General features: G+C 64.3%; 38 protein-coding genes and 1 pseudogene (1 of these 39 running past the window's edge). 17 read left to right on the forward strand and 22 right to left on the reverse strand.

Going from position 1 to position 44,501, the window contains the following annotated elements; genetic code table 11:
• Both AC4PRM_RS10415 and AC4PRM_RS10420 read right to left on the reverse strand, forming a co-directional pair.
• Positions 1-388, reverse strand: partial view of a hypothetical protein gene (locus tag AC4PRM_RS10415; protein ID WP_492039784.1) — the 5' portion only. The gene continues 140 nt to the left of window position 1, outside the view; the window shows 388 of its 528 coding nt (coding positions 1-388); it begins with the start codon at positions 386-388; the stop codon falls past the left edge of the window.
• A gap of 177 nt (positions 389-565) precedes the next feature.
• Entirely contained in the window at positions 566-1,315 is a 750-nt protein-coding gene (locus AC4PRM_RS10420) for a hypothetical protein (protein ID WP_492039785.1), read from the reverse strand.
• 113 nt (positions 1,316-1,428) lie between these two features.
• On the opposite strand from AC4PRM_RS10420, the gene AC4PRM_RS10425 reads away from it, so the two are divergent.
• Entirely contained in the window at positions 1,429-2,007 is a 579-nt protein-coding gene (locus AC4PRM_RS10425) for a hypothetical protein (RefSeq protein ID WP_492039786.1), read from the forward strand.
• A gap of 386 nt (positions 2,008-2,393) precedes the next feature.
• Here AC4PRM_RS10425 and AC4PRM_RS10430 read toward each other — a convergent pair whose 3' ends face one another.
• On the reverse strand, positions 2,394-5,099 hold the full coding sequence (locus AC4PRM_RS10430; RefSeq protein WP_492039787.1) for a TonB-dependent receptor: 2,706 nt from the start codon (positions 5,097-5,099) through the stop codon (positions 2,394-2,396).
• A 174-nt stretch (positions 5,100-5,273) separates the two neighbouring features.
• Here AC4PRM_RS10430 and AC4PRM_RS10435 point away from each other — a divergent pair, with 174 nt between their 5' ends.
• Entirely contained in the window at positions 5,274-6,311 is a 1,038-nt protein-coding gene (locus AC4PRM_RS10435) for a LacI family DNA-binding transcriptional regulator (protein ID WP_492039788.1), read from the forward strand.
• A gap of 9 nt (positions 6,312-6,320) precedes the next feature.
• On the opposite strand, the gene AC4PRM_RS10440 is transcribed toward AC4PRM_RS10435, so the two are convergent.
• The gene (locus tag AC4PRM_RS10440; protein WP_492039789.1) at positions 6,321-8,798 is read right to left on the reverse strand and encodes a glycoside hydrolase family 3 protein; all 2,478 of its coding nucleotides are present in this window, start codon (positions 8,796-8,798) and stop codon (positions 6,321-6,323) included.
• 111 nt (positions 8,799-8,909) lie between these two features.
• Here AC4PRM_RS10440 and AC4PRM_RS10445 point away from each other — a divergent pair, with 111 nt between their 5' ends.
• A complete protein-coding gene (locus AC4PRM_RS10445; RefSeq protein ID WP_492039790.1) occupies positions 8,910-9,773 on the forward strand; it encodes a glycoside hydrolase family 16 protein in 864 nt (287 codons plus the stop codon).
• 211 nt (positions 9,774-9,984) lie between these two features.
• Here AC4PRM_RS10445 and AC4PRM_RS10450 read toward each other — a convergent pair whose 3' ends face one another.
• The 12 genes from AC4PRM_RS10450 to AC4PRM_RS10505 form a co-directional block, all read right to left on the reverse strand.
• On the reverse strand, positions 9,985-10,677 hold the full coding sequence (locus tag AC4PRM_RS10450; protein ID WP_492039791.1) for a response regulator: 693 nt from the start codon (positions 10,675-10,677) through the stop codon (positions 9,985-9,987).
• Positions 10,678-10,689: 12 nt separating this feature from the next.
• Positions 10,690-13,281 carry a DUF4118 domain-containing protein gene (locus AC4PRM_RS10455; RefSeq protein WP_492039826.1) on the reverse strand — a complete coding sequence of 864 codons (2,592 nt, stop codon included), beginning with the start codon at positions 13,279-13,281 and terminating at the stop codon, positions 10,690-10,692.
• An 82-nt stretch (positions 13,282-13,363) separates the two neighbouring features.
• Positions 13,364-13,939 (reverse strand): K(+)-transporting ATPase subunit C, encoded by a 576-nt coding sequence (kdpC, locus tag AC4PRM_RS10460; RefSeq protein ID WP_492039792.1) that lies wholly within the window; start codon positions 13,937-13,939, stop codon positions 13,364-13,366.
• Positions 13,940-13,948: 9 nt separating this feature from the next.
• A complete protein-coding gene (locus AC4PRM_RS10465) occupies positions 13,949-14,698 on the reverse strand; it encodes a TorF family putative porin (protein WP_492039793.1) in 750 nt (249 codons plus the stop codon).
• 50 nt (positions 14,699-14,748) lie between these two features.
• Positions 14,749-16,797: a potassium-transporting ATPase subunit KdpB gene (gene kdpB, locus AC4PRM_RS10470; protein ID WP_492039827.1), complete on the reverse strand. Its 2,049-nt coding sequence runs from the start codon at positions 16,795-16,797 to the stop codon at positions 14,749-14,751.
• A gap of 34 nt (positions 16,798-16,831) precedes the next feature.
• The gene (gene kdpA, locus AC4PRM_RS10475) at positions 16,832-18,535 is read right to left on the reverse strand and encodes a potassium-transporting ATPase subunit KdpA (protein WP_492039794.1); all 1,704 of its coding nucleotides are present in this window, start codon (positions 18,533-18,535) and stop codon (positions 16,832-16,834) included.
• 13 nt (positions 18,536-18,548) lie between these two features.
• Positions 18,549-18,635 carry a potassium-transporting ATPase subunit F gene (locus tag AC4PRM_RS10480; protein ID WP_492039828.1) on the reverse strand — a complete coding sequence of 29 codons (87 nt, stop codon included), beginning with the start codon at positions 18,633-18,635 and terminating at the stop codon, positions 18,549-18,551.
• A 497-nt stretch (positions 18,636-19,132) separates the two neighbouring features.
• Positions 19,133-19,762 carry a bifunctional nicotinamidase/pyrazinamidase gene (pncA, locus tag AC4PRM_RS10485; protein WP_492039795.1) on the reverse strand — a complete coding sequence of 210 codons (630 nt, stop codon included), beginning with the start codon at positions 19,760-19,762 and terminating at the stop codon, positions 19,133-19,135.
• An 8-nt stretch (positions 19,763-19,770) separates the two neighbouring features.
• Entirely contained in the window at positions 19,771-21,096 is a 1,326-nt protein-coding gene (locus tag AC4PRM_RS10490) for a nicotinate phosphoribosyltransferase (protein WP_492039796.1), read from the reverse strand.
• Positions 21,096-22,208: an NUDIX domain-containing protein gene (locus AC4PRM_RS10495; RefSeq protein WP_492039797.1), complete on the reverse strand. Its 1,113-nt coding sequence runs from the start codon at positions 22,206-22,208 to the stop codon at positions 21,096-21,098. The genes AC4PRM_RS10490 and AC4PRM_RS10495 overlap by 1 nt, the downstream gene beginning before the upstream one ends.
• A gap of 12 nt (positions 22,209-22,220) precedes the next feature.
• Positions 22,221-23,447, reverse strand: a complete 1,227-nt coding sequence (locus AC4PRM_RS10500) for an adenylosuccinate synthetase (RefSeq protein ID WP_492039798.1) — start codon at positions 23,445-23,447, stop codon at positions 22,221-22,223.
• Between the two features lie 12 nt (positions 23,448-23,459).
• The gene (locus AC4PRM_RS10505) at positions 23,460-24,377 is read right to left on the reverse strand and encodes a hypothetical protein (protein ID WP_492039799.1); all 918 of its coding nucleotides are present in this window, start codon (positions 24,375-24,377) and stop codon (positions 23,460-23,462) included.
• A gap of 110 nt (positions 24,378-24,487) precedes the next feature.
• On the opposite strand from AC4PRM_RS10505, the gene AC4PRM_RS10510 reads away from it, so the two are divergent.
• The 6 genes from AC4PRM_RS10510 to AC4PRM_RS10535 all read left to right on the forward strand — a co-directional run bounded on the left by AC4PRM_RS10510 (position 24,488) and on the right by AC4PRM_RS10535 (position 29,980).
• A complete protein-coding gene (locus AC4PRM_RS10510; protein WP_492039800.1) occupies positions 24,488-25,162 on the forward strand; it encodes an NUDIX hydrolase in 675 nt (224 codons plus the stop codon).
• Positions 25,163-25,490: 328 nt separating this feature from the next.
• Positions 25,491-25,913, forward strand: coding sequence for an IS6 family transposase (locus AC4PRM_RS10515; RefSeq protein ID WP_492039801.1), 423 nt, complete (start codon positions 25,491-25,493; stop codon positions 25,911-25,913).
• 411 nt (positions 25,914-26,324) lie between these two features.
• Positions 26,325-26,963: a peptide-methionine (S)-S-oxide reductase MsrA gene (gene msrA, locus AC4PRM_RS10520; protein WP_492039802.1), complete on the forward strand. Its 639-nt coding sequence runs from the start codon at positions 26,325-26,327 to the stop codon at positions 26,961-26,963.
• Between the two features lie 114 nt (positions 26,964-27,077).
• Positions 27,078-27,848 carry a DUF547 domain-containing protein gene (locus AC4PRM_RS10525; protein WP_492039803.1) on the forward strand — a complete coding sequence of 257 codons (771 nt, stop codon included), beginning with the start codon at positions 27,078-27,080 and terminating at the stop codon, positions 27,846-27,848.
• A gap of 3 nt (positions 27,849-27,851) precedes the next feature.
• Entirely contained in the window at positions 27,852-28,559 is a 708-nt protein-coding gene (locus AC4PRM_RS10530) for a TVP38/TMEM64 family protein (protein WP_492039804.1), read from the forward strand.
• Complete coding sequence (locus tag AC4PRM_RS10535; protein ID WP_492039805.1) at positions 28,556-29,980, forward strand: dihydrolipoyl dehydrogenase family protein; 1,425 nt, start codon at positions 28,556-28,558, stop codon at positions 29,978-29,980. Before AC4PRM_RS10530 ends, AC4PRM_RS10535 begins: the two co-directional genes overlap by 4 nt.
• A 39-nt stretch (positions 29,981-30,019) precedes the next feature.
• On the opposite strand, the gene AC4PRM_RS10540 is transcribed toward AC4PRM_RS10535, so the two are convergent.
• Positions 30,020-31,123, reverse strand: coding sequence for an NAD(P)/FAD-dependent oxidoreductase (locus AC4PRM_RS10540; RefSeq protein ID WP_492039806.1), 1,104 nt, complete (start codon positions 31,121-31,123; stop codon positions 30,020-30,022).
• Between the two features lie 37 nt (positions 31,124-31,160).
• The gene (locus AC4PRM_RS10545) at positions 31,161-31,961 is read right to left on the reverse strand and encodes a DUF1499 domain-containing protein (RefSeq protein ID WP_492039807.1); all 801 of its coding nucleotides are present in this window, start codon (positions 31,959-31,961) and stop codon (positions 31,161-31,163) included.
• Between the two features lie 151 nt (positions 31,962-32,112).
• On the opposite strand from AC4PRM_RS10545, the gene AC4PRM_RS10550 reads away from it, so the two are divergent.
• From AC4PRM_RS10550 to AC4PRM_RS10560, 3 genes are read left to right on the forward strand one after another with little or no spacing between them, the layout of a single operon-like run.
• Entirely contained in the window at positions 32,113-33,084 is a 972-nt protein-coding gene (locus AC4PRM_RS10550) for a radical SAM protein (RefSeq protein WP_492039808.1), read from the forward strand.
• Positions 33,081-33,761: a TIGR04283 family arsenosugar biosynthesis glycosyltransferase gene (locus AC4PRM_RS10555; protein ID WP_492039809.1), complete on the forward strand. Its 681-nt coding sequence runs from the start codon at positions 33,081-33,083 to the stop codon at positions 33,759-33,761. The genes AC4PRM_RS10550 and AC4PRM_RS10555 overlap by 4 nt, the downstream gene beginning before the upstream one ends.
• A 13-nt stretch (positions 33,762-33,774) precedes the next feature.
• Positions 33,775-34,341: a TIGR04282 family arsenosugar biosynthesis glycosyltransferase gene (locus AC4PRM_RS10560; RefSeq protein ID WP_492039810.1), complete on the forward strand. Its 567-nt coding sequence runs from the start codon at positions 33,775-33,777 to the stop codon at positions 34,339-34,341.
• Here AC4PRM_RS10560 and mtnP read toward each other — a convergent pair.
• Together mtnP and trhA are read right to left on the reverse strand one after the other, a co-directional pair.
• On the reverse strand, positions 34,338-35,204 hold the full coding sequence (gene mtnP, locus AC4PRM_RS10565; RefSeq protein WP_492039811.1) for an S-methyl-5'-thioadenosine phosphorylase: 867 nt from the start codon (positions 35,202-35,204) through the stop codon (positions 34,338-34,340). The two genes, AC4PRM_RS10560 and mtnP, sit on opposite strands and share 4 nt — an antisense overlap.
• Before the next feature lie 83 nt (positions 35,205-35,287).
• Positions 35,288-35,950: a PAQR family membrane homeostasis protein TrhA gene (gene trhA / locus AC4PRM_RS10570; RefSeq protein WP_492039812.1), complete on the reverse strand. Its 663-nt coding sequence runs from the start codon at positions 35,948-35,950 to the stop codon at positions 35,288-35,290.
• 240 nt (positions 35,951-36,190) lie between these two features.
• Here trhA and AC4PRM_RS10575 point away from each other — a divergent pair, with 240 nt between their 5' ends.
• The 3 genes and pseudogenes from AC4PRM_RS10575 to AC4PRM_RS10585 all read left to right on the forward strand — a co-directional run bounded on the left by AC4PRM_RS10575 (position 36,191) and on the right by AC4PRM_RS10585 (position 38,399).
• The gene (locus AC4PRM_RS10575) at positions 36,191-36,553 is read left to right on the forward strand and encodes a thiol-disulfide oxidoreductase DCC family protein (protein WP_492039813.1); all 363 of its coding nucleotides are present in this window, start codon (positions 36,191-36,193) and stop codon (positions 36,551-36,553) included.
• A pseudogene (locus AC4PRM_RS10580) lies at positions 36,550-37,039 on the forward strand (DUF427 domain-containing protein). The gene AC4PRM_RS10575 and the pseudogene AC4PRM_RS10580 overlap by 4 nt, the downstream one beginning before the upstream one ends.
• Before the next feature lie 4 nt (positions 37,040-37,043).
• Positions 37,044-38,399, forward strand: a complete 1,356-nt coding sequence (locus AC4PRM_RS10585) for an ABC1 kinase family protein (RefSeq protein ID WP_492039814.1) — start codon at positions 37,044-37,046, stop codon at positions 38,397-38,399.
• Between the two features lie 101 nt (positions 38,400-38,500).
• Here the strand turns inward: AC4PRM_RS10585 and AC4PRM_RS10590 are convergent, their stop codons facing one another.
• Entirely contained in the window at positions 38,501-38,968 is a 468-nt protein-coding gene (locus AC4PRM_RS10590; RefSeq protein ID WP_492039815.1) for a MarR family winged helix-turn-helix transcriptional regulator, read from the reverse strand.
• Positions 38,969-39,137: 169 nt separating this feature from the next.
• On the opposite strand from AC4PRM_RS10590, the gene AC4PRM_RS10595 reads away from it, so the two are divergent.
• Together AC4PRM_RS10595 and AC4PRM_RS10600 are read left to right on the forward strand one after the other, a co-directional pair.
• The gene (locus AC4PRM_RS10595; protein ID WP_492039816.1) at positions 39,138-39,929 is read left to right on the forward strand and encodes an alpha/beta fold hydrolase; all 792 of its coding nucleotides are present in this window, start codon (positions 39,138-39,140) and stop codon (positions 39,927-39,929) included.
• Between the two features lie 58 nt (positions 39,930-39,987).
• Positions 39,988-40,818 carry an alpha/beta fold hydrolase gene (locus tag AC4PRM_RS10600; protein WP_492039817.1) on the forward strand — a complete coding sequence of 277 codons (831 nt, stop codon included), beginning with the start codon at positions 39,988-39,990 and terminating at the stop codon, positions 40,816-40,818.
• Positions 40,819-41,287: 469 nt separating this feature from the next.
• On the opposite strand, the gene AC4PRM_RS10605 is transcribed toward AC4PRM_RS10600, so the two are convergent.
• Entirely contained in the window at positions 41,288-44,371 is a 3,084-nt protein-coding gene (locus AC4PRM_RS10605) for a DUF3857 domain-containing protein (RefSeq protein ID WP_492039818.1), read from the reverse strand.
• Positions 44,372-44,501 lie beyond the last annotated feature (130 nt).

Genomic DNA, 44,501 nt, shown 5'->3' on the forward strand with positions numbered 1-44,501 from the left:
CCGTTTTGCGGTTCACCTCGTTGACGACAATGGCGGTGATAAGCGGAGCGTTACGCGCATTTGCTTTGCCGAGAACCAAATCGAGATGCCTGGGCATCTGGCGCCGAACAGTCTGCCACGCGCATCCGTTCGCTTTAGCAACGTCGCCATAGCTGATGAACCTGCGTTCCGCCGCCGCAGACAAAATGGATCGGACGGTCGTATCGATCTTTAAGTGCGGACCCTGCCGATTTTGCAGCTCCTCAAGCGCGGCGACGTAGTCCGGCCTGTCGAACGCTCTCTGGCGTTCGTGATTTTCAACGACATTCCTTAGTTGCGCGATTGTCAGCGAAGGCATGTCCATTTGTTTGCATCGAACAACGCCGCACAGGCTGCGGCTGACCACCATAACTAGGTTCCGACCCAAGCGTCATCGTCTTGAAAGGTATAGCTTGTGAGGCGTCTCAGGCGTGTAGTGTTCGGCGAGCAATGCGGCTGGAGCCAAATGACCGCATCTGGCGCCGACACGACGCGGTCGTACGACCGTAATCACGAGGCGCGCCGGGCAAAGCAGCTGCGCTCTTCGTCATTCGAACAAGGCATTGCCAAAGGTCCGCGTCGCGGCGATGCCGCCGCCAACCGCGCCGCCCGCCACTGGCCCGCCCGTGACGGTCGCTAGCCCGATCATCAGCGCATCGAACGTCTTCTGCGCACCCTTCTCAGTTGCCTTGTCAAAGAGCTTCGAGGCGAGATCGCTGCCGCGTTTCTCGAGCGCGGCGCGCAGCGCTTTTTCGTCTACGAGACGCTTGTCCTTGAGGAGGTCAATGACGCGCCGTGCCTGAGCTGGTGAAATGAGGCTCGCGAGGACCGCGCCGAAGCGGCCGGGATCGACACGTAAGATGTTGCCGCTCAACGAGACGTCCGCGAAGACGCCGCGCTCCTCCATCTTGGCACTGACAGCGGCCTTCACGAGCGGCGACGTGATCCCGAAGCTTAGCTTGTCGCCATCCTTCCAGTACCGCGCCGTCGTGATCGCGATCATGATCTGGTAGTCGGTTTCGTCCTCCGAGACGTTGCGCAGTTGGTGCTGGAACAGAAGCGTCCGCGCCTTCGCTGGCGTGATGTTAAGTGCGCGCGCAATGCGATAGCTTGCGCCGTTGATCTCGAGGATGTCGAGCCGCACGAGTGTCGAGAAGACGTGCAGGTCGATCTCGGACTTGGGCAGCGCCCCGAACGCGGTGGCGAGATACGCGTCCATGAACTGCCGCCCGAAAGCAGCGGCAATTTTATCGTTGGCGAAGGAGTCGCGGACGTCCTTCAGATTGTACGCCACCATTGCAATCGCCCTCGACCCTCAAGCCAGCCGTCACCATAGCCGATTTTTCGACGTCGCGTGCATCGCCGGAAGCCTCGTGCCAAGGTTGGGGACTGGCGGGGGGCCATCATGACATGACCTGGCTAACGAAGGCGAAGCACCTCGGGATTAGCAACACGCAGGGACACCCCATCCTGCAAGCGGGCTTGCTCGACCGAGCGCCCGCGATCACGGCTATCAACTTCACTCCGCTCGAGTTGTACGGCGCGATGGCGCGCTGCCACTACACGCACCTGCTCAACCCCCACGCCCTATCTTGGGAGGTGAACCACATGGTGAGCTTGCTCGAGCAGCACGTTGACGACATCAGCCATCCGTTCGACCTGCTTACCTCGGCCGACACGATGAAGGACTTCGTCCAGAACTACTTCATAGGCACGGTCGCGGCGGGCATCGCCTACCTCGTCATGATCAACGACGGCTATGTCTGGTCCGACCATTGGGAGAACCTCAAGGGTGGCACGTCCGGCATAAGGAAGTCCCCCGACTTCGTCTTCGCGAGCCCGACGTGCGGGACGGCGCTGATGGAGTCGAAAGGTACACGCAGCGCCACAACTTCGGCCTTCAACAGGACCGTCTCGAACGGCTACGTCGACCAGGTCGAGCCGCATCTTGGCGCTGCGATCGGCGGATCGACCGCGACGCACGGTTAGCCACAAGGACCGACCCCCGGGCCAATGGCGTGTTCGATCGCCGACCACGCCGGCCGCGACCCCTGCCAGGCCCGCCGTCAGTGCACCCCACAGCGCCGTCTGACTCAGCAGTTCTCCCCGTGCTGCGGGGTCGATCACTGCTGCCTTGAGCGGCAACAGGATCGTCAACAGCGGGATGAAGGCGATGTAGGCTCCCACCTGCGCTGCCATATAGGCAGCGACGAACCCCGGCCTAACCGAAGGCAATGGCGTGATCTTTTGATCGGCGGCGGCGCTCTGCATGGCCTGCGAGCCTGACGGTTCAGCCTGCCGATGTCACCGCACAAAAGAAGCGGCGCCTCCCGCTCGGGAGACGCCGCCAGAGGGCCGCTCAGGAAGGTAGCGGTTCAGTACTGGACGCGAAGGCGTGCGCCGAAGGTCCGGGGGCGCGTGAAGAAGCGCGTGTTGTCGAACTGGGTGATGATGATGGCGGCCTCGTTCTGCTCGTCCGTCAGATTGTTGACGAAGCCCTCCAGCCTGACCCGTCCGTCGCCGGGCGGGGTCCAGCCAAAGCCGACATCGAAGGTCCAGTAGCCGTCAACCTTGTCGTCCAGACGGCGGCGCGGATTGTCCGGTTGCAGATAGTCCTCGCCGTTGAAGATGGTCGTGAACATCGACGAGCGGTAACCGCTGGAGATCACATAGTCGAACTGGCCCATGCGCTCGGTCGGGAAGGCCTGGGTCAGGTTGATGTTGAACTGCCATTCCGGTGTGCGGGGCAGGGTCTTGCCTTCGATCGAGCGGAACACCGCCTCGGTGGGTGCGACGTCGGCCTGGAAGCGGAAGTCCTGAATTTCCTCGGCCTCGGTAACCTCGGCCTTCAGGTAAAGCAGGTTGAAATCGATGCCCAGATTCCAGGGCAGGTCGATGCCGCCCTCGAACTGCGCGCCGTAGATGCGGGATTTGGCGGCGTTGTAGGAATAGGACACGACCAGGGCCAGCGAGGAATCCTCGGGCACCGGCACTTCTTGCGGTCCGCCCAGGAAGTCCACGATCTGGGCGACAGACAGCAGGGACGTCAGGACCTGATCGCTGTAGTCGTTGTAGAACAGCGAGCCGTTCAGACGGGCCTTGTAGTCGCCGATGTAGAACTCGTTCTTTGAGCCGACTTCGTACAGGGTAACGGTCTCGGGGCCATAGGTGGGGGCCAGGCCGGCGTTGCCGATATTGTCATTGAAACCGCCCGACTTGTTGCCGGTCGTGATCAGGCCGTACAGCAGGTTGTCGTCCGAGATGTCGTATTCCGCACGCAGGCGCCAGTCGACGAAGTCGATCTTGCTCTCGCCGGTTTGCTGGAAGATCTGGCCTGCGAAAGGCACGGCGAAACTGACGGTGCCGTCGGGCGGGCAGACGAAAAAATCGCCCGTGATGGTGTCCAGGCACGGCGGGCGGTTGGGGGCACCGCCCGGCACGGGGCCGTTGCCGAAGATGGTCTGAACGTTGTCGCGCGCCCCGAAGCGAGAGACGCCGTTGAAGTAGAAGTTCAGGACTTCCTGATCGCTAATGGTGCCGTTGCCGTCGGTGTCAGGGTTGAAGATGCTGCGGCCGCGACCGGCGAATTCGAAGCCTTCGGTACCGACGCGCACGCCGCCACAGCAGGAGAAATTGTCTCCGCCGATGGCGAAGCCGTACCGCGCCGCCACACCGCGACGGCTCTTCTCGTCCTCGGTGTAGCGAAGGCCGCCCGTCAGGCGGAACCGGTCGGTTACGCTATAGGTGGTGTCAGCATAGAGGGCATAGGACGAGGTATCGACGTCGGGCATGTTGAACTCCACGCCCTGGAAGAACAGCCCTCGGTCGCCGGTTGAGCCCAGGAAGGAATACTGATCTTCCTCCAGATAGAAGGCCCCGGCGCTCCAGATCCACGGCCCCTCGTTGTCGTAGAAGCGCAGTTCGTGCGTCTTGGATTGGCTGTCGGTGATCGACTGGAACTGGGAGAAGTTGTCCAGCGTCTCTTCCAGTCCCCCCGGGCCCGTCAGGTTCTCCAGCACGCCGGGATAGAAGGGCGAGAGCGGCGTTACCGCCTTATAGTCGTAGACGAGGTCGCGATAGCTGGCGGTGTATTCGATGTCGAACAGATCGCCGTCATAGTTGATGTGCGCACGCGCGCCCCAGTGGCGGGTATTCAGCTCCGGCGTGAAAGCTCGGGCGACGACGCGGCGGGGATCCTCGATGTCGTCCGGATCGATGCCTTCGCCCAGGGGGTTGGCATAGTTGGTGCCGGTATAGCCGCTGCCGGTCTCGCGGATGTAGTCGGCACCCAGCAGGATGCTCCACCGGCTGTCAGGCTCCCACAGGAATTGAACACGACCGGCGCTGTTCTTTTCGGCCTCGGCCACGCCGACCTGGGCCGGGCCGACATCGGTGTAATAGCTGTCGTGCTCCAGGTGATAACCGGCGATGCGCAGGGCGGCCGTCTCGCCGACCGGCAGGTTCAGCATCCCCTGGAAGACGCGCTGCTGATAGTTGCCCAGCTCGAACTCGGCGCTCGCGTCGAGGATGTTCAGGCCCGGCTTCCAGGTCACAATATTAACCGAGCCCGCCGTCGCATTGCGACCGCGCAGCGTGCCCTGAGGCCCGATGTTCACCTCGACCCGTTGGATGTCGAAGAAGGCCGAGCCGATACCGGCCGGGCGGGGCAGGTAGACGCCGTCATAGTGGGTGGCCGCCGCCGGATCGCCCAGCTCGGTATTGTTCGAGGAGCCCACACCGCGGATGTAGATTTCGATATTGCCGCCGTTGTTGGCGACCGACAGGCCGGGCACGCGCCCCTCCAGATCGGTGATGTCCTGAACGCCGACGGCCTTCAGGTCCGCGCCGCTCAACGCCACGGCCGTGCCGGCGTAGTCCTGCAGGTTCTGCTCGCGTCGCTCGACGGTCACGACGACATCGTCCAGCGTCGTCGCCGGGTCGTCAGCTTGGGGGCTGCCCGCCTCCTGGTTGGCCGGGTCCAGCGGCGGCGCGTCCGCAGGCGGCGTCTGCGCCAGCGCCACGCCGGGGAGGATGAAGGCCAGGGTCGCGCCACAGAGCAGCGCCGTCTTGCGGTTGCGCATTCGATAATCCTCCCGATGCGGATTGTTGGTCATTCCGCTTGCCTTTAATGCGCCATTGTTTGACAACGTTGTCAACGATCGTTTTTCGACCGGCGTCGGAGGGTGGGATTGGTGCAACACGGGCACGACGCACCTGGGTCGTTCCGGGAGCAGGGCCGCTCCAGGGGAGGTGCAATGACCAAGGTCACCATCCGTCACGTCGCGGCTGCCGCCGGTGTCGCGGTCAAGACCGTTTCGCGCGTGATGAATGGCGAGCCCAACGTCACCAGGGATCTGCAGGACCGGGTCATGAAGGCGGTCGACGATCTGGGCTATGTCCCCAGCATGGCGGCGCGGCGCATGGGCGGCAGCCGCTCCTATCTGCTGGTCGCGCTGAACGATCGCCAGAATACCATCAACAACTGGCAGAGCGGACGCGGCAACGACTGGATCGACCAGATGCTGCACGGGGCCATGCTGACGTGCGAGGCGCACGGCTATCGCATGCTGTTCGAACTGGTCGAGGCGGGATCTCCCGATCTGGACCGCAAGGTCGTAGCCATACTTTCGGCCCTCCAGCCGGACGGCGTCATCCTGACCCCGCCGCACTCCCAGAACCTCGCCCTGGTCGAAATGCTTACACGTCGCAATGTGCCGGTGGTGCGGATGGGTGTGCCAGGAGAGGGTGTCGGCTTCGGCGTCTTCATGGACGACCGGGCTGCGGCAGTGAAAGCGACACGGCACCTGATCGACCTGGGTCACCGTCGCATCGGCTTCATCGCCGGCAGCCCGCGGTTCGAGGCCAGCAGCCAGCGGCTGAACGGCTATCGCAATGTCCTGACGCAGGCGGACATCGCGATCGACGAGAACCTGATCGCTCCGGGAGACTTCACCTTCGAAAGCGGTGTCGCCGCCGCCGAAACCCTGCTGTCACTCCGGGATCCACCGACCGCCATCCTGGCCAGCAATGACGAGATGGCACTGGCGGCCCTGCACGTCGCATCCCGCCAAGGTATCCGCGTGCCCGACCTGTCGCTGGTCAGTTTTGACGACACGCCCGGCGTCCGTCTGAGCGTGCCGGGCCTGACCAGCGTGCGTCAGCCGATCTCCGAGATGGCCGCCAAGGCCGCCGAATTGCTGATTGGGGTCAGCAAGACCGGCGAGGCCGTCCCGTCCGACCACCTGTTGCCATTCGGGCTGGAAATCCGGGGCTCGACCGCGCCCCGGACCTGATCAAGCCTTCTAATCTGCCGCCGCAGGACAGGTATCCGAGGTCGCGGTGTCCAGACGGATGTCCTCGAACGCCACCGTCGCCGGCGCCCTGGCAGAAAGAATCCAGGCCCGGTCCACGCCCGTCAGGCCGCCCTGTCCGGAGGCGAAACAGCGTAGCGGGACCGACGCCTGCTGCCATCCCTGACCACCGCCCAACCGCACCACGCCATTGCCCAGGCCGAGGCTCAGCGTCGAGGCTGCGCCCGCATCGATACGGTAGCGGAAGGTCAGGGCCACGCTCGCATAGTCAGACCCCGACAGATCGATCGCGGGCCCGGTGACGATGGCCTGTCCCTGCCCGGTGAAGGTCAGCAGCCGTGCGGATTCCTGTCCCTGACCATCGACCGGAGCCACGGTTACCACCGACCGTGGGCTGACGCCGCGAGCGCCGTCCGCGATCCGCGCCTCGCCGCCCTCGTCACGCACGACCAGCGACCAGGGCGTGACGAACCGCCCGTCGGCAAAGAAGCGCATCGACGATGCCTCCGACCCCTCCTCCACCTCGGCCAGCGCGGGAGTCTCGGCTGCTGCCGCATAGGTCAGGCCGAAGCCATAGGCGAACTGGGGATCATAGTCCGGGCCGCCCCGGTTCTGCGGAGCCTGATCCGGGCTGCGAGGCCAGCTGAACGACAGCCGCCCCCGGAAGTCGTGACGGGCTGCGCCGTCCGCGCCTGCGACCAGCACATCGGCGATGCCGCCGCCCTCCGACCCCGGCAACCAGGCGGCGACGAAGGCGTCCGAGGCATTGATCTCCGGATTCAGATAGAGCGGCCGGCCGGACAGGAAGACCGCCACGGTCGGTATGCCCTCGGCCTTCAGCCGGCGCAGCAGGGCCAGCGGCTCGCGCGGGCGGAAGTCCAGATCGGACAGGTCGCCCTGGAATTCGGCATAGGGTTCCTCGCCGAAGACGACGATGGCTACGTCGGGGCGGGCCTCGAAGGTACCCGCCGCATTGAGCTCGGCTGTGCCGCCCGAGGCTTCGACCGCCTCCTTCAGTCCCTCCCAGATCGACTGGCCATTGGGAAAGTCGGCGCGGGTATTGCCCGTGCCCTGCCAGTTGATGGTCCAGCCGCCGGCCGCCTGACCGATGTCGTCGGCGCTGCCCGCCACCAACACGCGCGCGCCCGGCCGGATCGGCAGGACCGAGCCGTTATTCTTGAGCAGCACCAGCGATTGCCGCACCGCCTCGCGCGCCAGGGCCCGGTGCTCCGGCGAGCCCAGAACTTCTACCCTGCCCTCGACCGGTCGCTCGGCCTCGAACACGCCGGTCTTGACCTTGACCGTAAGGATGCGGCGCACGGCCTCGTCCAGTCGGGCCATGGTGATCTCGCCCGACTTCACCTGGGCCAGGGTGTTCTCATACAGCGGCTTCCAGCTGTCTGGAGCCATGAACATGTCCAGACCGGCGTTGAAGGCTGCGGCGCAGCTTTCATTGGTGCAGCCCTCGATCTGGCCGTGCGCGTTCCAGTCGCCGACCACGAAGCCGTCGAAGCCGAGCGGGCCGCGCAGCACGTCGGTCAACAGGTCCTGGTTGGCCGTATGCTTGACCCCGTTCCAGCTGGAAAAGCTGGCCATGATGGTCAGGACACCCGCGTCGATTGCGGGCGGATAGCCCGCCGCATGGACGTCGATCAGTTCGCGCTCGGAGATGCCGGCATCGCCCTGGTCCTTGCCGTTCAGCGTGCCGCCGTCAGCCAGATAGTGTTTGGCCGAGCCGGCGATATGACCGGGGGCCAGATAGCCATGATCCAGCGCGCCCTGAAGACCGAGCGTCATGCGACCGGCATAGGCGGCGACGATCTCTGGATCCTCGCCATAGCCTTCGTAGGTCCGGCCCCAGCGATCATCGCGGGGCACCGCCACCGTGGGTCCAAAGGTCCAGTCCGCGCCTGTCGCCGCGACCTCCAGCGCCGTGGCCACCCCGATCCGCTGGATCAACTCGGGATTGCGCGTCGCCCCCAGGCCGATGTTGTGCGGAAATAGGGTCGCGCCGACGACATTGTTGTGCCCGTGCACGGCATCGATGCCGAACATCAGCGGCACTCTTGCCCCCGGCCGCGCCGCTGCCGCCGCCCGGAACGCCTGGGCCAGCTCTACCCAGGCCTGGGCCGGGGCGCGCTCGTCGGCCCCGGGCGCGGAGTTGCCGCCCGCCAGGATCGAACCCAGCGGATAGGTCGCCAGATCGGCCGGGGTGATCGATCCGATGTCGGCCTGGATGACCTGACCCACCTTTTCCTCGATTGTCATCCGGGCCAGCAGGTCCTCGACAAAGGCGAGGGTCGCGGCATCGGTCATCGCATCCGGGCTGTTCGCGCTGGGCCAGGCGGTCAGATCGACGACCGCAGCCGGTGGCGCCGTTTGGGCCAGCGCCGGCCCTGAGGCCATCATCAGCGCCGCCAGCGACACGGCGACGGTGGCGAGGCCACGCTTGCGGGAGAGGTTGATCATGTGTTCCGTCCCTGTGGTCGTCTTTTCCCGCAAGGTGTCGGGAGTTGACAACGTTGTCAAACCGCGATTGCCTGAGCTGAGGTCGTCGCAGAATAATCATGGGAGGACGCGATGCGAGTTCTGGTACCGACGCTCGGGGTAGTGTCCGCCCTGGCCTGCATAGGCGCAGCCTCTGCGCCCGCACCGACGTCCGCCCCCCTGACGCAGGACGGCAGTCTGACCGGCTATCGCCTGGTCTGGAACGACGAGTTCAACACTGATGGCCTGCCAGACCCGACCCGCTGGTCCTATGACACCCATCGCAACCGCGAGGGCTGGTACAACAACGAGCGCCAGTACTATTCCGCCGACCGGCCCGAGAATGCCCGCGTCGAGAACGGCCACCTGGTCATCGAGGCCCGGCGCGAGACCCTGACACCCGAACAGGTCGCCGATGCGGGAGGCCAGGCCTATACCTCCGCCCGGCTGATCACGCGCGGCAAGGCCGAATGGACCTATGGCTTCTATGAGGTGAAGGCCAAAATTCCTTGCGGTCGCGGCAGCTGGCCCGCCATCTGGATGCTGCCGGTCGCCGAGGCCGAATGGCCGGCGGGCGGCGAGATCGACATCATGGAACACGTCGGCCATGAGCGCGGCGAGGTCCACGGCACGGTCCACACCACCCGCTACAATCACACCCAGGGCACCGAGCGCGGCGGCCGCAAGCGCGTCCGCGACGCCTGCGACGCCTTTCACCGGTATCAGGTGCTGTGGACACCCGAGGGCATCAACTTCGGCATCGACGACGTCGGCTACTATCGCTTTCCCAACGACGGCCGCGGCGACCGCGCCACCTGGCCGTTCGACGCTCCCTTCTACATGATCCTGAATATCGCAGTCGGCGGCGACTGGGGCGGGGCTGAAGGCGTCGACGACCGCGCCTTTCCCCAGAAAATGGAAGTTGATTATGTGCGGGTATTCAGCCGAGGGACTTAGTCGCGAATAAGCAGAGCCGGGTCTCGGATCCGAGACCCGCAGTCGAGTATTGCTCGCCAGAACCGACGGGCGGGACGTCGGCTATTTCTGAAAAAACGAAAGTGCGAATGCGCCCCAGTTCAACTGGAATTCAAGGCGTGTCGCTACTCCCGCGGTCCGAGAAGCGCCAGAAGCGGTCATCACTTCCCTGCATCAAAACGGACGCACAACCTTACTCAGGCTGAAGCCTGTAGCCGACCGCTGGTTCGGTCAGGATCAATCGCGGCCTAGCCGGGTCGGCTTCCAGCTTGTGCCGCAGCTGGCCGATAACGACGCGAAGATATTGGGTGTCAGCGGAATGCGCCGCGCCCCAGACGGCAGTTAGAAGATCGGCGTGACTCACCAGCTTGCCGACATGCCGTGCGAGATACCCGAGCACATCGTATTCCTTGGGCGTCAAGCGCACGGGCTCGCCTTCACGCATCACCAGCCGGCGGTCCAGGTCGATGGTCACGTCACCGGCGGCGATGGGCCCTTTGTGCGCGGCAGGATCGGTGGCTTGGCGAAGGCCGGCGCGGATGCGGGCCAGCAGTTCACCGACGCCGAAGGGCTTTTCGACGTAGTCGTTGGCTCCCAGATCGAGGGCGGCGATCTTTTCGGCCTCGCGGTCGCGGGCGGACAGGATGATGATCGGACCGGCATAGAATTCGCGGGCTCGGGTCAGGACGTCCTTGCCGTCCATGTCGGGCAGACCCAGGTCCAGCACCACAGCGTCCGGCGACCACAACGCGATGCCACGCAGGCCCTCCTGACCACTATCAGCACGCTTGGGTTCATAGCCCGCAGCATCGAGTGCCGGGGACAGGAAGCGGTGGATCTGGGCCTCGTCATCGATGACGAGAATCTGGGGGCGGACGGCTGACATGATGTTTCGACGCTAGAGCAGATCGCGATGGGTCGCGATGGCCTTGGGGAGGCTGATCAGGATGCGGGCACCGTGCCCATCGACAATGGGGCTGGCGGCGGCGATACGTCCCCCCATGGCCTCGACAAAGCCCTTGGCGATGGCGAGGCCCAGACCCGCCCCTTGGGTTCGATCCGAGGGTTCCTCCATGCGGCGGAACTTGTTGAATATTCGCTCCAGTTCGACGGTTGGAATGCCCTTGCCCTGATCCTCGATCGATATGACCACCGAGCCGCGATCCTCATAGGCCGCCAGTTCGATGATCGAACCGTCGGGGCTGTAGGCGATGGCGTTTTCCAGGATGTTGACAACCGCCTGCTCGAGGAGCCCCTGATCCAGAATGACGAGGCTAAGATCTGCTGGAAAATCCCGGGTCAGCCGCCGTGCCAACAAGCGGCGCGAGACCCGCTCTGCGGCCGCGTTCAGCACATCGCGCACATCGACCCAGTCCGCTTTGACGTTCAGACCTCCGCCTTCCAGCCGGGTCATGTCCAGCAGGTCGCCGACATAGCGGTTCAGCCGTTCGGCCTCTTCGCGGATGCTGAGCAGCAGGTCCGCGCGAACCTCGGGGCTCAGGGTCGCGCCGTAGTCGATCAGGGTGGTCGAGGCCCCCAGCACGGTCGACAGCGGGGTTCGTAGGTCGTGGCTGACGGAGTTCATCAGCGCTCCCCGGAAACGGTCGGCCCGGCGAAGGCTTTCGGTCTCGACTGCGTCGCCTGCCAATTGCGCCCGCTCCAGCGCCACGGCCCCCTGATCCAGCAGGGCCAGAATCAGGCGCTCTTCGTCCGAACCGGGGACCAGAGCGGCGGCGGCGATGCCTGCGACACCGGCGCGCCCGCGTACGCCCTGCAAAGGCCAGAAGGTCCAGTTGGCCTGTGGCAGGGTGCCTGTGCCATGCCCGGCAGGCTCGCCTCGCTCCCAGGCCCAGCGGGCGGCGGCCATGGCGGCCGAACCGAGCGCCTCGGGATCGGGCGCACTAGCGGCCGTGACGATGTCGTCGCCTAGGGGCAACAGCACCACAGCCTTGGCCCCTGCGGCGGCAGCGGTCTGTTCGGCCAGGACGCGGGCGGTCTGGGCGTGTCCCTGCGCCGCCGACAACGTCTGACTGGCCGCCAGCAAGGCGGAAACGGCGGAGGCCCGGCGCTGGGCCCGTTGCGCCTGCTCTCGCACACGACCCGCCAGGGCCCCTGTGACCAGGGCCACAGCCCAGAACACAAGCAGGGTCAGTATGTCTGTCGGCGACCCGATGGCGAACGTGTAACGGGGGTCCAGAAACAGGAAGTTGTAGGTCAGGAAGGCCACGGTCGCTGCCACCAGTGCCGGACGCAGCCCGTGCAGGACGCCTGCTGCCAACACGGCGAATAGATAGACCACGCCCAAGTCGACCCGCTCGAATGTCTTGTCCAGGGTCAGGGCAAGGCCCGTCGCCAGACCGACGAAGGCCGCCCCGATCGCATAGCCGGACCAGCCGCCGAAGCCGGGCCAACGGCGCGGCAGCTGTGGCGTCTCGGTCGCTGTCGCCGGATCGGTGATGATGTGGACCGCCGCCCCTTGCGAGGAGCGCAGCAGTTCGGTGGCCAGCGAGCGTCCGATGAAGGCGCTCCAGCGGCTGTCGCGACCTTTGCCCAGCACGATCTGGGTGATGTTGTTGCGGTGGACGTAGTCCATGACGGTGGCGACGACATCGTCGCCGCTGAGGACCACGGTGCGTCCGCCCAGTTGTTCGGCCAGCTTCAACGCCTCCGACAGACGCGCCCCGCGAGCCGCATCATGCGCCGTCGCGCTAGGCCGGTCGATGTGGGCCACGGTCCAGGGCGCATCCATCGTCATGTCGGACAGACGCCGCCCGGCCCGCACCAGCGTGCCCGCCATGCCGTCGCCGCCGACCAGCACCAGGATCCGCTCGCCCGCCGCCCATGGGCCCTGCACCCCCTTTTCGCGCAGGGTGGCGACCAGTTGATCGTCCACCGTCTGGGCCGCGCGGCGCATCGCCATCTCGCGCAGCGCGGTCAGGTTCTCGATCTTGAAGAAGTTCTCGGACGCCAGCCGCGCCGTCTCCGGCACATAGACCTTGCCCTCGGCCAGCCGCTTGCGCAGCTCTTCGGGTGTGATGTCCACCAGTTCGATATCATCGGCTCGGCTCAAGGCCCCGTCCGGCACCGTCTCGCGCTGACGCACGCCGGTGATGCGAAGCACGACGTCCGACAGGCTCTCCAGATGCTGGACGTTCAGCGTGGTCCAGACGTCGATGCCCGCCGCCAGGATTTCCTCCACATCCTGCCACCGCTTGGGATGGCGGCTGCCCGGCACATTCGAGTGGGCATATTCATCGACCAGAAGCAGCTCTGGCCGCCGCGCGATGGCACCGTCGAGGTCGAACTCCATCAGGACGCGCGACTTGTAGTCGATGGGGTTGCGCGCCATGACCTCCAGCCCGCGCAGAAGGCTTATCGTCTCGCGCCGTCCATGGGTTTCGACCACACCGACGACGACATCGGCCCCCTCGGCCTTTCGCTTGCGGGCGGCACGCAACATCTCATAGGTCTTGCCGACCCCGGGCGACATGCCCAGAAACACCTTCAGCCGGCCCCGCTTTCGCAAGGCCGGCGTCGGGCGGTCCGGGGATGGCGGAGACGGTTCCCGCAAATCAGGTCGCCGGGAAGCGCGCGTCGAGGGCGCGGTTGGTCATCAGAACATTGACCGTCGGCTGGCCGATGAAGCCCAGCAGCGGACCATGGGTGTTCCGATCGATCACGCTCTGGACCTCCTGAACCGGCACGCTGCGGGCCGTGGCGATGCGCCGTGCCTGAAGACGAGCGTAGGCCGGAGAGATGTCCGGGTCGAGACCCGAGGCCGAGGTGGTGACGGCATCGGCCGGAATGGCCCCTGCCCCGTCCTCGGTCCGAATGCTGGCAGCGCTCTCGCCCACCCGCGCGGCCAGATCTTCGTTCAGTGGCCCCAGATTGGAGCCCGACGAGGCGGAGCCGTCATAGCCGTCACCGGCTGCCGAAGGACGCGGACGCAGATAGCCCGCCTCGGTGAAGGACTGGCCGACCAATGCAGAGCCCTGGATCGTGCCGTCAGTTCCTCGCACCAGGCTGCCGTTGGCCTGGGCAGGGAACAAGCCCTGCGCCACGCCGGTGACGGCCAAGGGATAGGCCAGGCCCAGAAGAAGGGTGAAAAGGGCGACCATGACGATCGCAGGACGAATCTGATTGACCATGGTCGTTCCCTAGAAGGTGGCCTTGAGCGAGGCGACGGCGCGGCTGTCATAGGCTGCGCCGAAGTCGTGCTCATCGGTGTCGTGATAGCGCAGGTCCAGCGCCAGATTGTCGGTCAGCTGATAGGCCGCCCCGACGTTCCAGGTGGTGTAGTCGAAATCGGACGACACATACTGACGACCGATCGCGCCACCGATCGTCCACTTGTCGGCCGGGCTGAAGGCGGCGTTGGCCTCCACATAGGTGGCCTCGTCCTCGGCCGCGCCAAAGAAGTCGGGCGAATAGTAGACGGCGGCACCGATGGTGGCCGGACCGATGGCGCGCGAGGCGGCCAGCTTCAGCTCCACATAGTCGTAATCGGCGTTGTCTGGCTGGTTGGTATAGAGGTAACCGACCGCCCCGATGTCGAGCGCCCAACCCGCCGCCTCGGTGCGAAAGCCGCCATACAGGTCGATCTCGGCATTGGTGTCGTCGTCACCGGCATAGGAGACGTTGGACGCCCAGGCCCCGGCGTAGAAGGAGCCGTAGGTCAGGTCCACGCCACCGGAGATGGCGGCCGCCTTCTCGGTCTGACTGACGCCCCGAAAGACGTAGTCGGTCGTGGCGGCGACATTCCAGGCGATCTGAGGGCCGGTCGGCTCAGCCGCGTCCTGGGCATCGGCGTTGGAGGCGACGCCCCAGACGATCACGGCCACCAGACAGGCTCCGGCGAACCAGGCGTCGTTCGAGCCGGAAGCCTTCAGGCGTTTCTTGCGGGTCATTTCGGTTAGTCCTTGGGTACTGAAATAGGAGAGAAGGGGTCGGGTCAGGCTCAGGCCAGACCAAGCCCCGTGATGATCAGGTCGATGGCCTTGATGCCGACGAAGGGCGCGATCAGGCCGCCCAGGCCGTAGATCAGCAGGTTGCGGCCCAGCAGCTTACCTGCCCCGACGGCTCGGTATTTCACCCCGCGCAGGGCCAGAGGGATCAGGGCCACGATGACCAGGGCGTTGAAGATCACCGCCGAGAGGATGGCGCTCTCCGGCGATCCCAGGCCCATGACGTTCAGGGCGCCCAGTGCCGGCAGGGCGACCACGAACATGGCCGGGATGATGGCGAAATACTTGGCCACATCGTTGGCGATCGAGAAGGTCGTCAGGGCCCCGCGCGTGATCAGCAGCTGCTTGCCGACCTCGACGATCTCGATGACCTTGGTCGGGTCGCTGTCGAGATCGACCATGTTGCCGGCCTCGCGCGCGGCCTGGGCCCCGGTCTGCATGGCCACGCCGACATCGGCCTGGGCCAGGGCGGGCGCGTCATTGGCTCCGTCTCCGCACATTGCGACCAGACGGCCCTTGGCCTGCTCCTCTCGGATGAGCCGCAGCTTGTCCTCGGGCGTGGCCTCGGCCAGGTAATCATCGACACCGGCTTCGGACGCGATGGCGGCGGCGGTCACCGGGTTGTCGCCGGTGATCATGACGGTGCGCAGCCCCATGCGACGCAGGTCGGCGAACCGCTCCTTGACGCCCGGCTTGACCACATCCTTCAGATGGATGACCCCGACCAGCACCTCGTCCTGGGTCACCGCCAGGGGGGTGCCGCCCGAGCGGGCGATCCGGTCCACGGCGGCACGGAACTCGGCCGAGACCGCGACCTCGGTCAGGTTCAGCGCCTTCAGCACCGCATCCACCGCCCCCTTGCGCCAGGACGACGTCCCGGCCTCCAGACCCGACTGGCGGGTGACGGCGCTGAACGGAATGGCCTTTGAGCCCTCGGGCTGTTCGACCACGACACCGGCGTTGCGGCCCAGTTCGACGATGGAGCGGCCCTCCGGCGTTTCATCGGCGAGCGAGGCGGTGACGGCGGCGCGCAGGGCGACTTCAGGACGAACGCCGGGCACCGGAATCACTTCGGTGGCCATGCGGTTGCCGAAGGTGATGGTGCCGGTCTTGTCGAGCAGCAGAGTGTCAACATCGCCCGCGGCCTCGACCGCACGGCCGGAGGTGGCCAGGACATTGACCTTCAGCAGACGGTCCATCCCGGCGATGCCGACTGCGGACAGCAGGCCCCCGATGGTTGTTGGAATGAGCGTGATGAACAGGGCCCCCAGGACGATGGGATCCAGCTCCACACCCGAATAGGCCCCCAGACCCAGCAGGGTGACGACCGCGATCAGGAAGACCAGAGTCAAGCCAGCCAAAAGGACGGACAGGGCCAGTTCGTTCGGCGTCTTCCTGCGATTCGCGCCCTCGACCATGGCGATCATGCGGTCCAGGAAGGTCGAGCCAGGCACCGAGGTGATGCGCACCTTGATCCAGTCGGACACCACGGTCGTGCCCCCGGTCACGGCCGAACGGTCGCCGCCGGCCTCGCGGATGACGGGGGCGGATTCACCTGTGATGGCCGCCTCATTGACCGACGCCACGCCCTCGATGATCTCGCCGTCGGAGGCGATGACGTCGCCCGCCTCGACCAGGATGATCGAGCCGACTTCCAGATCGTTGGCGGCCGTCGGCACCGCCGTGCCGGTCTTGGGATCGACGATCAGCTTGGCCTTGGTCGTCACGCGCGTGGCTCGAAGGCTGTCGGCCGCTGCCTTGCCCCGCCCCTCGGCGACGCTTTCGGCGACATTGGCGAACAGGACCGTGGCCCACAGCCACAGAGCCAGCTGGATGGCGAAGCCGGCGGACTGGCCGCTGGCGATCTCGGCTATGGCCGAGACGGTGGACAGCAGGGCCACGATCCAGGTGGTGAAGATCACGGGATTGCGCAGCAGGTGGCGCGGGTTCAGCTTGACGAAAGCATCGGTCAGGGCCCGGCCGATCATGGAGCCGGTCAGCCCGCCAGGAGCTAGCGAGGGCTGGGGCTTGTCGCCCGACATTTCAGGGTTTGCGAGTGTCATGGAACGGGTCCGATCAGGACGCCCCGCCGAGCATCTGGAAATGCTCGACGATGGGTCCGAGGGCGAGGGCGGGGAAGAACTGCAACCCGCCCAGGATGAGGATGACGCCGATCAGCAGGCCGATGAACAGCGGCCCGTGGGTCGGCAGGGTGCCGGTGGAAGGGGCCAGCTTGGGCTTGACGACCAGGGCTCCGGCGATGGCCAGGACCGCGACGGCGGGCACGAAGCGGCCCATCAGCATGGCGAGACCTAGCGTCGTATTCCACCAGGGCGCATTGGCCGTCAGACCGGCGAAGGCCGAACCGTTGTTCGCCGCACCGGAGGTATAGGCGTACAGAATCTCCGACAGCCCATGCGGACCGTCATTGAGCAGCCCCTCCAGAGCCGTCGGATAGACGGCGGCCACGGCTCCAAAGCCCAGTATAGCCAAAGGCAGGACCAGGACGGCGATCATGGCGTACTGAATCTCCCGCGCCTCGATCTTCTTGCCCAGATACTCCGGCGTGCGCCCGACCATCAGCCCGGCCACGAAGACCGCCAGCATGGCCATGACGACCATGATCGCGATGCCCGACCCGATGCCACCGGGCAGGATCTCGCCTAGCTGCATCAGGAACATCATGATGGCCCCAGACAGCGGCATGCCGCTGGCATGCATGGAGTTGACCGAGCCGTTCGAGGCTCCGGTCGTCATGCCTTCCCAGGCGACCGAGGATGGAATGCCGAAGCGGACTTCCTTGCCCTCCAGATTGACCGGCTGCTCGATGCCGGCGGCGACCAGGGCGGGCGCGGGCTGGCTTTCGGCCACATAGATGCCGGCGGTGGCGACGCCCAGCAGGATGGCGGCGGCGACGACAAGGGCGCGCAAGTCCTTCCTGGCCAGGACGCTGCGACCAAAGGCGAAAACGGCCGCCCAGCCCATGACATTGATCGATACGGCCGTGATCAGATTGGTCAGGGCCGACGGGTTCTCGAACGGATGGGCCGAGTTGACGTTGAAAATACCGCCGCCGTTGATGCCCAGCTGTTTGATGGCCAGTTGCGACGCGACCGGGAACAGGGACAGCGTCTGCTCTCCGCCCTCCAGACTGGTCACGGTCACCGAGGCCGACAGGCTCTGAACCACGCCCAGCCCGGCCAGAACGATGGCCAGAACCAGCGACGCGGGCAGCAGCAGATAAAGTGTCGTGCGCGTCATGTCGGCCCAGAAGTTGCCGACGCCTTCGCCCCGATTGGCGACGAAGGCCCGCGCCAGGGCCGCCGCGATGGCCGCGCCCGTCGCGGCGGACAGGAAGTTCTGGACGGTCAGACCGGTCATCTGGCTGAGCGTCGACAGGGTCGTTTCGCCGCCATAGCTCTGCCAGTTGGTGTTGGTCACGAAGCTGACGGCGGTGTTGAAGGCTAGATGCGGCGACACGCCTGCGAACTCCTGCGGGTTCATCGGCAGGACGCCTTGCAGACGCAGCAGGCCATACAGGAAGATGAAGCCCGCCAGGTTGAACGCCAGCAGCGCCCCGGCATAGCCCAGCCAGCCCTGGCTGCGTTTCGGATCGACGCCTGAGGCCTTGTAGAAGACACCTTCGACGGGCCGTAGCACGGGGTCCAGCCAAGTCCGCTCGCCGTTCCAGACGCGCGACAGATAGAGGCCGAGCGGCCATGCGATCAGCACGGACAGGCCCAGCGTCAAGGCGATTTCCGCCCAACCTTGAATGGTCATGTCAGCGGCTCCTTCAGAACCGCTCTGGGCGCAGCAGGGCCGCGACCATGTAACCGGCGACGATGATCGCGCCGACACCCCACAGAATGGAGACCAGCATCGTCACACCCGCTTCAGAAAAACGGCGAGCGCGGCGAAGGCGACAAACGCCCCGCCGCCCAGGCCTAGAAAAATAAGATCGGCCATGCCGACGCCTCCAGCTCAGTTCAGAGCCGTAGATGACGCCCTCAGCCCGTTAGGGGGCCATTCGGATTTGGTCGTCTGACATAAGGGCGGCGTAAAAAGATCTTCAAGCAACCTGAAATCACGCCCTAGGGACGCACACCGGCAAGCCGCCAAATGCAGCGGCACTTACAGATCGATCTGCTCAGACACCTCACCAGATGGCTATGTTTATCCTGGAGACTTCGGAAGTGCGGCGGCGGCTGGCTCAGAGCGGACCTTCCCGACGTCGCCTTTGAGTCAGGGTTGGCCATTTGGTAATGTCGCCGATGCGCCAGAAGCGGTCATTGGAGAGGCACCCGAAGGCAGCCATCTCATTGCCGCACGACGTGCTCTCGATCCGCGAAGCCAAACCCTCGTCGGCCGATCGACGGGTCAAGCGAGAAGCTCGACGCCACGTCTGCGCATCTCCGCCATGGCGTCGGCAAGCGATCCGTTCATGTCGATTGCCCGCGTCGCAGACGTGACGACCGCCGCGTCAAATCCCTGAGCGATGGCGTCCTCGGCGGAGAAGCGGACGCAGAAGTCGAGCGCTAGACCGACGAAGACGCAGCGGCGCAGGCCGCGTTCCCTCAGATATCCCGCCAGTCCTGTCGAGGTCGTCCGGTCGTTCTCAAAGAAGGCCGAATAGGAATCCACAAACCGGTTGTAGCCCTTGCGCAGGATCAGCTCTGCGCGCAGCGCGGCTCCCCTCTCTATCAGCGGGTGGAAGGCGGCACCGACAGTTCCTTGGACGCAGTGATCCGGCCACGCGACCTGCTCTCCATAGGGCGTCACGATCGTCGAAAAAGGTCCGACGCCATGGGTGGACGCGAAGGATATCTGGTCTCGCGGATGCCAGTCCTGCGTGAGCAGAACGTGCTCAAACTGCTCCGCCAATTGATTGATCAGCGGCATGACCTCATCGCCGGCCGGGACGGCGAGCGCCCCACCCGGGCAGAAGTCGTTCTGTACGTCGATGATGATCAGCACGTCTTCGGCGGAGGGGTTCTCAATGTCGATCATGTCCCGCCTCATACGCTCAAGGGCGCGTCTTTGACGCCTTCGGTGCCGAACACCCGACGATAGCGAGCAACCTCTTCGGCCGGGCCCGAGGCCTTGCTGTAATTGTCCGATAGCTTGACCGCCGGGCGTCCATCGGCCGCGATCACCTTGCAGACGAGGGACAGCGGATCAAAGATAGTCTCTCCGCGCGGATCGCAACCCCGGAAGTCGTTGCTGGCGTTGGTTCCCCAGCCATAGGCGCGACCGACCCTGCCTTCGAAATACGAGTGAATCGCGGCGATGTCCTCGCCATGCAGGGCATGGCCGTCGACCTTCACATCCAAGCCATCCGAGAAGAGAATGAAATGCTCTGTCGGGTCCACGCCGTGATTTTTCAGCCAGGAGATGATCTCGTCACCCGCAGGCTGCGCGGGCTTGGAATCCGGCCGGTAGCCTCGCCAGGTCAGGGGAAGCCACGACGGCGCGTCGCGGAGGAACTGGGTCGTGCCGAAGGTGTCCGGCAGGGCAACCAGCAGATTGCCCGAATAGGCGTTCTGCCACTGGCGACACAGCTCGTACTGGCTCGCCTTCAGCGCTGCGTCGTCCGATGCAAGCGCGGCCAGGACCATGGGCAGTTCATGCGCGTTTGTGCCCTTGGCGTCGAGGCCGTGCTTCATGGCGAAGAACGCATTGCTGGTACCGACGAACTTGTCCCCCAGCACCTCGGCCATCGCCAGTACGGCCCACTCATGCCACAGGAACGAGTGGCGGCGACGGGTGCCGAAATCCGACAGGGCCATGCCCTCCAGCCCCTTCAAGCGGCGCAGCTTCAGCAGCAGCTTGGCCTTGGCGTTGGCGTAGAGGAAATCCAGTTCCATCCGGCCGCGCCTGCGGTGCGCAGCTCGGGTTTTCAGCTCACTGACGATGGAAAGCGCGTGTATCTCCCACCAGGTCGTCTCGGCCCAAGAGCCGCTGAAGGTCAGGACATGCTGGCCATCCTCCTGGCGCAAGTCGTAGTCCGGCAACCTCAAGGTCCGCAGAAAGTCGACAAACCCCGGACTGAAAATCCGTGTCTGGCCATAGAACGTCGCGCCGGCGATCCAGATCAGTTCGTTGGGGCGAAACCGCAGGCCCTGTACGTGATCCAGTTGAGCGCGCAACTCAGCTTCCGGCACGATGTCCGCCAGCCGGACAGAGCGTGTGCGATTGGTGAGGCCGAAGGTCACCTGAACATTCGGATGATTGACGTAGATGAATTGCGCCATCAGCAGCTTGTAGAAGTCGGTGTCCAGCAGCGACCGCACGATCGGATCGATCTGGAAGCTGTGGTCGTAGGCGCGCCCGGCGATATCCATCAGGATTGAGCCCCTCTATCGGCGACCAGACGTGCCCCCAGGTCGCTACCGGTCAGGGTTTGAATGATGGCGAAATGATCCCCGAACAGCATCTCGCGACGAAGCGCGCCGAGCGCAAACCAACGCACGTCCGCAGCATCGTCGGCGGCCGCAGCGACCGGGGGGGCCGCCTGGTCCGCCTCCAGGACAAACAGGGCAGCATGGGTGATCACCCGACCCCGCATATCGCGAAATGGCGCATCGTAGACCCGGGTGGTCACCAGCGCCCTTTCGAGATCGCTCGCCGTCACCGACAGTCCGGTTTCTTCGGCCAACTCCCTGATGGCCGCATCGACCACGAACTCGTCCTGCTCCACGAAGCCCCCCGGTAGCGCCCACAATCCCTTGCCCGGCATCCCCTTGCGCTGAATCAGTAGGACCTGCCCGTCGTGGACCACGACCGCGTCGGCGGTGACGAAGATCGGGGGATAAGGTGCCGCGCTCCACGCCTCGCGGTAACGCCTGGCCCAGGCCATCTCCTCGACCAGCGGCCCGTAGTCCGGTCCTTGGCGGAAGCCTTCGAGCCAGGCGACCACAGGCGGCGGCAGGTCTTGGGGAGCCTTTTGTTCAAGATAGGCATCGACGACGGCGGGGTCAGCATCGAAGTAGGCGAGACGCCCAGGCGTCGCGGACAGGCCGTCGAAGGCCGGGACGTTGATGCTGTCCCATGTCGGAAAGGCTTTCAGATAATAGCTCGACCGGTCTTTCGAGCAGCCGATAAGGGTGATGCGCGCATCCGGACCGAATCCGCGAGCGTGGGCCGTCGCCTCCGCAGCCTCCGCTACCGCAGCGGTCCACGCCCGAAGGTTAGACAGGTCTGGAATAGCGCAGGTCGTCACGCACGCCCGTTCGGGCTCCGTGAGGCTGGCGAGGATCATGTCCTGCCGTTCGTCGGCCGTGAAGGGTATCATGTCCGCCCGCCTTGCGGCCCCGGCGGAGCCGATGACGACGAGAACGTGACGCGCCACGGCCAGCGCCTGGCGGATCACCTTCAGGTGGCCGCGGTGGAACGGTTGGAAGCGGCCAACGAAGACCGCGAGGTCCGAGGACTGCACAGGGACGCTTTCGGGCAAGGACACCTCCGGTCAGGCCGCCGCTTGCGATGCGGCACCGCGCAGGTAGACCCGGTCCCGTTCCGGACCCCAGCTTTCCCCCAACAGGGTCATTCCTAGCCTTGAGCTGACGTCGCCCGCAAGCACGTCCGGGGCGAGACGCATGATCGCCCCCTCACCCCTCACAGGTGCGTGATCCCGAACCTGGTCCAGACAGGTCATGAACAGGCTGGTGTGCACCCTGACCGAACCGGCCTCGCTGATGCGAGCATCGCTCGCGATGGCCGCCCCCAGTTGGCCGAGATCGAGAAGTGCATAGCGCATGCGACCCTGCCAGGGGTTTGGCGTGTTTGTCGGATCGACGACCTCGAACGCTTCCAGTTCGTCTTGACCGCCAGGCAGGGGGCCGGCGCCGTGACGGGTCGCATAGGCCCGGGTGATGTAGACGGCCTCAACGTCTTCAAGCCCGGCCGCGCGCGCAATGTTCAGTACATTGACAAGACCGGTGTGGGATCGGGTCACATAGGGAAATGCGCCAATCGTCTGGTCCAGCTGAAGGCCCTGCGCACCCTCGAAGATGACCCTCCCGCGTTCTCCCAAGGCGGCATCGGCGGCGAGTCTAACCGTATCGGCGAAGGCGCGGCAGTCCTCCAGAAAAACGGCTCCGACATCATCGTTGGCGAGAAGCTCGGCCTCGTCCGGTGTCAGCGCGCCGATTCCGAGTTGCGCAAGACGCCGAGGCACCCAGGATTGGCGCAGGGCCCGCAGACGGTGCTGCAGGTCCGGCCGCCCGAGCTCCGCGACGGTCAGGGCGAAGCTTGGCTCGGACTGGCGCTCTATCGTCTCTCCAAATCCCAGGCCGCAGCTGCCGTGACGCCCCGCGCCCCGCGCCCTCTCGGCCACCTGATTGACCAGCATATCCCAGGGAGTGGTCACGGCCCCGCCCGGATCAGCACTCACCTCCACGCATCCACCGAGCGCCTGCAAGGCCGCCCGTTCCGTCTGAAACAGCATCGGATGGTGCACAAAATGCTTCGACAGATGCGTGCGGGCACCGGCCAATGCACCGGCCCCGATGTGGTGGAAGACATGCCGCCGCTCATCGCTCAGCCTGACCGTATGGCCGGCCTGCGCGCCGCCGTTGAAACGGACGACGATTGCCGCCTCGTCTCCGGCTGCGGCGAGGGCATCGACCAGATGGCCCTTGCCTTCGTCACCCCATCCGGCGCCGATAACGGCGATCGCCTGAGCCTTGGTCATCGATTTGCCCTCTCAGCCCAGAAGGCGGCGGAAAAAGCCGCGGCCGGTGCCGGGGCGCATGTCATGCAACGCGCGGGCGACTGTGGACGAGGCGTCCTGCGGCCAGCTTCCGGCGACGACGTCGGGGCTGGCCCCTTCGGCCACCTGGATGGCCGAGACCACCACCTCAGCCAGCCGCCGGTGATCGTCCAAGAGCAGCACCCGCTCGGGCAGCAGCGGCTTCCAGGTTCTGAGAACATGATCTAGGCCGGTGGCCGCATAACCCTGCATGACGACGATGTGGAACACGTCATAGCTTTGCTGGGCGAGGCGTAAACATTCGCGCGCCGACAGGCCCCGTTCTGCATGCCCGCCGAATATCCTCGCCATTTCGCCACGGGTCAGCCCGTCGTGGATCGGCTCGTCGCCGATGGTGAAGAGATAGCCCTTCTTGCCGCGACGCCGCACGCTGTCGGTGTCCGTGCGCAGGCCGGCGAACGCATGGGCCGCAGAATACGACTCGCCACCGTTCCCGCCACCGCCGCCCTCAAGCCAGAGCCGCCGGACCTGGTCGGCGAGGCGGATGTCGGCCTCGAACTGGGTCGCCTGCAGAGGTGCCGCGTCCGTCTTCGCATCGCCCACAGCCATCACCATCACATGCGGATCGGTGACGGGGCGTCGCTCGTAAATCTCCGTTGCCAAGGTGTTCAGGCCATGGCTCATGAGTTCGTGCGCGATCATGCCCATGGAGCCGGTCACGTCCGAGGCTAGAACGATCGGCGTCGAGGCGGGATTGTCCTCGCCGTCACGCGACTCCCGCACGCCGATCCGGGCCGGATCGAATGCGGGGTCCATCCGTCTCGAACCAAACACCTCGTCACGCCCTCGCCCGTGCACATTGCGGTGCGCATAGTCCGCCCAGGCATCGCGATCCCACCGTCCAGCACCCATGACATCCTCCTCTCGGTTACAGTCTCGCCGACCGTGAGGACGCTGTAGACCCATTAATCCCAACAGTAAAATGTATTTTGCAACTAACAACGAATGCGGTACGTCCGGCCATGTCCGGAACCATCCCACCGCCCCACGCCAAGATCGTCACCGTCGACGTCGTCCTGTTGACGATTGCCGAGCAGGCTCTTTGCGTCGGACTCATTCGGCGCGACACTGAACCCTTTGCAGGGCACGATGCCCTGATCGGAGGCTATGTTCGCGACGAGGACAGCGACACGCTGGCCACGGCAACGCGGGTGCTCAAACAGAAGGCCGGTCTGGACGGCTTCTTCATCGAGCAGCTTGCGACCTTCTCGGGCCGTACGCGCGACCCTCGGGGATGGTCGGTGTCCGTCACCTACCTCGCCCTGACACCCCTCGACCGCCTGCTCAAAGCCATGGGCACCACACCGCAGATAGCACTCCATCCGATCGCTAGGCTTGCCCCCCTGCCCTTCGACCACTCGGATATCGTGGCAACCGCCGTCGAGCGGCTCAGGTCCAAGGGGGCCTATTCGACGCTGCCGGCGCGGCTGCTGCCAGAGACCTTCACCCTCAGCGAACTGATCGCGACCTACCAGATCGCTCTGGGGACCCCTCGCATCGACAAGAGCTCGTTCCGCCGCAAGCTTATGGAGCTCAACCTGGTCAGACCCGTCGACGGCTACCGCGAGACCGGCGGCCGGCAGGCGCAGCTCTACGAACTCACCCTTCCGATCTCGGTTTTTGACCGCCGCCTGTAGTTTGGACTCGACCAAGTGTTGCCACAGCAGCGCGCCGCAGATTGATACTATCAGAAGACTTCAGAACCATTCCGCTTCGGGCGAGCAACTGAAATGACTCGCGAGGGTGCTGTCAACCAAACTCCCCGCGCCCAATTTTAACGCAGTCTTCAGGCCCAATGCATGCCCTCGGGCGGCTCTGTCAGCCCAATCTTAGCCAGCCGGTAATCTGGTCTGCCAAGCGTCGTTGCTATGGCCGAAAGCACCAACCCGTTTCGCTACTTCCACAGCTCGCCGTAGTCCGGACGATGGTGATGATGCACGTGAAGTATCCGCTGTCGCGCGGAACGTGGACGACCTGCTGGCCGGGCGAGGCATCGACATCTGCCATGAGACGGTGCGGCTGTGGTGGAACCGCTTCGGTCCGATGTTCGACGCTGAGATCCGCATCAAGTGGGTCCAGAAGATGTGCTCGTTCACTCACTGGCGATGGCACCTCGACGAAGTCTACGTGAAGATAAACGGCGAAATGCACCACCTCTGGCGCGCCGCCGATCCCAAGGGCGAGGTGCCTGAATCCTTTGCCAGCAAGACCAGAGACAAGCCGGCGGCGCTGAAGTTCATGAAGAAACCCATGAAGCGGCGCGGCAAGGCCAAGGCCATCACTACGGATGGTCTGCGCTCCTACAAGGTTGCGATGAAAGAGCTCGGCAACTCCGACAAGCAGGAGGTTAGCAGCGGACCAAAAACAGAGTGGAGAACTCACACCTGACCTTCCGACGACGAGAACGCGCCATGCTGAGATTCCGGCAAATGAAGACCCTGCAGAAGCTCAGCTACGTCCACGCCGCCTTCCACAACCATTTCAACCAGGATCGCCCCCTCATCAGCAGAGAGACACACAAGGCCCAACGCTCAGCCGCCCCGGCTGAGTGGAAGACGCTCGCCGGATAGGTTTTGCGTCCCCTGCCCTACCTGCGCTCAGCAGAGACAAATTCGCTTTGGACTGACAGCACCCCACGTTTGCCTATTCAGTCACTATCTAAAGCCAGACCGATGGCGGCAAGCCCACGTCCGCCGCGATAATTCCGAGCGTAAGATTCCCCAAGTCCGGCGTCGCGACCATTTGACGTGTAACCAGTGATCGTCGCTGATCGTATCTGTCCGCATAGGGGGGTGCGTCATGCCGCTCTTCAACCAAAGTGAACCCATGCGCCGACTGTCATTGCTGATCACCCTCGTCATCTTGTCCGCCTGCGCCGCCCCCCAGCCCATCGAACGAGCCCAGCCCGTCAACGCTGCGACAGCGGTGTTTGCTGCTGGCTGTTTCTGGTGTGTAGAGCAGGCATTCGAGAAGACGCCAGGCGTCGCGCAGGCAATCTCGGGATACACCGGCGGCACGACGGTCAATCCAACCTATGAGCAGGTGTCACGTGAAGCGACGGGGCACTACGAAGCCGTCAAAGTGATCTACGACCCGAACGTGGTCAGCTACACGCAACTGCTCGACGTCTTCTGGAAAAACGTCGACCCGTTCGATCCGGCCGGTCAGTTTTGCGACAAGGGGGCGTCTTATCGTGGCGCGATCTTCCCAACGACACCGCAAGAAACGACCGCCGCGCAAGCCTCTAAAGACGTCGTAGCCCAGCGGTTTGGTCGCCAGGTCGAAGTCCAGATTCTGCCGGCGGCACCCTTTTACGACGCCGAGACGTATCATCAGGACTACTACCTGAAGAACCCTCAGACCTATTCCTTCTACAAATGGCGATGTGGTCGAGCACAGCGGCTTGAGGACATCTGGGGTCCGGCGTCGGCACAATAGGCTAGCGCATCGGCGGCTTGTCCGCCTTGTTCTCACTGGTGCGCTAAGCGAGAGGTCATGATGATTAGACTTTCTAGACGTGGCTTGATCACAGGTGCCGCTGGCGCGATGGCAGTGAGCGCTGGACCGGCGTTCAGTCAAAGTGTCGCCAGTTTTGCCGTCAATCGCGCTGGAACCGGCACGGCTAGTCATACCGCGTTCGACGCTCTGCTCGGACGCCGGGCCAGAAACTCGCGCGATGGTGTGGTGCGAGTGGACTATGCGGGTTGGAAAGCGTCGGAGGCAGATCGGACGGCCCTGAGGGCCTACATCGCCAGTCTGTCTCGGCTGGCTCCCCTGACCCTGACGCGACCTGAACAGTTCGCCTTCTGGGCTAATCTCTACAATGCGGTGACCATCGATGTGGTGCTGGACGACTATCCGGTGCGCTCGATCCGCGACATCCGATCCGGCATCTCGCCCGGGCCGTGGAGGCGCAAGCTCGCCACGGTCGGCGGGGTCCAACTTTCGCTCGACGACATGGAACACAACATCCTCAGGAAGGGCTGGAGCGATCCGCGCGTCCATTATGCCGTCAACTGCGCCTCCTATAGCTGTCCGAACCTGCCGCTGAGGGCCTGGCGCGGCGCGGCATTGGGGCCCGCGCTGGACGCGGCGGCGCGGGCTTATGTCAACAGTAGGCGTGCAGTGACGTTCGATGGCGACGTCCTCGTGGTGTCGTCGATCTATGACTGGTACGCAGCGGACTTCGGAGGGACGGATGCGCGCGTCATCGCCCACTTGGCCCGCTATGCAAACGAACCGCTGAAGACACGGCTGGAGGCCGCGACACGGATCGGCCGCGACACCTACGACTGGTCCCTGAATGCAATCGCGAGAAGCTAGTCCATGGACAAAATCAAACGCTTCCTGCCGCTTCTGGTCCTGGTCCTGGCGATCATCGCCATCTTCGCCAGCGGCGTGGGTCGCTATCTGAGTCTGGACGCGCTGCAGACGCACGAGGCGGCGTTGCGCGCGTTCGTGGACGACAATTTGATCCTGGCCCTCGTCGCCTTCGTGGCTGTGTACGCTATCGCCACCGCCGTCAGTTTTCCCGGGGCCGTCGTCCTGACCCTGGCAGGGGGGTATCTGTTCGGGACGTGGGTCGGAGGAACCGCCACGGTCATCGGGGCCACGATCGGATCAATCCTCGTCTTCTATGTCGTTCAGACCTCGCTCGGGGAGGCGCTGCGGGCCAAGGCAGAGGCTGACGGCGGCACGTTGAAAAAGGTCATCGACGGAGTCAGGGACGGAGCGTTTGGCTACATCTTGACGCTGCGCCTGATCCCGGTGGCCCCATTCTGGCTGGTCAATGTCGCGGCGGCGCTCGCGAACGCCCCCTTCAAAGCCTATGCGCTGGCGACCCTGTTCGGGATCATGCCGGCCACTTTCATTTACAGCGGTATAGGTGCCGGCATCGGGGCCGTGATAGCGCGGGGGGAGACACCCGATCTGGGCGTGATTTTCGAGCCGAAAGTGCTTCTGCCTTTGGTGGCGTTGGGCCTGCTGTCGCTCGGCACGACCTTGTATCAACGCCGCAAGGGGAAGACGCTGTGAATGAGACGCTCAAGGTCGATCTGGTCGTTATTGGAGCCGGTTCCGGCGGGCTCTCGGTCGCGGCGGGCGCCGCGCAGCTGGGACTGTCCGTCGTGCTGTTCGAAAAGGGCGAGATGGGCGGAGACTGCCTCAACTACGGCTGCGTGCCGTCAAAGGCCCTCATCGCCGCCGCTGATAAAGCACATCAGGCGCGTGCCGCAGGCCTGGGCATCGGCGCGACGGACCCCGTCATCAACTTCGCGGCCGTCATGGCCCACGTACATCAGACTATCGCCACCATCGCGCCGATCGACAGCCAGGAGCGCTTTGAAGGGCTTGGCGTCCGCGTCGTCCGCGCCACGGCCAGGTTCATCGACGACCGGACGGTGGCCGGGGGCGACGTGCGGGTGCAAGCCCGCAAGATTGTCATCGCGACGGGCTCTCGCGCCGCTATCCCACCGATCCCCGGACTCGACGCAACCCCCTTTCTGACGAACGAGACGATGTTCGACCTGACCGAACTGCCGACGCGGCTGATCGTGCTCGGGGGTGGACCTATCGGGGTCGAGCTGGGTCAGGCATTTCGTCGACTGGGTTCGGAGGTGGTGATCATCGAAGCCGGCGACATCCTGGGTCGCGAAGATCCGCAGGCCGCGCAGGTCGTGCTGGACCAGCTCGGTGCAGACGGCGTCGAGCTGCGCGCGCGGTCCAGGGCGGTCCGTGCCGAGATGGTCGACGGCGGTCCGGTCCTGGTCGTCGAGGGGCCGGACGGGGTGAGCCGGATCAAGGGGTCGCACCTCTTGGTCGCGGTCGGGAGACATCCCACCACAGACGGGCTGGATCTGGACAAGGCCAGGATCGCCCATGACGCCAAGGGCATCACCACCGACAGGTCGCTAAGAACCACGAACCGCCGGGTCTATGCTGTGGGCGACGTCGCCGGACGTGGCCAGTTCACCCATCTGGCGGGTGCGCATGCCTCGCTGGTCGTGCGACGGGCGATCTTCGCCATGCCCGTCAATGCCGACAGCCTTGCCGTGCCACGCGTGACATATTGCGATCCTGAGTTGGCCGCCATCGGTCTGTCTGAGACCGAAGCGCGCAGATCTTATGGCGACGACGTGCGCGTCGAAACCTTTCGTTTTGACGACAATGACCGAGCACAGGCCGAAGGCGATGTCCGCGGGTCAGGCAAGCTGGTCACGACCAGGAAGGGCAAGGTTCTGGGCGTCACCCTGGTCGGACGACACGCGGGCGACCACATCCACGTCTGGGCCCTGGCGATGTCGTCAAAACTGAAGCTCAGCGCCCTGACCGGCATGATCGCGCCCTATCCGACGCGCGGCGAGATCGGCAAGCGACTGGCCGGGATGTGGTACACGCCCGCCCTGTTCAGCGATCGCACGCGCAGGCTGGTGTCCGTCCTGAAACGCCTAGCCTAGGCCCCCGTCTGTAATTGCGCCAGTCACCGCGCCTGAGGGTCAGGCACGGGAGCGCGCCACGAAGCCAAGATCCAGCCGACGCTTCAGCGCCAGTGACGCCCGACCCTGCCACCACAGACGCCCGCGCATGGCGAAGCCTGACCCGTCGCCCAGGTCCATGATCGACAGCCACCGGGATTGCGGCTGATACGAGCGGGCGGGCTCACCGGTCCCGAGCGCACACAAGTTGGCGATCAGGGTGTCAGCCGCCCTGATACCGAAGACGCCCGCGAATGGACGGGGAAAGCCCTCAATCGTCGCGCAGTCGCCGACCGCGAACATGCGGTCATCGCCGAGGCTCGCGAGGGTCGGCTGCACCCTTATGCGTCCGACGTTGTCCAGCGGAAGGTCCAGGGTCTGCGTCAATACGGGCGCCTGAAGTCCGGTAGCCAGGACCAGATGATCGCAGGCCAACTGCCGCCCCCCCGACAGATGAAGCTGGTCGCCTTCGACCGCGGCGATCTCAGCCACCATCCTTGTCACCCCTCGACGGTCGAGATTGTGAAGCAGGGCTTGCGCCCCACGTCGGGTCGCCCATCGTGCCTCGGTGTCGGGCCCGACCAGGACGAGCCTGACGGTTCGGCCATGGCGCTCGTGCAGGCCCGTCAGGGCCCCGGCGATCTCGAAGCCGGTCGGTCCGTCTCCGGCGACGACGATGGAAGGGGTGGGGGTACCTGCGTCAAACCTGGTCTCGAGCGCCTGTCTGAGTGCGAACAGCGAGGCCAGTGGCTTGACCGGCCACACACGCGCTGCCTGTGCCAGCGCCATTGGGTCGATCACACCGCTCCCGATATTGAATGACACGGCGTCATAGGATTGGCTCGTCCCGTCGATAAGGGTCAGCTGCCGGGCCACCCGATCCACGGCAAAGACCTCGGAAACGATGTGCGGGACCCCGTTCTTCTGCGCCAGGGCCGCGACATCGATCCGCGCGCTGTCAGGATGCAGGGCACCTGACAGGACACCCGTGATGAGACCCGAATAGTCGAAGGTCGCGGGCGAGATGAGGACGGGGGCTACCCCGGCGGCACGCAGCCGGCTCGCCTGCGCCAGTAGGGCTAGGTGGGCATGGCCCGCCCCGATGAGGACCAAGGTGATCGCCACGCTCCGTTCCCGGCTTCAGTTGGTTGCGCGTAGAGGGCTATAGGCGGTCCGCGACATCGGCCAGATACCCCTCAATCCGAGCCGCATTGGCCCCCATGTCGCTAAGCCCGACGCGCGAGGTCGACCGCACGTCGATGACGGACCCGGAGCCTTCGGCCCGGACCCGGACCGCCACATCGTCCTGGAAGCCGAACCAGAAAGTAGTCGCGGTCGCGTTCAGGGTACCGGTACCAGGATCCTGGCTGACGATCGTCCAGCCCTGGGCCCGCGCTGCGGCCAGGGCGGCATCGTAGGCGGCGTCCGGACGGGTCGGCGTGATCAGGGGGCGGACGTCGGGATAGGCCTCGGCGGCGACCTCACCCAGAGAGCGGTCAGCCATGTCAGCAAATCTGGGGCCTCGGTACTTTTCGAGGGTCGATACAGGAACGGTCAGGCTGACGATCGGATTGGCGTCGGGCGTCTGCGCTCGCGCGGCCAACATCGCTGGAGAGAACTGTGGCGGGTCGGCGGGCCGCGTCGAGACATCGTGGATCGGTGGGATGTCCTTGGACTGGTCGCGCACCCAACCCAGATAGCCCAGTGCGCCGGCGGCGATCAGAGAGGCGAGCAGCGCCGACCGCCAGCCGTTCCGCGGGGATTTGACGATAACAGCCAGCAATATCACGACGGCCAGGATCAGGACGCCGATGATCAGCCGTGGCCCCCATTCGACGATCAGCGTGCCCAGCCCGAAGCGCCAGTCGAATATACCGAACCGAGCACCAAGGGCCGCGCCGGCGAAATAGACCGGCAGCAGGAGCGCCAGGATCAAAACCAGGCGGGCGAGTGTCGAACGCATGATGGAGGATCTCCTCGGGCTCTTTCTACACATTCCACGCCCTAGCCGCCGACACCAGCCGTTGACCTGCGATGAAACCTCGCGGGAGTCGCGGTCGTAGTTGGCACTGGACGCCTTGCCTTGCCCGCAAGCCCGCTTCAGATGTTGAGAGATGACCCTGGCCGCCACATCCCCCTTCGCTACCGAGCGCCCGCGCACGCTGTCATCGCGCAAATTCGTCGACCCGCTGCGCACTCTGGACGGGTCGCCGCGCGCCCATGTCGGCCTGGAGCGGCTCGGAACGCTGTGGTTCAACACCGGGACGCTCTGCAACATCGCCTGCGCCAACTGTTATATCGACAGCTCGCCCACCAATGACGCCCTGGCCTATCTGACGCGGGCCGACGCCCGGTCCTTCCTGGACGAACTTGATGCCCGGGGCAGCGGGCCTGTCGAGATTGGCTTCACAGGCGGCGAGCCGTTCATGAATCCCGACATCCTGGCGATGATCGAGGATGCACTGGAAGCCGGTCACCAGGTTCTGGTCCTGACCAATGCCATGCGCCCTCTGACGCGGTGGGGCGACCGACTGGCGCGGCTGGGCGCGATCGGCGGCGATCGGCTGACCTTGCGGGTCAGCCTGGATCACCACAGCCGGGCCGTACACGATGCCGAACGCGGCGAAGGGGCCTGGGACAAGGCCTGGGAGGGGCTTCGATGGCTGCGCGATAACGGCTTCCGGCTGGCGATCGCCGGGCGCCGTCTGGCCCATGAAGATGAGGCCTCGGCCCGCAGCGCCTTTGCCCGGGTCTTCGCCGCCGAGCGTCTGGCGGTTGATGCCGCCGATCCGGGTGCCCTGGTCCTGTTTCCGGAGATGGAGCCCGCTGCCGACGTTCCCGAAATCACAGAGGCCTGCTGGAGCATCCTGCACAAGTCGCCAGGCGACATGATGTGCGCGACCAGTCGCATGGTAGTGCGTCGGCGCGGTGCCACCGCGCCGGTCGTGGTGGCCTGCACCCTGACGCCTTATGACGCCGGCTTCGAGCTGGGTCACACCCTGATGGAGGCGTCGGGGCCGGTGTCGCTGAACCATCCGTTCTGCGCCCAGTTCTGCGTGCTCGGCGGGGCCAGCTGCAGCGCGTGACCGGGTTCGAGCGGCTGGATGTCGTCATACCGACCCTGAACGCAGGGGCGACGCTGGCGAGAACCCTTGAGAGCCTTCCGCGTGGTGTCGAAGTCACGGTCAGCGACGGCGGCTCGGTGGATGAAACCCTGGCCATAGCCCGTAGCGCGGGGTGCCAAATCGTTCAGGGAGGGCCTGGCCGCGGTCGGCAACTGGCTGCAGGCGCTCGGGCCGCTGTACGTCCCTGGTGCCTGTTCCTGCATGCGGACACCGTCGTGCGATCCGACGGCTGGGACGCGATGCGTGAGCACATGGCGTTCGCCGGGGGCGAGAACGTTGCCGCCACGCTGCGGCTCGTGATCGACGATCCCGCCTGGCAGGCCCGGATCATCGAGCGTGGGGTCGCCCTACGCGTCCGATGGCTGGGCCTGCCCTATGGCGACCAGGGGCTGTTGATACACCGCGATCTCTACCTTGCCGTCGGGGGATATCGAGATCTGCCTTTGATGGAGGACGTAGACATCATGAGGCGCCTCGGCCGCTCAAGACATGTGGCATTGGAGGGAGAGGCCCTCACATCGGCGGTTCGTTGGCGGCGGCGGGGGTGGCTGGGCCAAACCCTGCTGAATCTCACCTGCCTTTCGTTGTACTGCTTTGGCGTGTCCGCTGAGCGGATCGCGAGACTCTATGGGCGCTAGGCAGCAGCATCTGGTGATCTTCGCACGACAGCCCCGGCTGGGTGTGGGCAAACGCCGGCTGGCCGCGGATGTCGGGGATGTCGAAGCCCTGCGGTTCGCGCGCCATGCCCTGGAGCGGCTCACGCGTGTCCTGGGGCGCGATCCGCGCTGGCGTCTGTGGATGGCCGTATCGCCGGACCGTCCAACGGACTGGGTCACCACCGGAATGCCCATCCCGCAGGGACAGGGGGATCTAGGCGAGCGTCTCACCCGGGTGATTCAGACCCTGCCCCCCGGACCTGTGGTGATCCTGGGCAGCGACACCCCGACCGTGACCCGCAGGGACGTTGCCGACGCCTTTGCGGCACTGGGGTCCAGCCGCGCGGTTTTCGGGCCGGCGAGAGATGGCGGCTACTGGCTCATCGGGCTGCGGCGGGCACCGGGAGACCCGCTGCCCTTCTCGAACGTACGCTGGTCGACACGCGACGCCTTGGCCGACACCCTGGCCAATCTGGAGGGGTCTCGAGTGCGACTTCTTCGCGTTCAGGAGGATATCGACGATGGCGCGGCTCTACGGCGATACCGTAGTCGCCGCCTCTAGCCGAACTTTCGGGGACAGATCGTGGCGAGCCTGGCCCTCAGCGCGGGGGACCATGACTCCGGTGGAGTGACGACCGCCATGTCCAGAGTAGTGTCTATGGGCGAAGGCGCGCGGCGTGCTGGCAGGCCTTGGACCAAAGTTTGAACGAGACCCTTTGCCGCTGCCGCATTGGATTTAAGGATCGCCAGCACATCCGTCACCTGGACATCTGCCGTGTCATCCCGCCAGCAGTCATAGTCCGTGACCATCCCGACGCAGGCGTAGGGCAGCTCGGCCTCGCGCGCGAGCCTCGCCTCCGGCATCCCTGTCATACCGATCACGTCGCATCCCCAGGAACGGTAGAGGTGACTCTCGGCGCGCGTTGAGAACTGTGGTCCCTCAATCGCGACATAGGTCCCACCCGCCGCCACCTCGATACCTTCAGTTCGACCGGCCTCGAGCGCCAGATCTGAAAGGCGTGCGCATACGGGGTCAGCCAGCGAAACGTGAGCAACGATCCCTGACGAAAAGAACGATGACGGTCGCGCGACCGTCCGGTCGATGTACTGGTCAACGACCACGAACGATCCGGGTGCTCTGTCTTCTCTGAGGGATCCGACGGCCGAAACCGAAAGCAGGTCGGTGCAACCGATCTGCTTCAACGCCGAGACATTGGCGCGGGTGTTGAGATCGCCCGGCGCAATGCGATGTCCCCGACCGTGGCGCGGAAGAAAAGCGACAGGGACCCCGTGAAGACGGCCGGTCAGAATATCGTCTGACGGCGCACCCCAGGGCGTTTCGATTTGCTGCCAAACAGCGTCCTCCAGCGCCTCCATATCGCTCAGGCCAGACCCACCGATCACACCCAGAAACCATTCGCTCACGACTGTGCTCCGCCACGTCAATCAACGTAAACCTAGACCGTTCATGGTCTTTGCCACCAGCCAGCTGTGACCAAAACACAGTTTCAGCGAGATGTAAGCACAACGCCCACCAGGACGGCAGCCCAGTGGACGCTGGCTGCTGCCACCACATGCCCATGCCAGATGGCCCTAAACCAGCCGAGCTTTTTGCGAACGTAGAAGACTGCGCCCGACATGTAGAGCGCGCCTCCGATAGCCAACAAGATCAGAGCGATCCACGAACCATGGGCGACTAGAGGTTGGAAGGCGATCACGACCAGCCAGCTGAGCGCGACATACAGCCCGATCCAGAACCGCTTGCCAACGCCCGGGAGCAGGAGCTTGCCTAGAATGCCGAGGCCAGCGAGACCCCAGACTGCCCCGGTCATAGCCCAAGCCCAAGCACCCGAAAGATTATGGGTCGTAAAGGGGGTGTAGGAGCCGGCGATCATGAGAAAGATCCCCGCGTGGTCCAGTCGTCGGAGCAATGGTCGCCACTTGGGGCGGGCAAAGTTGTACGCCGTCGAAAACCCCAGCATGGCCAGCATACCAACCGCATATACAGAAACCGCCAGCACCAGCCCCAGATCGCCCCGCGCCACCGAAAGACCGAGCAAAACACCGCCGCCGAAAAGCGCGAAGGCAAGCCCTGTCAGGTGCACGATAAGGTCGGCGCATTTCGCGCGTGCGGTTGGGTAGTGGGGCTTGGAAACATCGGTTGCAGCCATCCATCGTGCTTAGCATGACCGGTCTCCCCGGGCACCCTGTTACGAAATCCAATAACGCGGTGTGCAACGCAGAATTACCGCCAAGGGCAGCCCTCGGCAGCGCCTTCGAACTCGCTTTGACGTGTGGAGCCAAGGCCATCAAAGGCGGCTCTGCATAACTACGCCATATTGACCCAGCCGAGCCTGTCGATGATGTCGCGGTGGCTGTGACACGGGTCCGGCAACGCCCATATGGAGTAAATGGCCAAGCTGCTTGTCTGGTACGATGGTAACTGCCCGCTCTGCAGACGCGAGATCGCGTTGATGCGCAGACTGGATCAGCGCGACGCGATCCAGTTCATCGACGTCGGGGCGGCAACACCAGAAGCGTGCCCCATCGATCAATCGGAGCTTCTCGCGCGTTTCCACGCCAGAGAGAACGGGCGACTTCTGTCCGGTGCTGCAGCTTTCGCCGCAATGTGGCGCGCGATCCCCCTCCTCCGCCCGCTCGGCCTTGCCGCAAGGTCTGCCCTTATCTTGTCAGCGCTCGAAAAGGTTTATCAGGCATTTCTGCGGGTGAGACCTTCGCTCCAGCGTCTCGTCTCGAAAAGACAATCAACATGAGGGCCAAACCCGATCCAGTTCACACCGGACAGGAAAGTGTGTGGAGCTTCCCGCGACCTGCCGTCGCCGTACCGACGTCGGCGCACATTCTGATACGTCATGCCGGCTTCACTATCGCAGACACGCGTGCAGCCGTGCGTACCTTGGAAACCAGCCACCCGCCCAGCTACTATATCCCCCAGCGCGATTTGGTCGCCGACTGCATCAGCTGGCGGCGGATCGTTCTGCGAGTGGAAGGGCGAGGCGCTATACTGGGATGTCGCCGTCGGCGATCTGATTCTGCAGAGGGTGGGCTGGAGCTATCCGAAGCCAAGCCCGACCTTCGAAGCGCTCCGCGACCATATCGCTTTCTACGCCGCACCCTTCGACGAATGCACCGTCGATGGCGAGTTCGTCACGCCACAGGACGGTGGCTTCTACGGGGGCTGGATCACGTCGCCGCAGGCAGGCCCTTTCAAGGGCGGACCAGGCACACAGGGGTGGTGAGACGATGACAGACAATGATCGCGCCCGAGGCCGCAACATTCCGCGTGGTCGACTCTCACGTCTAAGCCAGTTTGGGCGGCTTGCTGGGTCGGTGGCTGGCGGGATGATGGCCGAAGGCGTCCGGCGACTGGCCGACGGGGAGCGTCCCCAACTTCGCGACATGCTGCTGACACCCGCCAATGTCGGCAAGATCGCCGATCGGCTGTCACACCTGCGGGGCGCAGCCATGAAGCTGGGGCAGATCATCTCGATGGATGCTGGCGACCTGCTTCCTGCCGAGCTGACGCAGATCATGGCGAAGTTGCGAGACAACGCGCACCAAATGCCGCCAGCCCAGCTTCAGAAAGTACTGGTCAGCGAATGGGGGACGAACTGGCGCGCCGGGTTTAGTCAGTTCGATCTGCGGCCCATCGCTGCCGCTTCCATCGGTCAGGTCCATCGCGCAGTGACGCGCGACGGGCGCGTGCTGGCGATCAAAGTGCAATATCCAGGTGTTCGCGACAGCATCGACGCAGACGTGGACAACGTCGCCACCCTGCTGAAGATGTCAGGTACGCTGCCGCGCACCATCAATATCGCGCCATTGCTGGCCGAAGCGAAGCGCCAGCTTGCCGAAGAAGCTGATTACCAGCGCGAGGGTGAGCAGATGACGCTGTTTGGTCGCCTATTGGCTGACGCGCCCGAAGTCGTGGTGCCTGCTCTCGATCACGAGCTGACGACGGCTCGCATTCTCGCCATGACCTATCTTGAAGGTCGCCCCATCGAATCGCTGGAAACTGCGCCGCAAGCCGATCGGGATCTCGCTATGCAGACGCTCATGCGACTGGTGCTGCGTGAGTTGTTTGAGTTTGGCGTGATGCAGACCGACCCCAACTTTGCCAACTACCGCATTCAGCCCGAGACCGGACGGTTGGTACTTCTCGACTTTGGGGCTGCCCGCCCTGTCGATGCAGCTACGGCTAATGGTTATCGCGAGCTTCTGCGCGCAGGTATGGCGGGCGACCGTGTTGCCGTGCGCAAGGCAGCTCTCGTGGCAGGCTTTATCGGTTCTGCCGTGGTGGACCGGCACTCCGATGGCGTTGATCGCATCATCGATGTCATTCTCAGCGAGATGAACCGGCCTGGCCTGTTTGACTTTGGCGATCGCAAATTTGTCGCGGCTTTACGCGATCAGGGCATGGCAATCGCCGCAGATACATCAGCCTGGCACATCCCGCCCACAGGCGTGCTGTTTGCGCAGCGCAAAATCAGTGGGACGGCCCTCTTGGCTGCACGTCTGAAAGCGCGCGTCGATATAAGACAGCTGGTTCAGCCCTGGCTCGAAGATGATACGGCGGGTCTTGCCGAGACTGCGCACTGACCCGAAGCGGCTTCAACCGCCATAGACGAAGTCCGCTTTCTGGCATTGGCCCGTGATGCAGTGCAGCGACGATCCTCTCGGATCAGATCGGGGTCGAGGACCTAGCCACCCGGTGCCTTCCGTCCGCCCAGGCTTTCATAGATGGCGTCCCGGAGGCCCTTTATCCGTCCGTTGATCTGACCCAGTTCAGCCGGCGTCGCCCCCGAATGTTCGAGCAGGGCCTCAGCGAGGCACCCCGCCTTCTCTTTCAGGGCGCGGCCATCATCGGTCACGGTGACGACGACCTGGCGCTCATTGCCCGGGTTGCGCTTTCGGCTCACGAAGCCGGAAGCCTCCAGCCGTTTCAGCAGCGGGGTCATGGTGCTGGGTTCCAGCGCCAGCTCCTCGGCGATGTCGCCCACGGTCCGGCCGTCCTCACGCCACAGCACGTTCATCACGAGATATTGGGGATAGGTCACGCCCAGAGCGTCGAGCAGGGGTTTGTAGGCCCGCTGGATCGCCATGCTGGTCGAATAGACGGTGAAACAGAGCTGGTCCTCCATCGGAACGGGTCCGGTCTGTCGGGTCATCAAACACTCCACTGGGCGACGGTTCACGAGAAAATACATATCGCGATAATTTTCTGTTTGACAAGGCGCACACCCTCGACGATATCTGACTTATCGCGATAACAGTTAGCGGCGTAACCCTATCAACGGACAGGCCGAGGCCTTCCATTTTCACGGAAAGGACTACCCCATGATCAAGTTTCGCAACATTCTCCTCGCCGCCGTCGGCGCCGCCAGCATCGGCGGCGCGACCCATGCCCAAACGGCCCCGACAATCCCGGCGGATCAAAGCGTCCGCAACGTGGTGCTCGTCCACGGTGCCTTTGCTGACGGCTCGGGCTGGCGCGGGGTCTATGACGACCTGACCGCCCGCGGTTACCGGGTGACGATCGTGCAGAACCCCCTGACCTCGCTCGCTGACGACGTCGCCGCCACCCGCCGCGCCCTCGCCCGCCAGGACGGCGGCACGATCCTGGTCGGCCACTCCTGGGGCGGAGTGGTGATCACCGAGGCGGGCGTCGACGACAAGGTCAAGGGCCTTGTCTATGTCTCGGCCCTGACGGCGGACGTGGGCGAGACGGCCGGCGACCAGTATGCGGGCTTCGGCATTCCTTCGACCTTCGTCATCGACGAACAGGCCGACGGCTTCGGTTTCATCAACGCGGAGCGCTTCAAGGAGGGATTCGCCGCCGACGTGAGCGACGCCGACGCCGCCTTCATGCGTGACTCTCAGGTGCCGATCGCCATGTCAGCCTTCGCTACCCCCGTGACACAGGCCGCCTGGAGGACCCGCCCCAGCTGGTTCATCGTCGCCACGGAGGACGCCGCAATCAGCCCAGCCATGCTGCATCAGCAGGCGGAGAAGATCGGTGCCGTCAAGGTCGAGATCCGCGCCAGCCACGTCCCGATGATTTCGCAGCCGCGCGCCGTTGCCGACGTCATCGACCAGGCCGCCCGCACGGCAGGCGAACGGCCGGACTGATCCCTCGGACCGACCAAACCTGCCTTCGCCTCAAGCCACTCTCTCAAAGGAAACCACAATGACCCACCTGACCCTCTCCGACGACACCCGCCTTTTCTACAAGGACTGGGGCCCCAAGGACGCCCAGCCGATCGTCTTCCACCATGGCTGGCCGCTCAGCGCCGACGACTGGGACAACCAGATGCTGTTCTTTCTGGACAAGGGATTCCGCGTCATCGCCCATGATCGCCGCGGCCACGGTCGGTCGGATCAGACCGACACGGGCAATGACATGGACACCTACGCCGCGGACGTCGCGGAACTGGCCGAGGTGCTGGATCTGAAGAACGCCATCCATATCGGTCATTCCACCGGCGGGGGCGAGGCGATCCGATACGTCGCCCGCAGCCGGCCCGGGCGCGTCGCCAAGGCGGTGCTGATCGGTGCCGTGCCGCCGATCATGTTGGCCACGGAGGCCTATCCCGGCGGCCTGCCGATGGCGGTGTTTGACGGGTTCCGTGACGCGCTCGCGCGGAACCGCGCGCAGTTCTTCCTCGATGTGCCGTCAGGGCCCTTCTACGGCTTCAACCGCGAAGGGGCGGAGGTCAGCGAAGGCTTGATCCGCAACTGGTGGCGCCAGGGAATGGCAGGCGGGGCAAAGGCCCAGTACGACTGCATCACCGCCTTTTCCGAGACCGACTTCACCGAGGACTTGAAAGCGGTCTCGCTGCCGGTGCTGCTGCTGCACGGCGAGGACGATCAGGTCGTGCCGATCGACGCGTCCGCGCATCAGGCCGTCAAGCTGCTGGAGAACGGCACCCTGAAGACCTATCCGGGCCTGTCCCACGGACTGTTCGCCACCCACCCGGACCTCGTCAACGCCGACTTGCTGGCGTTCATTCAAGCATAGCGCCGGGGGCGGCTGGACGGGAACCCGCATCCCGTCCAGCTGCCGCTTCGCGCGCTTGGCCTATCGGCCAGAATCCAGGATCGCCTGTCTTTGCAAGCAGCGGACGTCAGGTCGCCAAGGCGGGTCTCTTTTGAGTGCTTTGATCTGGGGGAGCGGCTGTTCCCGCTCGCCGCACCAAGCCAGCCGGGAAATCGGCACGGTGGAACCCGCGGCCTGAGATCAGCGCGTGCTGACGCTCAGATAATTCATCGCCGTCCCCTTCACCAGATTGATGGAAAGGAGCTAGGCCCCGCAGGGCGGCAGAAGCCGGTACAGGCAGGATGCAGTATTATGCATAGAAGGACTATGCCCCCTGCGGGCGCGGAACATTTGAGGGCAAGCCTCATGTCGAGCCAGATTTCGGCGCTTCCAAACCTTTAACGTGTGGCCGAATTTCTAGGCAAGCCGATCCGGTCCGGTGGCTTCACGCTCAATCGGTGGTGATGACCTCTAGTAATGGCGTGTCATAATCTTCGTTGGCTGCGGGATCAGAACTCAGCGCTGCAGTCATGAGAGCTTCTCCTTCGGCGACTTGCCCGGCGCTCTTGAGCACTTCACCCAAACCGTATTTGGCCTTTTGATCCGATGGGTCCAGTTCAGTCGCTGTTCTATATGCCGTCACCGCCTCGCTGCCGCGGTTCAGCGTGTAAAGCAGATATCCGCGACGCACATGGAGCCCAGCGTTGTTCGCATCTCGCTCAATGGCGTTGTCGCACATGGTCAATGCGGCGTCGCGGCTGTATCCGGAAAGGGTGTGCGACAGGCAGGCCTGACCAGGATCATCGAGGCTGATGCTCGTCACTTGGTTGAAACGCGCGATATCCTCAGCCGCCCCCCCGTTGTTGCCCTGCATCTCGCGAACAGCCGCGCGATCGATCAGAAGAGCAGGAACATCGGTTTCAACGACCAACGCGTTGGTTAGCACAGCCTCGGCTTTGGCGGGATCGGTAGCCTTGAGGCTGGATGCCAGGGACTGCGCCAGACCGATGAATAGCTGAGTCTTTGCCTCCGGGTAACCGATGGCCTGCGCTACCAGGCCGATTTGCTCATAGGCCTGTTCAGCGCGGCCCATGCGCAGGAACAGACTGGCCAGAGCACTTTTACTGCCATTGTCCTGCGGCTGTAACGTAGCCACCCTCTCCAGGTCCGTAAGAGCGCGGGCAGACTGACCCATCCGCTCATAGGCCGCAGCGCGGCGGTAAAGGGCATGTGTGTTTTCGGGCCACGATCGGAGAGCGCCCGTGTAAGCTAGAACAGCCTCCAGATCATCACCCTCGATCTCGGCCAGCCGTCCCTTCGCGTGAAAAAGAATGGTGTCGTTTGGGTCGGCCGCCTCGGCCGCAGCGATGTCGGCACGGGCTTTTTCGAGGTCATTCAGTGCTAGGTAGGCCAGTGCGCGGTTGGCCAAAGTGTTCGCATGCGGGGACGTGAATCCCGCCAGTGCGACATCGAATTGAGCGATGGCCCCGACGTGGTCACCTTCGTTGCTGAGCACATAGCCGCGGCGCAATGCGACCTCCGGATTGCTCGCCGGTGCGGTTGTCAGCGTTTCACGATCAGTCGCAGTCAGGGTGTAGCTTCGCTTCACCTGCATGGTCGCCTTCAGGTCTTTGAAGCGGTCCATGTCAGCCTGTTCGGACTGCATTTCCGCCGCAGTGGCGTAGGGACGCAGAACGATCGAACCGCGATCCGTCTCCAGCCGATTACCGTTACGTTCGACAGTGCGGTAATAGCGTGTTGCACCAGCTTCTACCTCATAGGGTCGAACCGACAGGTCAACGACATCTTCGTCTTCGGGCAGAATGACGGATGTCCGGAATGAAGACGAGGTGGGGAAGGCTCTTGCATAATCTGCGTTCTCAAACCTCTCGTTCGTGTGAAGTTCAATGCCCTTCCACGTCACGTGGGCCAGGGGAATATTGACGGGACCCTCACCCCAGTTGAAAGCGACACGAGCCGTTGCACTCGCGACAAACTCATGTGTGTCCTCGCGATATTCCCACTGGCTCTGAAGGTCTGTCACCTGACCGAAATCTTTCAAAAATTCAGTCCAGCGCTCGTCGTACAAGCGGGTCAGTTCAGTAGCGGGGACCAGGCCCACGCTGCTCTGCATCTCAGTCGCGACGTGGCCCCGGTCGATATCGGTCAACCGAACGCGTGCCGGGCTGTATATGCCGTCTGAAAAATCAAATTCGACATGAAGCGCACCGGTCGGTTGCGGCGGGAGGCTGAGCGGAATCTGCTCTAGGTCGGCGCGTTCGACGATGGGCAGAGCGTATTCGTGAACCAGTGGAACGTCCGGCATGAGGCTGCGATCACCAATACGCGCCCCATCAATCAAATAGGTTTCACCGTTGATGCGCGCCTTCACAATCACATGGTCGAACGCGCTGACCATAGGCAGAAATTTGTCGAGCGGCAGGTTGCCCGATGACACAAGTGCTGGAACCGCATCGATCCCGAGCTCTCTCAGCAGAGCGACCAGAAGCACAGTTTTACCCTTGCAGTCGCCCTGGCGGCTTGCCCAGACTTCATTGGCAGAGACTGGCAGCCAGCCTCCCTCTCCGAGCGTCAGCGCCATGTAGCGCACTTCATCCTGGACCAGCCGCAGCGCCGCCAAAGCGCGGGCTTCCGGCGTAGCGTGCTCGGACCGTATGCGCGCGACATGCGCCGCCATGTCGGCGGCTTCGGGCAAGACGCTGGCCTGATCGTAGGCGGGGCGGACCTGGTCCGCGATAGTTCCCCAAGTCGGAATGTTGCTGATCTGCCAGCCGTAGTCAGGAAGAGAGCGGGGCGCGATGGCATCGGGATAGGTTTGCGCTTCGACGTCAGTCATCCGATTAACCAGGACGTTGAAGTCGCCTTGTCGGGTGATCGGGGGTAAGGCGGCGTGGCGTCCGGCGCGGGTTTCCACGCTCATGGATGCGGGCCAGCTGAATGTCGTTACAGCGAGGTCAACGGGAAGTGGCGAATAAGAGAAGGCAAGCGCTTCGAGCGGATTGTTGAAGATGTCGAACTGCGTGCGTACCGAGTATGCAAAATCAATGGTGTCGCCAACTCGGATGTCGGGATTTACGAGAACGCCCGTCAGCAGGCCATTAATCTGCAGTGACTGCTCAAGCGCTGCCTCACGACGGAGAATTGTGAAGTCCGCCTTTTCAAGTATGTTGGAAGATTCACCTGCACGGATGATGCGGGCGTAGTGAACGGTAGGCGTCTGCAAGCCCGGATTCCACACCAGTCCCAACTGCGAAGCCTGTTGCAGACCCAAGGGTGACAGGACCCGCATCCGCATGCGGACGTAGGTTTCAGTGTGAGTACCGAAGGCACGCGCATGGTTCTCGACCAACTCATAGCGGACGTGTTGAGATGAGTTGTCCGGCGCGTTTGACAAATGAGGCGGTACGTCAGGAAGCCAGGTAGGAACAGGCCCGCGCAGTATGGTGTCGCCAGCTATGGCTGGCGCGCCCAAAAACCAGGCCGACATAGCCAGCAGCATCAGCTTGTTCTTCAAAGCATTTTCCCCGCCTAGATTTAGCCTTATTCCGAGTAGCAGACATGAGGTGCAGCAAAAAGGGCTAGCCTGAAAGCCGTGGATGCATCCGCGCTGCTAACCTGCCTGAGAACAGAAGGCGCAGTTTAGG

It is taken from the genome of Brevundimonas sp. DW-iso22, from assembly GCF_058725425.1.

What these genes read in the sequence shown, in the direction of transcription:
- AC4PRM_RS10420 (WP_492039785.1), bottom strand. Translation starts at nt 1,315, where the DNA reads ATGGTGGCGTACAATCTGAAGGACGTCCGCGACTCCTTCGCCAACGAT.
- AC4PRM_RS10425 (WP_492039786.1), top strand. Translation starts at nt 1,429, where the DNA reads ATGACCTGGCTAACGAAGGCGAAGCACCTCGGGATTAGCAACACGCAG.
- AC4PRM_RS10430 (WP_492039787.1), bottom strand. Translation starts at nt 5,099, where the DNA reads ATGCGCAACCGCAAGACGGCGCTGCTCTGTGGCGCGACCCTGGCCTTC.
- AC4PRM_RS10435 (WP_492039788.1), top strand. Translation starts at nt 5,274, where the DNA reads ATGACCAAGGTCACCATCCGTCACGTCGCGGCTGCCGCCGGTGTCGCG.
- AC4PRM_RS10440 (WP_492039789.1), bottom strand. Translation starts at nt 8,798, where the DNA reads ATGATCAACCTCTCCCGCAAGCGTGGCCTCGCCACCGTCGCCGTGTCG.
- AC4PRM_RS10445 (WP_492039790.1), top strand. Translation starts at nt 8,910, where the DNA reads ATGCGAGTTCTGGTACCGACGCTCGGGGTAGTGTCCGCCCTGGCCTGC.
- AC4PRM_RS10450 (WP_492039791.1), bottom strand. Translation starts at nt 10,677, where the DNA reads ATGTCAGCCGTCCGCCCCCAGATTCTCGTCATCGATGACGAGGCCCAG.
- AC4PRM_RS10455 (WP_492039826.1), bottom strand. Translation starts at nt 13,281, where the DNA reads ATGTCGCCCGGGGTCGGCAAGACCTATGAGATGTTGCGTGCCGCCCGC.
- kdpC (WP_492039792.1), bottom strand. Translation starts at nt 13,939, where the DNA reads ATGGTCAATCAGATTCGTCCTGCGATCGTCATGGTCGCCCTTTTCACC.
- AC4PRM_RS10465 (WP_492039793.1), bottom strand. Translation starts at nt 14,698, where the DNA reads ATGACCCGCAAGAAACGCCTGAAGGCTTCCGGCTCGAACGACGCCTGG.
- kdpB (WP_492039827.1), bottom strand. Translation starts at nt 16,797, where the DNA reads ATGTCGGGCGACAAGCCCCAGCCCTCGCTAGCTCCTGGCGGGCTGACC.
- kdpA (WP_492039794.1), bottom strand. Translation starts at nt 18,535, where the DNA reads ATGACCATTCAAGGTTGGGCGGAAATCGCCTTGACGCTGGGCCTGTCC.
- AC4PRM_RS10480 (WP_492039828.1), bottom strand. Translation starts at nt 18,635, where the DNA reads ATGCTGGTCTCCATTCTGTGGGGTGTCGGCGCGATCATCGTCGCCGGT.
- pncA (WP_492039795.1), bottom strand. Translation starts at nt 19,762, where the DNA reads ATGATCGACATTGAGAACCCCTCCGCCGAAGACGTGCTGATCATCATC.
- AC4PRM_RS10490 (WP_492039796.1), bottom strand. Translation starts at nt 21,096, where the DNA reads ATGGATATCGCCGGGCGCGCCTACGACCACAGCTTCCAGATCGATCCG.
- AC4PRM_RS10500 (WP_492039798.1), bottom strand. Translation starts at nt 23,447, where the DNA reads ATGACCAAGGCTCAGGCGATCGCCGTTATCGGCGCCGGATGGGGTGAC.
- AC4PRM_RS10505 (WP_492039799.1), bottom strand. Translation starts at nt 24,377, where the DNA reads ATGGGTGCTGGACGGTGGGATCGCGATGCCTGGGCGGACTATGCGCAC.
- AC4PRM_RS10510 (WP_492039800.1), top strand. Translation starts at nt 24,488, where the DNA reads ATGTCCGGAACCATCCCACCGCCCCACGCCAAGATCGTCACCGTCGAC.
- msrA (WP_492039802.1), top strand. Translation starts at nt 26,325, where the DNA reads ATGCCGCTCTTCAACCAAAGTGAACCCATGCGCCGACTGTCATTGCTG.
- AC4PRM_RS10530 (WP_492039804.1), top strand. Translation starts at nt 27,852, where the DNA reads ATGGACAAAATCAAACGCTTCCTGCCGCTTCTGGTCCTGGTCCTGGCG.
- AC4PRM_RS10545 (WP_492039807.1), bottom strand. Translation starts at nt 31,961, where the DNA reads ATGCGTTCGACACTCGCCCGCCTGGTTTTGATCCTGGCGCTCCTGCTG.
- AC4PRM_RS10550 (WP_492039808.1), top strand. Translation starts at nt 32,113, where the DNA reads ATGACCCTGGCCGCCACATCCCCCTTCGCTACCGAGCGCCCGCGCACG.
- trhA (WP_492039812.1), bottom strand. Translation starts at nt 35,950, where the DNA reads ATGGCTGCAACCGATGTTTCCAAGCCCCACTACCCAACCGCACGCGCG.
- AC4PRM_RS10575 (WP_492039813.1), top strand. Translation starts at nt 36,191, where the DNA reads ATGGCCAAGCTGCTTGTCTGGTACGATGGTAACTGCCCGCTCTGCAGA.
- AC4PRM_RS10585 (WP_492039814.1), top strand. Translation starts at nt 37,044, where the DNA reads ATGACAGACAATGATCGCGCCCGAGGCCGCAACATTCCGCGTGGTCGA.
- AC4PRM_RS10590 (WP_492039815.1), bottom strand. Translation starts at nt 38,968, where the DNA reads ATGACCCGACAGACCGGACCCGTTCCGATGGAGGACCAGCTCTGTTTC.
- AC4PRM_RS10595 (WP_492039816.1), top strand. Translation starts at nt 39,138, where the DNA reads ATGATCAAGTTTCGCAACATTCTCCTCGCCGCCGTCGGCGCCGCCAGC.
- AC4PRM_RS10600 (WP_492039817.1), top strand. Translation starts at nt 39,988, where the DNA reads ATGACCCACCTGACCCTCTCCGACGACACCCGCCTTTTCTACAAGGAC.